Annotated in this window: 53 protein-coding genes and 4 pseudogenes (2 of these 57 running past the window's edge); 22 read left to right on the forward strand and 35 right to left on the reverse strand. The window is 71.8% G+C overall.

What is annotated here, in order from left to right:
• Positions 1–608 carry the 3' portion of an endonuclease/exonuclease/phosphatase family protein gene (locus tag IEZ19_RS08750; RefSeq protein ID WP_189310509.1) on the forward strand. 277 nt of this gene lie to the left of the window's left edge, so only the last 608 of its 885 coding nucleotides appear in the window; its start codon lies beyond the left edge, outside the window; it ends in the stop codon at positions 606–608.
• Between the two features lie 60 nt (positions 609–668).
• On the opposite strand, the gene IEZ19_RS08755 is transcribed toward IEZ19_RS08750, so the two are convergent.
• The 4 genes from IEZ19_RS08755 to IEZ19_RS08770 all read right to left on the reverse strand — a co-directional run bounded on the left by IEZ19_RS08755 (position 669) and on the right by IEZ19_RS08770 (position 3820).
• On the reverse strand, positions 669–1631 hold the full coding sequence (locus tag IEZ19_RS08755) for an electron transfer flavoprotein subunit alpha/FixB family protein (RefSeq protein WP_189310510.1): 963 nt from the start codon (positions 1629–1631) through the stop codon (positions 669–671).
• A gap of 53 nt (positions 1632–1684) precedes the next feature.
• The gene (locus IEZ19_RS08760; RefSeq protein WP_189310511.1) at positions 1685–2470 is read right to left on the reverse strand and encodes an electron transfer flavoprotein subunit beta/FixA family protein; all 786 of its coding nucleotides are present in this window, start codon (positions 2468–2470) and stop codon (positions 1685–1687) included.
• 219 nt (positions 2471–2689) lie between these two features.
• A complete protein-coding gene (locus tag IEZ19_RS08765; protein WP_189310512.1) occupies positions 2690–3199 on the reverse strand; it encodes a flavin reductase family protein in 510 nt (169 codons plus the stop codon).
• A 207-nt stretch (positions 3200–3406) separates the two neighbouring features.
• Positions 3407–3820 (reverse strand): thioredoxin family protein, encoded by a 414-nt coding sequence (locus tag IEZ19_RS08770; protein WP_189310633.1) that lies wholly within the window; start codon positions 3818–3820, stop codon positions 3407–3409.
• 75 nt (positions 3821–3895) lie between these two features.
• Between IEZ19_RS08770 and IEZ19_RS08775 the strand changes: the two genes are divergently transcribed.
• Positions 3896–4312, forward strand: coding sequence for a DUF4395 domain-containing protein (locus IEZ19_RS08775; RefSeq protein ID WP_189310513.1), 417 nt, complete (start codon positions 3896–3898; stop codon positions 4310–4312).
• Positions 4313–4499: 187 nt separating this feature from the next.
• Positions 4500–5225, forward strand: coding sequence for a lysophospholipid acyltransferase family protein (locus IEZ19_RS08780; protein ID WP_189310514.1), 726 nt, complete (start codon positions 4500–4502; stop codon positions 5223–5225).
• 305 nt (positions 5226–5530) lie between these two features.
• On the opposite strand, the gene IEZ19_RS08785 is transcribed toward IEZ19_RS08780, so the two are convergent.
• From IEZ19_RS08785 to IEZ19_RS08805, 5 genes are all read right to left on the reverse strand, one after another.
• Positions 5531–6247: a B3/B4 domain-containing protein gene (locus IEZ19_RS08785; protein ID WP_189310515.1), complete on the reverse strand. Its 717-nt coding sequence runs from the start codon at positions 6245–6247 to the stop codon at positions 5531–5533.
• A 10-nt stretch (positions 6248–6257) separates the two neighbouring features.
• Positions 6258–6851 carry a transglutaminase domain-containing protein gene (locus tag IEZ19_RS08790; protein ID WP_189310516.1) on the reverse strand — a complete coding sequence of 198 codons (594 nt, stop codon included), beginning with the start codon at positions 6849–6851 and terminating at the stop codon, positions 6258–6260.
• 61 nt (positions 6852–6912) lie between these two features.
• The gene (locus tag IEZ19_RS08795; RefSeq protein WP_189310517.1) at positions 6913–8004 is read right to left on the reverse strand and encodes a threonine aldolase family protein; all 1092 of its coding nucleotides are present in this window, start codon (positions 8002–8004) and stop codon (positions 6913–6915) included.
• Positions 8001–8762, reverse strand: coding sequence for an SDR family NAD(P)-dependent oxidoreductase (locus IEZ19_RS08800; RefSeq protein ID WP_189310518.1), 762 nt, complete (start codon positions 8760–8762; stop codon positions 8001–8003). The genes IEZ19_RS08795 and IEZ19_RS08800 overlap by 4 nt, the downstream gene beginning before the upstream one ends.
• Before the next feature lie 35 nt (positions 8763–8797).
• Positions 8798–10195, reverse strand: a complete 1398-nt coding sequence (locus IEZ19_RS08805) for a DUF6421 family protein (protein ID WP_189310519.1) — start codon at positions 10193–10195, stop codon at positions 8798–8800.
• A 417-nt stretch (positions 10196–10612) separates the two neighbouring features.
• Here IEZ19_RS08805 and IEZ19_RS08810 point away from each other — a divergent pair, with 417 nt between their 5' ends.
• Positions 10613–11296, forward strand: coding sequence for a glycerophosphodiester phosphodiesterase (locus tag IEZ19_RS08810; protein ID WP_189310520.1), 684 nt, complete (start codon positions 10613–10615; stop codon positions 11294–11296).
• Between the two features lie 3 nt (positions 11297–11299).
• Here IEZ19_RS08810 and IEZ19_RS08815 read toward each other — a convergent pair whose 3' ends face one another.
• Entirely contained in the window at positions 11300–11839 is a 540-nt protein-coding gene (locus tag IEZ19_RS08815) for a GNAT family N-acetyltransferase (RefSeq protein ID WP_189310521.1), read from the reverse strand.
• Between the two features lie 71 nt (positions 11840–11910).
• On the opposite strand from IEZ19_RS08815, the gene IEZ19_RS08820 reads away from it, so the two are divergent.
• Positions 11911–12303, forward strand: a complete 393-nt coding sequence (locus tag IEZ19_RS08820) for a VOC family protein (protein ID WP_189310522.1) — start codon at positions 11911–11913, stop codon at positions 12301–12303.
• Positions 12304–12317: 14 nt separating this feature from the next.
• On the opposite strand, the gene IEZ19_RS08825 is transcribed toward IEZ19_RS08820, so the two are convergent.
• A complete protein-coding gene (locus IEZ19_RS08825; protein ID WP_189310523.1) occupies positions 12318–12866 on the reverse strand; it encodes a MarR family winged helix-turn-helix transcriptional regulator in 549 nt (182 codons plus the stop codon).
• Positions 12863–14539 (reverse strand): FUSC family protein, encoded by a 1677-nt coding sequence (locus IEZ19_RS08830; protein WP_189310524.1) that lies wholly within the window; start codon positions 14537–14539, stop codon positions 12863–12865. Before IEZ19_RS08830 ends, IEZ19_RS08825 begins: the two co-directional genes overlap by 4 nt.
• Before the next feature lie 180 nt (positions 14540–14719).
• On the opposite strand from IEZ19_RS08830, the gene IEZ19_RS08835 reads away from it, so the two are divergent.
• From IEZ19_RS08835 to IEZ19_RS08850, 4 genes and pseudogenes are all read left to right on the forward strand, one after another.
• The gene (locus IEZ19_RS08835; protein ID WP_189310525.1) at positions 14720–15268 is read left to right on the forward strand and encodes a DUF5134 domain-containing protein; all 549 of its coding nucleotides are present in this window, start codon (positions 14720–14722) and stop codon (positions 15266–15268) included.
• Positions 15269–15366: 98 nt separating this feature from the next.
• Entirely contained in the window at positions 15367–16302 is a 936-nt protein-coding gene (locus IEZ19_RS08840; protein ID WP_189310526.1) for a M56 family metallopeptidase, read from the forward strand.
• Between the two features lie 193 nt (positions 16303–16495).
• Positions 16496–17187: pseudogene (locus IEZ19_RS08845) on the forward strand (phosphatase PAP2 family protein).
• Between the two features lie 43 nt (positions 17188–17230).
• The gene (locus tag IEZ19_RS08850; RefSeq protein WP_189310527.1) at positions 17231–17923 is read left to right on the forward strand and encodes an HAD family hydrolase; all 693 of its coding nucleotides are present in this window, start codon (positions 17231–17233) and stop codon (positions 17921–17923) included.
• A 30-nt stretch (positions 17924–17953) separates the two neighbouring features.
• Here IEZ19_RS08850 and IEZ19_RS08855 read toward each other — a convergent pair whose 3' ends face one another.
• The gene (locus IEZ19_RS08855) at positions 17954–18202 is read right to left on the reverse strand and encodes a DUF2630 family protein (protein WP_189310528.1); all 249 of its coding nucleotides are present in this window, start codon (positions 18200–18202) and stop codon (positions 17954–17956) included.
• 221 nt (positions 18203–18423) lie between these two features.
• Between IEZ19_RS08855 and IEZ19_RS08860 the strand changes: the two genes are divergently transcribed.
• Positions 18424–19086, forward strand: a complete 663-nt coding sequence (locus IEZ19_RS08860; protein ID WP_189310529.1) for a TetR/AcrR family transcriptional regulator — start codon at positions 18424–18426, stop codon at positions 19084–19086.
• A gap of 37 nt (positions 19087–19123) precedes the next feature.
• Here the strand turns inward: IEZ19_RS08860 and IEZ19_RS08865 are convergent, their stop codons facing one another.
• A complete protein-coding gene (locus tag IEZ19_RS08865) occupies positions 19124–19624 on the reverse strand; it encodes a DUF6214 family protein (protein ID WP_189310634.1) in 501 nt (166 codons plus the stop codon).
• A 200-nt stretch (positions 19625–19824) separates the two neighbouring features.
• Between IEZ19_RS08865 and IEZ19_RS08870 the strand changes: the two genes are divergently transcribed.
• Together IEZ19_RS08870 and IEZ19_RS50525 are read left to right on the forward strand one after the other, a co-directional pair.
• Complete coding sequence (locus tag IEZ19_RS08870; protein WP_189310530.1) at positions 19825–21168, forward strand: FAD-dependent oxidoreductase; 1344 nt, start codon at positions 19825–19827, stop codon at positions 21166–21168.
• A gap of 194 nt (positions 21169–21362) precedes the next feature.
• Positions 21363–21584: pseudogene (locus IEZ19_RS50525) on the forward strand (hypothetical protein); the annotation flags it as partial.
• Between the two features lie 25 nt (positions 21585–21609).
• Here IEZ19_RS50525 and IEZ19_RS08875 read toward each other — a convergent pair.
• Positions 21610–22368 carry a PaaX family transcriptional regulator C-terminal domain-containing protein gene (locus IEZ19_RS08875; RefSeq protein ID WP_189310531.1) on the reverse strand — a complete coding sequence of 253 codons (759 nt, stop codon included), beginning with the start codon at positions 22366–22368 and terminating at the stop codon, positions 21610–21612.
• 71 nt (positions 22369–22439) lie between these two features.
• Here IEZ19_RS08875 and IEZ19_RS08880 point away from each other — a divergent pair, with 71 nt between their 5' ends.
• Together IEZ19_RS08880 and IEZ19_RS08885 are read left to right on the forward strand one after the other, a co-directional pair.
• A complete protein-coding gene (locus tag IEZ19_RS08880) occupies positions 22440–24101 on the forward strand; it encodes an acyl-CoA dehydrogenase family protein (protein WP_189310532.1) in 1662 nt (553 codons plus the stop codon).
• A 156-nt stretch (positions 24102–24257) separates the two neighbouring features.
• Positions 24258–24473: pseudogene (locus tag IEZ19_RS08885) on the forward strand (HEAT repeat domain-containing protein); the annotation flags it as partial.
• Positions 24474–24682: 209 nt separating this feature from the next.
• Here the strand turns inward: IEZ19_RS08885 and IEZ19_RS08890 are convergent.
• From IEZ19_RS08890 to IEZ19_RS08900, 3 genes are all read right to left on the reverse strand, one after another.
• A complete protein-coding gene (locus IEZ19_RS08890; protein WP_189310533.1) occupies positions 24683–25300 on the reverse strand; it encodes a TetR/AcrR family transcriptional regulator in 618 nt (205 codons plus the stop codon).
• Between the two features lie 52 nt (positions 25301–25352).
• A complete protein-coding gene (locus IEZ19_RS08895) occupies positions 25353–26204 on the reverse strand; it encodes an oxidoreductase (protein WP_189310534.1) in 852 nt (283 codons plus the stop codon).
• A 63-nt stretch (positions 26205–26267) separates the two neighbouring features.
• Entirely contained in the window at positions 26268–26408 is a 141-nt protein-coding gene (locus tag IEZ19_RS08900; protein WP_189310535.1) for a hypothetical protein, read from the reverse strand.
• 74 nt (positions 26409–26482) lie between these two features.
• Here IEZ19_RS08900 and IEZ19_RS08905 point away from each other — a divergent pair, with 74 nt between their 5' ends.
• Complete coding sequence (locus IEZ19_RS08905; RefSeq protein WP_189310536.1) at positions 26483–27388, forward strand: LysR substrate-binding domain-containing protein; 906 nt, start codon at positions 26483–26485, stop codon at positions 27386–27388.
• Between the two features lie 97 nt (positions 27389–27485).
• On the opposite strand, the gene IEZ19_RS08910 is transcribed toward IEZ19_RS08905, so the two are convergent.
• The 6 genes from IEZ19_RS08910 to IEZ19_RS08935 all read right to left on the reverse strand — a co-directional run bounded on the left by IEZ19_RS08910 (position 27486) and on the right by IEZ19_RS08935 (position 32793).
• The gene (locus IEZ19_RS08910) at positions 27486–28790 is read right to left on the reverse strand and encodes an MFS transporter (RefSeq protein WP_229840094.1); all 1305 of its coding nucleotides are present in this window, start codon (positions 28788–28790) and stop codon (positions 27486–27488) included.
• Between the two features lie 138 nt (positions 28791–28928).
• Positions 28929–29726 carry an enoyl-CoA hydratase-related protein gene (locus IEZ19_RS08915; protein WP_189310537.1) on the reverse strand — a complete coding sequence of 266 codons (798 nt, stop codon included), beginning with the start codon at positions 29724–29726 and terminating at the stop codon, positions 28929–28931.
• A gap of 20 nt (positions 29727–29746) precedes the next feature.
• Positions 29747–30523, reverse strand: coding sequence for an enoyl-CoA hydratase-related protein (locus tag IEZ19_RS08920; RefSeq protein ID WP_189310538.1), 777 nt, complete (start codon positions 30521–30523; stop codon positions 29747–29749).
• A complete protein-coding gene (locus IEZ19_RS08925) occupies positions 30523–31764 on the reverse strand; it encodes a CaiB/BaiF CoA transferase family protein (protein WP_189310539.1) in 1242 nt (413 codons plus the stop codon). Before IEZ19_RS08925 ends, IEZ19_RS08920 begins: the two co-directional genes overlap by 1 nt.
• Positions 31765–32093: 329 nt before the next feature.
• Positions 32094–32318, reverse strand: coding sequence for a hypothetical protein (locus IEZ19_RS08930; protein WP_189310540.1), 225 nt, complete (start codon positions 32316–32318; stop codon positions 32094–32096).
• A gap of 169 nt (positions 32319–32487) precedes the next feature.
• Positions 32488–32793: a hypothetical protein gene (locus tag IEZ19_RS08935; protein WP_189310541.1), complete on the reverse strand. Its 306-nt coding sequence runs from the start codon at positions 32791–32793 to the stop codon at positions 32488–32490.
• Here IEZ19_RS08935 and IEZ19_RS08940 point away from each other — a divergent pair.
• The gene (locus tag IEZ19_RS08940) at positions 32792–33103 is read left to right on the forward strand and encodes a hypothetical protein (protein ID WP_189310542.1); all 312 of its coding nucleotides are present in this window, start codon (positions 32792–32794) and stop codon (positions 33101–33103) included. The genes IEZ19_RS08935 and IEZ19_RS08940 overlap by 2 nt on opposite strands.
• A gap of 113 nt (positions 33104–33216) precedes the next feature.
• Here the strand turns inward: IEZ19_RS08940 and IEZ19_RS08945 are convergent, their stop codons facing one another.
• Positions 33217–33804, reverse strand: coding sequence for an Rv1733c family protein (locus IEZ19_RS08945; RefSeq protein WP_444545187.1), 588 nt, complete (start codon positions 33802–33804; stop codon positions 33217–33219).
• A 280-nt stretch (positions 33805–34084) separates the two neighbouring features.
• Here IEZ19_RS08945 and IEZ19_RS08950 point away from each other — a divergent pair, with 280 nt between their 5' ends.
• The 3 genes from IEZ19_RS08950 to IEZ19_RS08960 all read left to right on the forward strand — a co-directional run bounded on the left by IEZ19_RS08950 (position 34085) and on the right by IEZ19_RS08960 (position 37174).
• On the forward strand, positions 34085–35170 hold the full coding sequence (locus IEZ19_RS08950) for a WD40/YVTN/BNR-like repeat-containing protein (protein ID WP_189310544.1): 1086 nt from the start codon (positions 34085–34087) through the stop codon (positions 35168–35170).
• Positions 35171–35288: 118 nt separating this feature from the next.
• Positions 35289–35966: a uracil-DNA glycosylase gene (locus tag IEZ19_RS08955; protein ID WP_189310545.1), complete on the forward strand. Its 678-nt coding sequence runs from the start codon at positions 35289–35291 to the stop codon at positions 35964–35966.
• A 284-nt stretch (positions 35967–36250) separates the two neighbouring features.
• Positions 36251–37174: a sirohydrochlorin chelatase gene (locus tag IEZ19_RS08960; protein ID WP_189310546.1), complete on the forward strand. Its 924-nt coding sequence runs from the start codon at positions 36251–36253 to the stop codon at positions 37172–37174.
• 164 nt (positions 37175–37338) lie between these two features.
• Here IEZ19_RS08960 and IEZ19_RS08965 read toward each other — a convergent pair whose 3' ends face one another.
• Positions 37339–38370, reverse strand: a complete 1032-nt coding sequence (locus tag IEZ19_RS08965; RefSeq protein WP_189310547.1) for a lactonase family protein — start codon at positions 38368–38370, stop codon at positions 37339–37341.
• A 437-nt stretch (positions 38371–38807) separates the two neighbouring features.
• Here IEZ19_RS08965 and IEZ19_RS08975 point away from each other — a divergent pair.
• Both IEZ19_RS08975 and IEZ19_RS08980 read left to right on the forward strand, forming a co-directional pair.
• A pseudogene (locus IEZ19_RS08975) lies at positions 38808–39063 on the forward strand (Lrp/AsnC family transcriptional regulator); the annotation flags it as partial.
• Between the two features lie 239 nt (positions 39064–39302).
• Positions 39303–40733, forward strand: coding sequence for an MFS transporter (locus tag IEZ19_RS08980; RefSeq protein ID WP_189310548.1), 1431 nt, complete (start codon positions 39303–39305; stop codon positions 40731–40733).
• Positions 40734–40785: 52 nt separating this feature from the next.
• Here the strand turns inward: IEZ19_RS08980 and IEZ19_RS08985 are convergent, their stop codons facing one another.
• On the reverse strand, positions 40786–41538 hold the full coding sequence (locus IEZ19_RS08985) for a LysR family substrate-binding domain-containing protein (protein ID WP_189310549.1): 753 nt from the start codon (positions 41536–41538) through the stop codon (positions 40786–40788).
• 58 nt (positions 41539–41596) lie between these two features.
• Here IEZ19_RS08985 and IEZ19_RS08990 point away from each other — a divergent pair, with 58 nt between their 5' ends.
• Complete coding sequence (locus IEZ19_RS08990; RefSeq protein WP_189310550.1) at positions 41597–41989, forward strand: DUF5997 family protein; 393 nt, start codon at positions 41597–41599, stop codon at positions 41987–41989.
• Between the two features lie 20 nt (positions 41990–42009).
• Here the strand turns inward: IEZ19_RS08990 and IEZ19_RS08995 are convergent, their stop codons facing one another.
• The 8 genes in view from IEZ19_RS08995 to IEZ19_RS09030 are tightly spaced (at most 54 nt apart) and all read right to left on the reverse strand, a layout consistent with a single transcriptional unit that may run on beyond the window.
• Positions 42010–42903 (reverse strand): peptidoglycan-binding protein, encoded by an 894-nt coding sequence (locus IEZ19_RS08995; protein WP_189310551.1) that lies wholly within the window; start codon positions 42901–42903, stop codon positions 42010–42012.
• Entirely contained in the window at positions 42903–44462 is a 1560-nt protein-coding gene (locus tag IEZ19_RS09000; protein ID WP_189310552.1) for a DUF6519 domain-containing protein, read from the reverse strand. Before IEZ19_RS09000 ends, IEZ19_RS08995 begins: the two co-directional genes overlap by 1 nt.
• A gap of 54 nt (positions 44463–44516) precedes the next feature.
• Entirely contained in the window at positions 44517–46691 is a 2175-nt protein-coding gene (locus tag IEZ19_RS09005) for a hypothetical protein (RefSeq protein ID WP_189310553.1), read from the reverse strand.
• Positions 46691–50512 (reverse strand): putative baseplate assembly protein, encoded by a 3822-nt coding sequence (locus IEZ19_RS09010; protein WP_189310554.1) that lies wholly within the window; start codon positions 50510–50512, stop codon positions 46691–46693. Before IEZ19_RS09010 ends, IEZ19_RS09005 begins: the two co-directional genes overlap by 1 nt.
• Positions 50509–53643, reverse strand: a complete 3135-nt coding sequence (locus IEZ19_RS09015; RefSeq protein WP_189310555.1) for a putative baseplate assembly protein — start codon at positions 53641–53643, stop codon at positions 50509–50511. The genes IEZ19_RS09010 and IEZ19_RS09015 overlap by 4 nt, the downstream gene beginning before the upstream one ends.
• Positions 53640–54026 (reverse strand): GPW/gp25 family protein, encoded by a 387-nt coding sequence (locus tag IEZ19_RS09020; RefSeq protein WP_189310556.1) that lies wholly within the window; start codon positions 54024–54026, stop codon positions 53640–53642. The genes IEZ19_RS09015 and IEZ19_RS09020 overlap by 4 nt, the downstream gene beginning before the upstream one ends.
• Positions 54023–54358, reverse strand: a complete 336-nt coding sequence (locus IEZ19_RS09025; RefSeq protein WP_189310557.1) for a hypothetical protein — start codon at positions 54356–54358, stop codon at positions 54023–54025. The genes IEZ19_RS09020 and IEZ19_RS09025 overlap by 4 nt, the downstream gene beginning before the upstream one ends.
• A 22-nt stretch (positions 54359–54380) precedes the next feature.
• Positions 54381–54628, reverse strand: the 3' portion of a protein-coding gene (locus tag IEZ19_RS09030; protein WP_189310558.1) for a phage baseplate assembly protein V. It continues 289 nt past the right edge of the window; the window shows 248 of its 537 coding nt (coding positions 290–537); the start codon falls outside the window, past its right edge; its stop codon occupies positions 54381–54383.

Below are 54628 nucleotides of genomic sequence, written 5' to 3' on the forward strand. Positions count from 1 at the left end.
CCGATCTCGGACCGCACTACGACTGGATCGGCACCGGCCGCGAGGGCGGCAGCCGCGACGAGTCCGTGGCCCTCTTCTACGACACCCGGCGCCTGGCTCCCGTCGAGCACGACACCTTCTGGCTCTCCGACACACCCAGGGAGATCGGCTCGAACACCTGGGGCGCCGCGTTCCCCCGCATCGTCACCTGGGTCCGCTTCCGCGATCGGCGCGCCGGCCGGGAATTCCGCGTCCTCAACACGCACCTCGACCACGCGAGCCAGTACGCACGCGAGCGCGGCGCCTCGCTCATCGCCCGGCGGATCGCCGAGTTCGGCTCCCTGCCCCTCGTCGTGACCGGCGACTTCAACGCCGCCGCCCACAAGAACGCCGCCTACGACACCCTGCTGGCCGCCGGACTCGTCGACACCTGGGACGCGGCAGCCGAACGCGGCCCGCTGTACAGCACCTTCCACGGCTACCGGCCCCTCGTGCCGGACGGCGACCGCATCGACTGGATCCTGACCTCACCCGGCGCCGTCACTCGCCGGGCGACGATCAACACGTTCTCGCGGGGCGGCCAGTTCCCGAGCGACCACCTGCCTGTCCAGGCGTCCCTGACCCTGTGACACACGAAGGCCCTCGTGACCGGCGCACGGTCACGAGGGCCTTCGGCAGTCCGGCGGCGATCAGCCCTTGCGGGTGTTGATCTCCTCGGTGAGCTGCGGGACGACGTCGAAGAGGTCGCCGACCACGCCGTAGTCGACCAGGTCGAAGATCGGGGCCTCGGCGTCCTTGTTGATCGCCACGATCGTCTTCGAGGTCTGCATACCGGCCCGGTGCTGGATCGCACCCGAGATACCGGACGCGATATACAGCTGCGGAGAGACCGACTTGCCGGTCTGGCCGACCTGGTTGGTGTGCGGGTACCAGCCCGCGTCCACCGCCGCCCGCGAGGCACCCACCGCGGCACCGAGGGAGTCCGCGAGCGCCTCGATGATCGCGAAGTTCTCCGCACCGTTGACACCACGGCCACCGGAGACCACGATCGCCGCCTCGGTCAGCTCCGGACGCCCCGTCGACTCACGCGGGGTGCGGCTGGTGACCTTGGTGCCGGTCGCCTTCTGCGAGAAGGACACGTTCAGGGCCTCGACCGCGCCGGCGGCCGGAGCGGCCTCCACGGCCGCGCTGTTCGGCTTGACCGTGATGACCGGCGTGCCCTTGATGACACGGGACGTGGTGGTGAACGACGCCGCGAACACCGACTGGGTGGCCACCGGACCCTCCTCGGAGGCCTCCACGTCGATGGCGTCGGTGATGACGCCCGACCCGATCCGCAGCGCCAGACGCGCGGCGATCTCCTTGCCCTCCGCCGAGGACGGCACCAGCACGGCCGCCGGGGACACGGCCTCGTAGGCGGCCTGCAGCGCATCGACCTTCGGCACGACCAGATAGTCGGCGTACTCGGCGGCGTCGTGCGTCAGCACCCGCACCGCACCGTGCTCGGCAAGCGTGGCAGCCGTGTCGGCGCCACCCGCACCGAGCGCGACCGCGACCGGCTCACCGATACGGCGGGCCAGGGTCAACAGCTCCAGGGTGGGCTTACGGACCACGCCGCCTGCGTGGTCGACGTAGACGAGGACTTCAGCCATGGGAATGCTCTCCTGCTCAAATCAGTTGACGGGCGGTCAGCGGGGACGAGCCCTCAGATGAACTTCTGGCTCGCGAGGAACTCAGCGAGCTGCTTGCCGCCCTCGCCCTCGTCCTTGACGATCGTGCCGGCCGTGCGGGCCGGACGCGCGGCCACGGCGTCGACCTTGGTGCAGGAGCCCTCGAGACCGACCTCGCCGGCGTCGATGTCCAGATCGGACAGATCCCAGGCCTGCACCGGCTTCTTCTTCGCCGCCATGATGCCCTTGAACGACGGGTAACGCGCCTCGCCCGACTGGTCGGTCACCGACACCACCGCCGGCAGCGACGCCTCGAGCTGCTCGGAGGCGGCATCACCGTCCCGGCGGCCGCTGACGATGCCGTCCTCGACCGACACCTCCGACAGCAGGGTGACCTGCGGGACACCCAGACGCTCCGCGAGCAACGCCGGAACCACACCAGCAGTGCCGTCCGTCGAGGCCATCCCGGAGATCACCAGGTCGTAGCCGGCCTTCTCGATCGCCTTGGCCAAAACCAGCGAGGTACCGATGACGTCCGTGCCGTGCAGGTCCTCGTCCTCCACATGGATCGCCTTGTCCGCACCCATCGACAGCGCCTTGCGCAGCGCGTCCTTGGCGTCCTCCGGACCCACGGTCAACACGGTCACCTCGGCGTCGTCCGCATCCTCGGCAATCTGCAGCGCCTGCTCGACCGCGTACTCGTCCAGCTCGGAGAGCAGACCGTCCACGTCATCGCGGTCGACGGTCAGGTCATCGGCGAAGTGCCGGTCGCCAGTGGCGTCGGGCACGTACTTCACAGTGACAACGATCCTCAAGCTCACGCCGGCTCTCCTACTGCATCGTCTCTATCTGGGCTGCCTCTTGCAGGCAGCATAGGCGCCTGAAGCGGCCGATCCCGGTCGGGGCGTCGGGGCGCTCCGAACGAAATATTACTCGTCAGTACATCCAGTTCATTCCCGCTAAGCAAGCGCTTTGAACTGTGACCTTCGCAACGCAGCGTAACCGGAACTCGACGACTTCGCAGTAGCGCCGGAGCGTGATCAGTCGCGCAGTGCGGTGAAGCGGCCCTGGTGGTAGAGGAGGGGCCGACCGGTACCGGTGGGATCGCCGAGAACCACTTCGGCCAGCACGATCCGGTGGTCACCGGCCGGAACACGCGCGACGACCCGGCACACGAGCCAGGCAAGCACGTCGTCGAGGACGGGTACGCCTTCCGGGCCGTCGCGCCAGACGGTGGGGGCGCCGAAGCGGTCGGCGCCGCTGCGGGCGAAGGTGGCGGCGAGGTCCCCCTGGTGCTCACCCAGTATGTGGACGCCGACATGACCGGCCTCGGACACCGTGGGCCAGCTGGAGGCGCCGGCGCCGATTCCGAAGGAGAGCATCGGGGGCTCGGCGGAGACGGAGGTGAGGGAGGTGGCGGTGAACCCGACCGGACCCGAGGCGCCGCGGGCGGTGATCACCGCGACACCGGCCGCGTGCCGGCGGAAGGTGGAGCGCAGCAGGTCGGGGGACGCGAGCTGAGGGGTACCGAGGTCGGGTGTGGCCGTCATGGAATTGTCCTTCTGCAGGAGGGGACGAGCGGGACCCGTGCGTTCAGCGGCCCGGACAGCGCGCGCTCGACGTGCGGGCGAGGTCGACGTGGACCCGCCCGAAGAGAAGGAGTTCCGTTGGCATGGGGTCAGGCTGACGATAGATGGTGGGCGCAGTCAAGTACGTCCCGGCATATGGGAGACGCCTCACCAATATCCGCGAAGCCGTCAAACCGCCTCCCCCAGGGCCGCGATGACGTCGGCCTTGCGCGGCAGTCCGGTGGCTCGCCGCACGACGCGCCCGTCCGCGTCGAGCACCAGCACGGTGGGCGTCTTGAGGATGTCGAGTTCCCGCACGAGGTCGAGATTGGCCTCCGCGTCGATCTCGACATGCGTGACGCCGGGAACCATCCCGGCCACCTCGCCGAGGACCCGCCGGGTCGCCCGGCAGGGCGCGCAGAAGGCGCTGGAGAACTGGACGAGCGTGGCGCGCTCGCCGAGTTCGTCCCCCAACTCGGCTGCACCGAGCCGCTTCCCGTCGTCCCGCGCGCGCACCCGGACCCTCCCGTTCCGCCGCTTGTGCAGCACTCCGTACACGCTCGCCACCGCGAGCACCGCCACGCACACCACCAGTCCGGTCATCATCAGCACAAGCATTCACAAGACTGCAAAGATTCCCGACTCCCCGAACAGTTTCCGTTGCGGAATGCTTGATTCATGGACATCGATGTGAGGGGGCCGCGCTTCGGGGCGGCCGTGACGACGGTCGTGCTGGCGGCGGTGCTGGTCACCGGGAGCGTATGGCTGCTGGCCTGGCAGACGCTGGCGTTCGCGCTCGGCGCGGCCGGAGGGGTGGGCAAGTCGCCGTACGGCTGGCTGTTCCGCACGGCGATACGGCCGCGGATCGGTCCGCCAACGGAGTTCGAGGCGCCCGAACCACCGCGGTTCGCCCAGGCGGTGGGGCTCGTCTTCGCGGGCGTCGGCCTCGTCGGCTACGCCGTGGGACCGGACTGGCTGGGGCTCGCGGCGACGGGAGCGGCGCTCGCGGCGGCCTTCCTGAACGCCGCGTTCGGGTACTGCCTGGGGTGCGAGTTGTTCCTGCTCATCCGCCGCGTCACGGTACGAGCAGAGTAAAAGACGATTAAAAGACCGAGGTGACCGCTACGCCGACGTGACGAGGATCTCGCCGAACCGCGGCGCCAGGACTGGCTCCCCGTTCGTTCTTCGGGCACGATCTGCGAGACGCCGTAAACCTACGGCTGCGTAACTTTCCCGCCGGGAGCCCCTTTCCCAGGCAGAGCAGAAAGGGTCCGTCCCGCCCATGGCAGAGCTGGTCTATCGTCCCGTCATCGGTTTCGCCAAGACGATGTTCAAGGTCTGGGACCTCAAGATCGACTGCAAGGGTGCGGAGAACATCCCGCGTTCGGGCGGCGCCGTGCTGGTGAGCAATCACATCAGCTATCTGGACTTCATCTTCAGCGGTCTGGCGGCGCTTCCGCAGAAGCGGCTGGTGCGCTTCATGGCGAAGGAGTCCGTCTTCCGCCACAAGGTGTCCGGTCCGCTGATGCGCGGGATGAAGCACATCCCGGTGGACCGCAAGCAGGGCGAGGCGGCGTACGCGCACGCGCTGGACTCGTTGCGTTCAGGCGAGGTGATCGGGGTGTTCCCCGAGGCCACGATCTCGCAGTCGTTCACCCTGAAGAGCTTCAAGTCGGGTGCCGCGCGCCTCGCCCAGGAGGCAGGCGTGCCGCTGGTGCCGATGGCGGTGTGGGGAACGCAGCGGCTGTGGACCAAGGGCCAGCCGCGCAACTTCAGGCGCAGCCATCTCCCGGTCACCATCCGGGTCGGCGAGGCGGTCGAGGCATCCCTCGACCAGTACGCGGGCGCGATCACGCGCCGGCTGCGCGAACGCGTCCAGGAGCTTCTGGACGCCGCCCAGCGCGCCTACCCGGCCCGCCCGAAGGGCACGGAGGACACCTGGTGGCTTCCGGCCCACCTGGGCGGCACGGCCCCGACCCTGGAGCAGGTGCGCGCGGCCGAGGCGTGACCCCGCGGGGCGGAAAGCCGGGAACCGATCGCACAGGGTGACACCTCGTCGAGACAGGCTCACGAGCCTCTGGGGCCGGGCCGCGCGATCGTGCACAGACCCAGGCAATCGGCCTCTGCTCCTGCACCCTGGCGGGGGGCGAGAGCCGTCCGCACGGCGTCCCGGCTGTTCACACCCTCCTGTACGGGGTCCACGCCAGAGCTCCGGGCCAGGCCGGACTCCTCGCTGCGGCCCGGCCCGAAACCCTGCCCCGGGCGACGGCCCGGCCTCATGCCCGGCCGCCCCCAAGTCCCCTGACCCGGCCCTCAGTTCTCCGTGATGCCGTCGGCCGACACCGGTGCGCCCGGCGTGACGGTCGCGCCGGGGCTGAACTTCTGGAGCAGTTCGGCGAGTTCGGCGCCGGCCGCTGCGACCTCGGGGACCGGCATCGGGGCGAGGCTCTCCAGCAGGAAGACTGCGGAGGTCGTCTCCTCGGTGAGACGGGTGCGCGGGCCCTGACGCCAGTTCCATCGGCGGCAGGTCACACCCACCTCGTCGCGCCAGACCACCTCCCCCGCATCCGGGCGTTCGACGACCTCCTCGCCACCGGCGACAGTCACGAAGTCCTCGTTGCCGGCGGCCCGCACGAGGCGCATACCGCCCCGGATCAGATCGAGGTCCTCACCCCCGACGGGAATCAGGTGCGCGACGCTGATGGCGTTGTAGAGGTCGACGAGCAGATTGATCCGGGGCAACCCGGCGTCGGACAACGCCCGCTTGGCCAGCGCCTCGGCCGAGTTCCGGGTGCGCGACGGCTTGGAGCCGAACGCCGTGTACGCCGCGCGCCAGGCGGCCATGTGCGGATCCTCGTGCGGGGCGCGCCCGTCCAGTCGTACGGCGAGACGGCGGGCCGCGTCGTCGAGGAGTGCCGAACTCGCCTCGGTGCTGGGCCCGTTGACCAGGCCGTGTGCCTCGATCGCCAGGTGGGTGAAACCGGGCGCTAGCGCGCGCACCTCGTCGGAGACGGTGAGCGTGAGGGTCATGTGCCTTGCCTCAGAGTGCGGTGGGGAGCGTCTTCCACAGGTGCGGCCGGTCGGGCGCGGCTTTCAGGGCGCCCAGAACAGCCGGGTGAGGTTCAGCGTACAGCACCGGATAGTCCAGCTCACTGGACTCGGGGTCGGGGGTCCAGGCCAGCCGTTCGCCGTCCAGGGAGAAGTGCGCGTCCACGCCGGGCTTGTTGCCCCGCGGATCCTGCCGGTGCCAGGCGCCGTTGAACCGCACGGCGACCAGTCCGTGCACGGCGTGACCGGAACCGTCGTCGTGCGCCAGGCGCTGGTAGCACAGCGCGGTGGGGATGTCCTCCGCACGCAGCAGCGCTGCCAGCGCGTGCGCCTTGGCATAGCAGATGCCGGTGCGCTGCTCCAGGACGTCGGAGGCGCGCCACGTGACGCGCGGGTCACCGCTGTCGGCGGAGTGCGGGATGGTGTCCCGCACGAAGTCATAGGCGGATCGCGCATAGTCATACGAGTCCGCTGCGCCCTCGGCCAGCCGGGCGGCGGCCTCCCTGACCAGCGGATGATCATGGTCGATGGCATCGCCCACGGCAAGATAGGCGGACAGGTCAGGGGTTTCCTGGATCAGCTGCATGCCCGCAGAGCATAGGAATGCGGCCACCCGCGAGTCAATGCATTTTCGGATGACCGCATACCTATGCAGAACTGCCGGAGGGCTGGCGTGCCATCTCCTCCTTGAGCGCCGCCACGAACGCGTCCACGTCGTCCTCGGTCGTGTCGAAGGCGCACATCCAGCGCACGACGCCCTCTGCCTCGTCCCAGAAGTAGAACCGGAACCTCTTCTGCAAACGCTCGCTCACGTCGTGCGGGAGCTTGGCGAAGACTCCGTTGGCCTGCACCGGGTACAGGATCTCCACGCCGTGCACGGCGCGCACGCCGTCGGCCAGCCGCTGGGCCATCTCGTTGGCGTGGCGGGCGTTGCGCAGCCACAGGTCCTTGGCGAGCAGCGCCTCCAGCTGCACCGACACGAAACGCATCTTGGATGCGAGCTGCATGGACATCTTGCGTACGTGCTTCATCCGGCGGACCGCGTCCCGGTTGAGGACGACGACCGCCTCGCCGAACAGGGCGCCGTTCTTCGTACCGCCGAGGGAGAGGATGTCGACGCCGACCGCGTTGGTGAAGGTCCGCATGGGCACGTCCAGGGAAGCGGCCGCGTTGGCTATCCGCGAGCCGTCCAGGTGCACCGTCATGCCGTGCGCGTGTGCGTGCTCGCAGATCGCGCGGATCTCGTCCGGCGTGTAGAGCGTGCCCAGCTCCGTGCTCTGGGTGATCGAGACGACCTGCGGCATGGCACGGTGCTCGTCCTCCCAGCCGTAGGCCTGCCGGTCGATCAGCTCGGGGGTGAGCTTGCCGTCGGGCGTCGGCACGGTGAGCAGCTTGAGGCCACCCATGCGCTCGGGGGCACCGCCCTCGTCGACGTTGATGTGCGCGCTCTCGGCACAGATCACCGCGCCCCAGCGGTCGGTGACCGCCTGGAGCGCGACGACGTTCGCGCCAGTGCCGTTGAAGACCGGGAAGGCCTCCGCCGTGGCGCCGAAGTGGCTGCGGACGATCCGCTGGAGGTTCTCGGTGTAGGCGTCCTCGCCGTAGGCGACCTGGTGGCCGCCGTTGGCCAGGGCCAGGGCGGCGAGCACCTCGGGGTGCGCCCCGGCGTAGTTGTCACTGGCGAAACCGCGGACCTCCGGGTCGTGGTGACGACGCGCATCGGTCCTGGGAGGGTTCACGGCTTCTCGGTCAGCCACAGACGGTTTCCGTTCACTTCCGCGGCGGGCTTGTTCCAGACGTCGACAATGGCCTCGGCCAGGTCCTTGACGTCCGTGAAGCCCGCGAACTTCGCGTTGGGCCGCTCGGCGCGCATCGCGTCGTGCACCAACGCCTTCACCACCAGGATGGCAGCCGCCGACGTGGGCCCGTCGGCGCCCTCCGACAGCCCCGCCTTGCGGAAGTAGTCGGCCAGGGCCAGCGTCCACGCCTCGGCGGCGGCCTTGGCGGCGGCGTACGACGCGTTGCCCGCGGTCGGCTTGCTCGCCCCGGCCGCACTGATCAGCACGTACCGGCCACGCTCGCTGCGCTGCAGCGCCTCGTGGAAGGCGAGCGAGGTGTGCTGCACGGTGCGGATGAGGAGCAGTTCGAGGAAGTCCCAGTCGTCCAGGCTGGTCTTGGTGAAGGTCTCGCTGCCGCGCCAGCCGCCGACGAGGTGCACGAGGCCGTCGACGCGTCCGAAGTCCTTCTCGATGTGGGTGGCCCAGTCCCGGGTGGACTGCAGGTCGAGCAGGTCCACCGTGTCGCCGGTCACCGTGGCACCGCCGGAGGCGTAGCGCGCGGCGTCCACCGCCTCCGAGAGCCGCTCGGGGTCGTTGTCCGCGCCGACGACGGTCGCGCCGGCCTCGGCCAGCCGCAACAGCGCCGCCCGGCCCGCGGGCCCGCCCGCGCCGGCCACCGCGATCACCGCACCGCTCAGTGGCCCGTTCCCGTTCCCCATCTTGTCCTCCTGAGCAGCGTTCTCGACACGGTCGCTCACGCGGCGACCCGCTCGGCTCCGTCCGACGTGATGCCCCGGGTGGAGGCGATCACGTTCTTCAGCTTCTTGGACAGTGCCTCATAGAACATGCTCAGCGGAAACTCGTCGGGAAGCACGTCATCCACGAGTTTGCGCGGCGGCAGGGTCAGGTCCAGCGCCTCGGGGCCCTTGGCCCACTTGGAGCCGGGGTGCGGGGCCAGGTAGGTGGAGACCAGCTCGTAGCCGGCGAACCAGTGCACCAGCTTCGGGCGGTCGATGCCGTCCCGGTAGAGCTTCTCGATCTCGGCGCACAGCTGGTTGGTGACCTGCGGGGCACGCTCCCAGTCGATGTGCAGCTTGTTGTCGGTCCAGCGGACGACGTCGTGCTTGTGCAGGTAGGCGAAGAGCAGCTGGCCGCCGAGGCCGTCGTAGTTGCGCACCCGCTCCCCGGTGACCGGGAAGCGGAACATGCGGTCGAAGAGCACCGCGTACTGCACGTCGCGGGCCTGCGGGACGCCGTCGGCCTGGAGCTTGACGGCCTCCTTGAAGGCGGTGAGGTCGCAGCGCAGCTCCTCCAGACCGTACATCCAGAACGGCTGGCGCTGCTTGATCATGAAGGGGTCGAACGGCAGGTCACCGTGACTGTGGGTGCGGTCGTGGACCATGTCCCACAGGACGAAGGCCTCCTCGCAGCGCTTCTGGTCGTGGACCATCGCGGCGATGTCCTCGGGCAGTTCGAGGCCCAGGATGCCGACGGCGGCCTCGGTGACCCGGCGGAAGCGGGCGGCCTCGCGGTCGCAGAAGATGGCACCCCAGGTGAATCGTTCCGGCGCCTCGCGCACGGCGATGGTCTCCGGGAAGAGCACGGCCGAGTTGGTGTCGTATCCGGACGTGAAGTCCTCGAACGTGATGCCGCAGAACAGCGGGTTGTCGTAGCGGGTGCGCTCCAGCTCGGCCAGCCACTCCGGCCAGACCATGCGCAGCACGACCGCCTCGAGGTTGCGGTCCGGGTTGCCGTTCTGCGTGTACATCGGGAAGACGACCAGGTGCTGCAGGCCGTCCGCACGGCCCGCGGCGGGCTGGAAGGCCAGCAGCGAGTCGAGGAAGTCGGGCACCTGGAAGCCGCCCTCGGCCCAGCGGCGCAGGTCCTTGGCGAGGGCCTCGTGGTAGGCGGCGTCGTGCGGGAGCAGCGGGGAGAGCTGCTCGACCGCCTCGGCGACACGCCCTACGGCCTGCTCGGCGTCGGCCCGGTCGGGGGCGCCCTCGGCCTCGAAGTCGATCGATCCGTCCTTGGACTGCCATGGCCGGATCTGCTCCACGGCATCCTTGAGCATGGGCCACGCCGGGTGCTCGACCACCCTGCTCGCGGGAGGAACCTGCTCCTCCACACCCACCTGCACAAGAATTTCCGTCATGTCCCATCCTCCACGGGAGAACCTCGCGTAAGGACACCGTATGCGTACGAGGTTTCTCTCAGCAAGAGGAGACTCGGGAAAATATCCTGTGATACACGCATGTCACCGCGCTTTTTCCTGCACGACATCATGACGGCACGCGCTTCCCCCGCACACCGGGCGTCGTCCCACCCGGACGGCCGGAATGAGGGCGGGGTGGAGATCCGGCCGGTCAATCACTGCCGGGACGCGCCCACGCGAGGGTGACGGTCACCGGGGTGCGGACCAGGCGTCGCCCCGCACGTCACCCCAATCCCCCGTGTACGCGCGGGTTCATCGGGAGAGACGGCCATTAGGCTGCGACTCTGCCGCGTGGACAGGGAGGTCCGGCCGGTCCGCGCGCATGCCGAGCCGCCGTCGACGGAAGCGAGTTGAACCTTGAACTTCCTTACCATCGGTCACCGCGGAGTCATGGGCGTCGAGCCCGAGAACACCCTCCGTTCCTTCGTCGCCGCCCAGCAGGCCGGCCTCGACCTCATCGAACTCGATCTCCACCTGAGCAAGGACGGCGCCCTGGTCGTCATGCATGACGCCGAGGTGGACCGCACGACCGACGGAACCGGCGCGATCGCCGAGAAGACCCTCGCCGAGCTGCGCACCCTGGACGCGGGGCGCGGGGAGCGCGTCCCGGTCTTCGAGGAGGTCCTGGACGCCGTACGGGCGCCGTTGCAGGCCGAGATCAAGGACGTGGCGGCGGCCCGGGCGCTGTCCGAGGTCATGCTGAAGCGGGACCTGATGTCCCGGGTGGAGGTGTCGTCGTTCCACGACGAGGCGATCGCCGAGATCGCCCGCCTGGTGCCTGGGGTGCGCACGGCGCTCATCGCGAGCCGGTACGGCACCGACGTGGTGGAGCGGGCCACCGAGGTCGGCGCCGCGACCGTCTGTCTCGACATCCGCCGGCTCACCCTCGAGGTCGTCGAGGCGGCCCGCAAGGCCGACCTGCGGATCATCGGATGGGTGGTGAACACGCAGGACCATCTGCGGCTGGTGCGCGCGCTGGGGCTGGACGGCGCGACGACCGACTACCCGGAGATCAAGCGCACGGGCCGCTTCACCGCGTGACGGTCAGACCAGGGGCTTGACCAGCAGCTCGAACTGCAGGTCGGGGCGCTGCGGAATGCCGAAGCGCTCGTCGCCGTACGGGAACGGCGTCATCCTTCCCGTACGGCGGTAGCCGCGACGCTCGTACCAGGCGATCAGGTCCTCGCGCACGGAGATCACCGTCATGTGCATCTCGGTGACGCCCCAGGCCGCCCCGGCCTGACGCTCGGCCTCCGCGAGGACCACCTTGCCGAGGCCCGCGCCCTGCTGCGCAGGGCTGACCGCGAACATCCCGAAGTAGGCGTGGTCGCCGCGGTGTTCGAGCTGGCAGCAGGCGACGACCCGGCCCTCGCGCTCCACCGTGAGCAGCCTGCTGTCGGGCGACTTGATCACCTCGAGCACGCCCTCCGCATCGGTCCGCTGGCCCTCGAGGATGTCCGCCTCGGTGGTCCACCCGGCCCGGCTGGCGTCCCCGCGGTACGCCGACTGGATCAGCGCGACCAGCGCGTCCACGTCGGCGTCGGTGGCGTCGCGGAAGATGAGTCCGGTGGCGGCGGTGTCCATGGGCGAAAGGCTCCGATCTGTGGCGCGGCACAACAGGGTCGAGGGCAACCCTGCCACTAGGGTGCGGGCCCATGGTGCACGTTCTCAGCAGTCGGACACTTCTGCGGCCCACCGATCCGGAGCGCTCGCGCGCCTTCTACGGCGGGAGGCTCGGTCTCGCCGTCCACCGCGAGTTCGGTACGGGTCCGGAGCGCGGGACGGTCTACTTCCTCGGCGGCGGTTTCCTCGAGGTCTCCGGGCGTTCGGACACTCCGCCCTCCCCGGCCCTTCAGCTGTGGCTCCAGGTCGAGGACGTGGCCGTGGCGCACGAGGAGCTCATGGCGAAGGGCGTCGAGATCGTGCGGCCGCCGGTGAAGGAGCCGTGGGGGCTGATCGAGATGTGGATCGAGGATCCGGACGGGACGCGGATCGTCCTGGTGGAGGTCCCGGCCGACCATCCGCTGCGGTACCGGCCGGGGATCTAGTGCTGTGACCGGGCTCAGGCGCGCAGTGCGCCCATACGGCCCTCCAGCCGGCTCAGCAACTCCGCGAGAAGCCCGGCCAGTTCGCCCTGGCCCTCGGGCGCGAGGACCGACAGGACGGCCGTCTCGTAGGCGAGCTGTTCGGGGAGGATGCCGTCGACGAGCGCGCGTCCGGCGTCGGTGAGGCGGACGTGGGCGACGCGGCGGTCACGGGTGTCGCCCCGGCGCTCCACCAGGCCACGCTCGGTCAGCTGCTTGAGGCGTTTGGTGACGGCGGCGCCCGAGGAGAAGGTCTCACGGGCCAGCTCGCTCGGGGTGAGTTCGTGACCGGTACGGCGCAGCGCGCCCAGCAGGTCGAACTCGGGGCGGCTGAGGCCCGCGCGGCGCAGGGGCGCGTCCTCGGCCTGCTGGAGCAGCGCGGCGCAGCGGTTGATGCGGCCGATGACCTCCATGGGGCCGGTGTTCAGCTCGGGATGGACGGCGTGCCACTGCCGCACGACCGCGGCGACGGTGTCGCCGTCCGCCGTGTCGTCCCCGGCCGCGGGGCTTCCGTTCCTCGGCGTCATGGCCGTACGTCCTCCGTCGTCGCTGTGATCTGCGTGGCCTGCGGATCGGGCCAGGGGTGCAGCCCCTGGCGTCGTGCCGTCGCCGCGAGCGTACGGTGTCCGGCCTGCTCGGCGAGCACGACCCGCTCCTGGGGCAGTGCGCGCTGCCACCACTCGCCGGACGCGGCGTCCGTGATGGCGCGCAGGTCGGCCAGCGCGGCGGCGAGGGCGCGACGCGCGGACTCCAGGGCGCCAGGCGCGGGAGCCGGCTCGGTGAGGAGGCGGGCGGCGTGTCCGCGGGCCCGTTCGACGGCGCCCAGGGCGTCCTCGATGCGGTCGCCCGCGCGCCGGTTGGTGACGGCCACGGCCGCCACGAAGCCGACCAGCGCGCCCACCAGGGTGTCCGCGACCCGGTCGGTGATCAGCTCGCCGGTGTTCTGCGTCCGGGCGAACTCGGTGATGAGCAGCGCCATCGGTGTGACGCAGATGCTGCCGAGCCAGTAGTTGCGGCCGATGAGCGCCTCCGCGCCGAAGTTGAAGGCGAGGCAGCACAGCACCAGCGCGGCCGGGTGGAGGTGGGCCAGCGGGGCGGTGACGGCGAACACGAGGACGCCCACGAGGTTGCCGACGACGCGCTGCACGCCCCGCCTCCAGGTGAGGGTGAGGTTGGCCTGGTAGAGGGAGGCCGCGGTGACCAGGGCCCAGTAGGGGCGGCCCACACCGAGGGCGAGGGATGCGTATCCGGCGAGGGCGCAGCCGAGGGCGGTGCGGGCGGCGATCGGGGTGAGCGGGCCAAGCTTGCGCCACAACGGACGGTGCGGCACGGCGAGTTCGGCGTCCACGCCGAGGAGTTCGGCGCCGGCCTCCGGCGGGAGGCCGGCGCGGGGGACGCGTCCGGTGCCGCGCAGGGCGTGGGCCCAGGTGCGCAGGGTTTCCGGGTCCGTGTCTGCGGGGGCGGCGAGGGCGACCTCGGCGCGGACGACGAGCCGCTCGAGCGCGCGTCGGGTGCGGTCGGCGCGGGTGCCGGTGAACAGCAGCGACTGCCAGGCGGCCTGGACGGCGGCGGCAGCGGCGGCGCGGGCCCTGGCGGCGCCGTCTCCCGTACCGCGGGTGGCGGCGTACGCGGCGGCGGCGTTCAGAGCGCCCGCGGTGGCCCGGCGCTCGGGACCGTACGGGTACAGCAGGCCGGGCGCCATGCCGACCAGCCAGGCCCAGGCGCCCGCCGCGAGCGCGAGACCCACGTGTGCGGGCACCTGCCCGAGGGACTGCGGCGCGAACAGCGCGGCGGAGGTGATGAAGGCCGGGATCACATGCCCGGGCGGACCGATACGGGTGGCGTCGCACAGCACCTTCTGCGCGGCGGCCATGAGCGCGCCGACGGCGACCAGGACGACCGCGTCGGTGGTGAGCGACGCGGCGACCAGGGCGAGGGCGAGTCCGCCGACCATGCCCAGCACCACCCGGACCAGGGCGCGGGCCCGGGCGGTGTACGGGCGGTTGTGGCCGTACAGGGCGCACAGGGACCCGGCCATCGTGTACATGGCCAGGTCGAGCCGGCCGAGCGCCAGCAGAGTCAGGTTGGGCGGGGCGATGGCGGCGACCACGCTCAGCGCGGGCTTGAACCAGATGTCGGAGGGCCGGCCGAGGCGCAGCACCCCGGCGAGGGGAAGACGGTGGGGGGTCGCACTGCTCATACCTCTAATTTAGCATGTGTTTTACTCGTAAAGCATATCCTCGGCCGCTCCCCCCTGCCCCGTCACCTGCTGTGCTCCGTCGAATGCTCCCCGTGTACACCTTTGCGCTTGCGTGCGCGCCGCTCGGCCCGGGCATCACCACCGACGAGCGGACACGGAACGGTGAGCGGGGAGGCGCGCGTGCACGGACCGGCTTCGCCCGGCTGGCTCCTGGTCGCGCTGTGCGCGGCGACCGGCGCCTACTGCCTGTTGCGGATGCGCAGCAGCGTCGAGGAGCAGCGGATCGCCGCGGGCGGCGAGGCGCTGATGGGCTTCGGCATGGCCATGATGGCGGTGCCCGCCACGGTGTTGACTCCCCCGTCGTGGACGTGGCCGCTGTACGCGGCCGTGTTCGGCGCGGCCTCGCTGCGCGCCCTGTGGGCCGCCCGCAGCAGCCCGCACCATCTGCACCACCTGGTCGGCACGGCGGCGATGGTCTACATGGCGGTCGTGATGGCCGGCTCACCCGGCGCCGCGCATCATGTGCCCGGTGGCGCCGGAGTTCCGCTGCTGACCGGCGCGCTGCTCCTGTACTTCGTCGGCTACGTGCTCCTGTCGGGCGCCCGGCTCGTCCCCGTGGCCGTCGCGGGCGGCGGTGCGGGGGTCGGCTGGGGCGACCGGCCCGAACTGGCTCGGGCGTGCCGGCTGTCCATGGGGATCGGCATGGTGGCAATGCTGCTGACGCTCTGACGGGCGGGCCCTGGTGCGGTGTACGGCAGCGTTGGCTGCGTCACTTTGGGCCGTCCGGCCGTATCCGTGGTCCGTGTGCCGCTCATAGGGTGCTGCCCATGTTGGTCCCCGCGGCACTGCTGCTGCTCGGCGCCCTGACCGCCGTCGTCGCCCCACGGCTGCTCGCGCGGGCCGACTGGGTGGACCGCGAACCGGTGGTCGCGCTGTGGGTGTGGCAGTGCGTGGTGGCAGCGGTCCTGGTGTGTTGCGCGCTGTCGATGACCCTGAGCGCGGCAGCCGCCTGGGAGGTGGTGCGCGGGCACGTCTTCGCCCCGGCACCGCGCGCGGTCGTGGACGCCTACGCCCTCGGTGCGGCCGGGCCCTGGGCCGCGGCGCTGGCGGTGACGCTGGCCTGCGCCGGTCTGTGGAGTGCGGCGATGCTGCTCCGTGAGGTCGTACGAGCGAGAGCGCGGCGGCGTGCGCGGCGGGCCGAACTCCTCGTGCGTGCCCCGCTGTTGCCCGGCGAGGAGCCGGTGGCCGGCCGGCTCGTGGTGCTGGAGGGCGAGCGGCCGGACGCCTGGTGGCTGCCCGGCGCAGCACCTCAACTCGTCGTCACCACGGCCGCGTTGCGCCGTCTCAAGGGTCGGCAGCTGGACGCGCTGCTCGCCCATGAGCAGGGTCACGCGCAGGCCCGGCACGACTGGCTGCTGCACTGCTCGGACGCGCTCGCGAGCGGGTTTCCGCAGGTGCCGGTGTTCGCCGGGTTCCGTGACGAGATGCACCGGCTGGTCGAGTTGGCCGCGGACGACATGGCGTCCCGGCGCTTCGGCCGACTGACGACCGCGCTCGCGCTGGTCGAACTCAACGAGGACCGGGGCGTGTTCGGCCCCTGCCCCACCCCGCAGGCCCATGTGCCCCAGCGCGTCCACCGGCTGCTCACTCCCCCGGACCGCCTCCCGGCCCTGCGCCGCCTCCGCCTGACCGCGGCGGCCGCCCTGGTCCCGGTGATCCCTGTCCTGGTGGCCCTGGTACCGGCACTGCGGGCACTCGGGTAGGCGAACGACGGGCTCGAGGGGCCCGTTTCCGGCGTCCGGTCCGGCTGTGCCGCCTCGAGGGGTGCTCCCGCGCTCCCGCCACCCGGGCCGGGACGCCCGGTCCCCGGCGAGCCGCTGCACTCCGCCGCTTGCACGGGCCGCCGCCCACCTCGCCCGTCGGCCTCGCGGCTCCTCCGTCCGCGAGGATCGCCGCATGGCCCCGTCGTCCCTCGGTCCACCGCCCCACGCGCCGGAGCGGCGCGCCGCTGTGCTCGTCGCGAGCGTGCTCACCGTGTGCTCGGCGCTGCTGGTGACGCTCGTCGCGGCCGAAGGGCGTCCCCTGACGACGCTGGACGGCGACATCGCCCGCGCCACCCATCGCTGGGCGGTCGACGAGCCAGGGCTCACCCGGGCCGTCCGTATCCTGACCGGCTGGGTCTGGGCCCCCCTCACCATGCGCCTGGTGCGCGGGGCGGCCGCCGTCCGGCTGGTCGGCGCCGCTCGGCCTGGTGGACGGCCCTGTGGCCGGTGGCGGCCTGTGCGCTCGGCACGCTGGTGCAGCAGGCGCTGAAGGCCGCCGTCGACCGCCCCCGCCCGATCTGGCAGGACCCCGTCGACTCCGCGCCGTACGCGGCCTTCCCCTCTGGTCACGCCATGACCGCCACCGTGGTGTGCGGCCTGCTGCTGTGGCTGCTGCACCGCTTCGACGCCGGCCGCGCCCTGCGGCGTACGGCCGTCGCCCTGGCCGTGGTCTCCGTGGCCGGTGTCGGCCTCACCCGGGTCTGGCCCGGGGTGCACTGGCCGTCGGACGTGGTGGGCGGGTGGCTGCTCGGAGCGCTCTTGGTGGCGCCGGCGGTGCTGGTGTACGAGCGGGGCGGTGCCGCCCGACGATGTCATCGATTCTGACCCCGGCCCAAGCCGGTTACCCGAGTTGGGTACAGTCCGCCTCATGGCTGCCGTGCTCTTCGACTTCTCGGGGACCCTCTTCCGCATCGAGCCCGCCGAGTCCTGGCTGCGGGCCGTCCTGGCCGACGCCGGGCTCACGCTCTCCGAACAGGAACTCACCGCCACGGCCCGGGCCCTGGAGACGGCCGGGGCGCAGCCGGGCGGGGCGTTCCCGGTCGAGGTGCCCGCGGACCTCGCCGCGGTGTGGGCGGTCCGCGACGAGAGTGCCGAGCTGCACAAGGCCGCCTATCTGGGCCTCACCCGGCGCGTGCCGCTGCCCGACCTGGCCCTGCACGACGCGCTGTACGACCGGCACATGTCCCCGGACGCCTGGTCGCCGTACCCGGACGCGGCCGTCGTGCTGAAGACACTGCGCGAGGCGGGCGTCGGCGTGGGCGTGGTCAGCAACATCGGCTGGGATCTGCGACCGGTGTTCCGCGAGCACGGCCTCGACGCGTACGTGGACGCGTACGTCCTGTCGTACGAGCACGGGGTCCAGAAGCCGGACGCGCGGCTCTTCTCCGTCGCCTGCGAGGCGCTCGGTGCCGATCCCCGTGACGCGCTGATGGTGGGCGACAGCCGGCCCGCCGACGGCGGTGCGGCCGCTCTGGGCTGCCGGGTCCACTTCGTGGATCATCTTCCGGTGGCCGAGCGGCCGGACGCGCTGCTGCCCGTGCTGGACCTGGTGGGGTGCTGACCCCGGTTCAGCTCACGTGGCCCTCGACGTTCAGCTCTGGTAGCCCTCGACCTGCGACGACGGCCGGACGCGCGCCTCGTCCGGGTTCTCCCCGTACTCGGCCTTGGCGCGACGCTGCCGCAGCAGGTCCCAGCACTGGTCGAGTTCGCGCTCCAGCGCGCCGAGCCGCTGGTGCTCCGTCGTCCCGTCCATGTCACCGGACGCCAGCGCGTCCCTGAGCTTGCGCTCGTCGTCGACCATCTTCGTGATCCTGGCCAGGATCTGCTGTTCCTGTGCCATCTCCGCACGCCTCCTCGGCTCGACACCGGTGCCCACTCCAGGGACGGCGCGGCAGCGCTGCGACAGAAGGTCAGAAGGGTCGGCGACGTGTGCGCCGTCCGTCTGAGACGATCCCCCGTGTCGCCCCAGACGGACGGCAGCCCTGAAGAGGCCCGTGCGCAAGCCGGGCCCACCGCGATGAGTATAGTTGGCTGGCAGCCAGTCAACGCAGGAGTTACAGGATGTCCCCGCGCAGCCCCGAGGTCAATGAAGAGTTGCGGCGGCGTTCCCGGGAACGGCTCCTGCAGGCAGCGGTCGAACTGGTCGACGAGCACGGATTCGAGGCCACCACGCTGGGCGCGATCGCGGACCGGGCAGGGTCGGCACGCGGACTGGTGTCGTACTACTTCCCCGGAAAGCGCCAGCTCGTCCAGTCCGCCGTGCACCGGCTGATGCATCGCACGCTGGAGGAGGCGCTGGAGCGCGAGCCGCGCACCGAGGACGGCCGGGAGCGGCTGGCCCGGGCCATCGACGCGATCCTGGGCCTGGCGCGCGACCGTCCCGTGCTGATGCGCCAGCACATGGCCGGGCTCCTCCAGGCCGAGGGCTTCGTGCAGTGCCCGGAGCAGCGCCGCCTGGCCGAGTTGCTGAGCGAAACGGTCGCCCGGTACGGCACGCAGGACGTCACGGCCGACTACCCGATGCTGCGCGCTCTGCTCATGGGGGCCGTGTACGCGGCCCTGGTGCCGGGGGTGCCGATGTCGGTTCCCGCGCTGCGGGCCGAACTGTTCCAGCGGTACGGGCTGGACTGGGAGATGGGGATTCCGCCCGAGACCGAGACGGGCGGCGAGCAGCACGAGAAGGATCTGTCGCGCTTCTTCGCGACCGAGGAGCGACCGCGGTAGCGCGCCGTGCAACCGGTGGATGCGTAGACCGCCGTACTCAGCGGCGTGCGTGACGCGGTGTCAGGAGCCCGGCGTCGCGCGCCCGCGCGATCAGTCTGAGGGACCTTCGGCGGCTGCGCCCGGTCGCCCGCATCACCGCGAGGACGGGGTCGCGGCCCTCCCCCTGGGCGGCCCGGTACTCCCGCGCGACCAGGCGCCGCCCCTCACAGCCCCACGGCCATCCGGGTCGCACGCGGTGAGGCACGACATCGTCGAACTCATCGGCGTTTTCCGGCTCTTCCGCCTTCTCGGTGTCCTCGTCCGGAGCAGTCCGCGCCCCGCACACTTCGGTCAGCGGCTGCTCGATCCAGCCGGCCAGGACCGTCAAGTCGGCCAGGGAGAAGGCGGGTTGAGCTCTGACGTCCTCGATGGAGACGTAGCCGCCGGACACGACGGCGAGCGCATCGACCCGAGCGCCGTCGGCGAAGGCCAGGCAGACCTGGAACCAGGACGTGGCGCTGTCGTGATCCCGCACCTCCCAGGCGGGCAGGACGGCCACCGTGCCGTCCTGCCCGCGGCGCTCGGAAAGATTGAGAAACGATGCATTCGGCACACGCGGAACGTAACCGCGCACTCACACTCCATCCGCGTGGACACGCGTCCTCGTCCCGGCGCTGCACCCTGTCAGCTCAGCCCGTGCGGTGCAATGCTGGAGCCACCACCGACCTTCCCTGATCCGCGGGGGTGAGGAGTTCCGCCGTGCTGCGTGTCGCCGTCGTCGGCTCCGGGCCGAGCGGGTGTTACACCGCCCAGGGCCTTGTCCAGCAGGACTCCGACGTGTTCGTGGACGTCCTGGACCGGCTGCCGTGCCCGTATGGCCTGGTGCGCTACGGCGTGGCCCCGGACCACGAGAAGATCAAGTCCCTGCAGGGGAATCTGCGGTCGGTCCTGGAGCACGAGCGGGTGCGGTTCCTCGGCGGGGTCCAGGTCGGCACCGGCCCCCTGACCGTCGGCCGGCTGCGCGAGCTGTACCACGCGGTCGTGTACTGCGTCGGGGCCGCCACCGACCGGCATCTCGGCATCCCGGGCGAGGATCTGCCGGGCAGCTGGTCGGCGACCGAGTTCGTGTCCTGGTACAGCGCACATCCGGACTCCGCCGACGACGGGTTCGTACGAGGGGCCCGCTCGGCCGTGGTGATCGGCCTGGGCAATGTCGCGGTGGACGTCACACGGATGCTCTCGCGCGGTGCCGCGGAGCTGAGCCCGACCGACATGCCGCAGGAGGCGCTGACCGCGCTGACACACAGCGGTGTGACCGAGGTCCAGATGGTGGGCAGGCGGGGTCCCTCGCAGGCGCGCTTCACCACCAAGGAGCTGCGCGAGCTGGGCAGCCTTCCCGACACCGAAGTGAGTGTGGATCCGGCCGAGTTGGCGCTCGATCCGGCGTACGAGGACCCGTCGGGACTGCCCGCGGCGCAGCGCCGGAACGTGGACGTGCTGCGCGGCTGGGCGGAACGGCCGCCCGAGGGCGCGGCGCACCGCATCCGGCTGCGTTTCTTCCTGCGGCCCGTCGAACTCCTCGCCGACTGCGGCCGGGTGGGTGGGGTGCGCTTCGAGCGGACGGTGCCGGACGGGAGCGGCGGCGTGACGGGGACCGGTGAATTCGAGGACGTGGCGGCGCAGTTGGTGCTGCGGTCGGTGGGTTATCGCGGAGTGCCGCTGGAGGGGCTGCCGTTCGACGCGGCGCGCGGTACGGTGCCGAACGCGGCGGGGCGGGTACTGCGAGACGGTGTCGCCTCGCCGGGCGAATACGTGGCCGGCTGGATCAAGCGCGGCCCGACCGGTGTCATCGGCACCAATCGCCCGTGCGCGAAGGAGACGGTGACGTCCCTGCTCGAGGACGCGCCCGCCCTCGTCCGCGCGGATGTGCCGGAGGATCCCGTCGCGGCGCTGCGGGCGGCGGGGCTCGAGCCGGTCGAGTGGGCCGGCTGGCAGGCCATCGAGCGGGCGGAGGCGGAGCTGGGGGCGCGGCTCGGGCGGGGTGTGGTCAAGCTGGCCGACTGGGAGTCGCTGCTGGCGGCGGCGCGGACGGCCGCCCCCTGATAAGAGTCATCACGTAATTCACGTGACGTCCGATGGTTGGGCAGAACGCTCCGGCGTGGGCCTTGTGCCGCGTGGTCGCGGGTCGGGTCTCATCCGGGGTCGTGCTGCTTCCCTGTCGGATGTGCCGAGCAGAGGCTGCTGTCACCGCAGGTGGAGCAGCTGCCGCGCCCGGCAGCCCGAAGGTGTGCCGTGGCATCGCTTGCGTCGGCCTGATCACCGACGCCGGGCAGGCGGCGAAGATCGTGGCGAACGGCGAGGCCGACGCGGTGCTGCTGGGCCTTGAGCTGCTGCGCAACCCGTCGTGGGCACGGCACGCCGTCCGCGAGCCAAGGGCGCGGTGCACATTCGGCGTTCGGCATGGAGCATGGCGTTCACATACACGTTCCGGACATATGCACGGCATCACCCACAGCTGATCCCTGTCGACGCGCGGTCGCCGGGTCAGTCCCGCTGTTCCCCCCGCCCGACCGACCCGGTCAGCTCGCGCTGGTAGTCCGCGTAGGCGGCGCGCAGATCCGCGCCCGGCCAGTCGGCGGGGAGGAGCGGTGCGGGCAGGACGGGGTCGGTGAGCAGGTGCCGTACGACCGCGGCGAAGGCGGTGAGCCGGGCGGCCGGGCTGTCGGCTCCGGTCACGTGGGCGAGCAAGGCCCGGGCGGTGGCGGCCCAGGCGTCGAGCGGCCACAGGCGCGCGGCCAGCTCACGCGGGTCCGGGTCCGGGCGGGCGACGTAGGTCTGGGCGACGGGCTCGAGGTCGCCCGGGAGGGGGCGGTCGAGGCTGGCCGGCCGCAGCCACACGCCCTCCCGGAGTTCGGCCAGTCGCAGAGCCGTCAACCGGGCGCGCAGTTCGGCGCGTTCGGCGGGGCCGCGGCCCGTCGCCGTGATCACGACCATCTCCCAGTCGCCGTCCCACGCGCGCGTGCGGGGGTGCAGCGCGTCGTCCTGGCGGCGCTGGCGGGCCAGCAGCCGCTCGCTGAGTCCGTAGACGGCGTCCGTGCGGCGCAGGTCACCGGAGGCGACCATGCGGCTGAGCGCCGCCCGCAGGGTGGAACCGCCGATATCAAAGGGCTCCACCAGCCGCACGAGATCCTTCACCGGCAGCTCCGGCGGATGCGTGCCCAGGAGCAGGCTCAGCACGACCGACCGGGCGGACAGCGGCCGCAGGTCGACCTCGCCGGGATGCACAGACAGGTTCATCGGCATGGGCCCGTACTCTACGTGCGGTTTCTTGTTGCATAATTGCTACAGTCGCATAGAGAGTGCAACATATCCTCATGGTCTCGACACCCGCGCTCACGCAGTCGCCGTACGCCACACATGACGTCACCAACCAGGCCCCTCCCCTGGCCCCCTACGACGCGTCCGAGGACGCCGCCCTGCTCGAGGGGCTGCGCCGGGAGGGCGCGGGCTGGGCCGAGGACGGCCTCCGGCGGCTCGGTCTGCGGGCCGGCAGCGCCGAGGCGCAGGAGTGGGGCGAGCAGGCCAACCGCCACGAGCCGGAGCTGCGCACGCACGACCGGTACGGCAACCGGGTCGACGAGGTGGAGTTCCACCCGAGCTGGCACCACCTGATGCGCACGGCGGTCGCCGAGGGCCTGGCGGGCGCGCCGTGGGCGGACGACCGCGTCGGCGCCCATGTCGCTCGTACGGCGGGCGGGCTGGTGTGGGGCCACACGGAGGCCGGACACGGCTGTCCGACGTCGATGACGTACGCCGCCGTCCCCGCGCTGCGTGCCCAGCCGGACCTCGCGAAGGTCTACGAGCCGCTGCTGACCAGCCGGGAGTACGACCCCGGGCTGCGGGTGCCCACCGAGAAGCCCGGCCTGCTGGCCGGGATGGGCATGACCGAGAAGCAGGGCGGCTCCGACGTCCGCACGAACACCACCGCGGCCACGCCCACCGCCGAACCCGGCGTGTACACGCTGCGCGGGCACAAGTGGTTCACCTCCGCGCCGATGTGCGACGTCTTCCTGGTGCTGGCGCAGGCACCCGGCGGGCTGTCCTGCTTCCTGGTGCCGCGGGTGCTGCCCGACGGCAGCCGCAACACGTTCCGCGTCCAGCGACTCAAGGACAAGCTCGGCAACCGCTCGAACGCGTCCTCCGAGCCGGAGTTCGACGGCACGGTGGCCTGGCTGGTCGGTCCCGAGGGCCGGGGCGTGAAGACGATCATCGAGATGGTCAACTGCACGCGTCTGGACTGTGTGATGTCCTCGGCGACCCTGATGCGCAAGACCCTCGTCGAGGCGGGCCACCATGTGCGTCACCGCAGTGCGTTCGGGGCGCGCCTCGTCGACCAGCCGCTGATGCGCAACGTCCTGGCCGATCTCGCGCTGGAGTCCGAGGCCGCCACCACACTCACGCTGCGGCTGGCGGGGGCGGCGGACCGGGCGGTGCGCGGGGACGCCGGTGAGCAGGCCTTCCGGCGGATCGCCACCGCCGTCGGCAAGTACTGGGTCACCAAGCGCGGCCCGGCCTTCACCGCGGAGGCCCTGGAGTGTCTGGGCGGCAACGGATACGTGGAGGAGTCGGGCATGCCCCGCCACTACCGCGAGGCCCCGCTGCTGTCGATCTGGGAGGGCTCGGGGAACGTCAACGCGCTCGACGTGCTGCGGGCGCTCGGCCGTGACTCCACCACCGCGGAAGCCCTGTTCGCCGAACTCGCCCTGGCGAGCGGGGCGGACGCCCGGCTGGACGCGGCGGTGACCGGGCTGAAGGTCCGGCTGACCGGGGCCGACCAGGTGGGTGCGCGCCGACTGGTCGAGTCGATGGCCCTGGCGCTCCAGGCCTCCCTGCTGGTGCGGTACGCCCCGGCAGCGGTCGCGGACGCGTTCTGCGCGACCCGGCTGGGCGGCGACTGGGGGCACTCGTTCGGCACCCTGCCCGGCGGGACCGACCTCGGCACGATCCTGGAACGGGCACTGCCGGACGCCAACTGACCCCGCTCGTACGACACTTGGATCTCGAGGGCCGGCACGTCCTCGGTGGCCGACGTCAGCCGCCGGATCGCACACAGTGGCGCCCCGATTCCGCTTCGTCGTCAGTGCCATAGGTGCACAGTCGCGCTCAGGGGGGTCATCTCCTGGGAGGACAACGTGTTCACGGGGATCGACGAGGTCGACTGGGCCTCGCTGCGGCATGCGTACGGCAGCGCGGAGGACGTGCCCGCCTTGTTACGGGCTCTCGCCTCCGCCGACCGGGCAGAACGGGAGGTCGCGCTCGACGGGATGTACGGCTCGGTCCACCACCAGGGGAACGTGTACGACTCGACGTTCGCCTGTGTCCCGTTCCTGTTCGGCTGTGTCCAGGAGAGCCTGCTCGCGCAGGTCTCCCTTCCTTGGGGCGGCACTGCGCCTTCCCACGGTCATCTCCCCTGTCCGGCTTTCGCAGCACTCCACTTCGACCACGGCGGGCGGAGCGCTCGCCGATCGCCTGGGTGAAGTGGCCTCCGGCCGATGCCTGATGCCGGGAGATCACCGATACACATCGGCTCAGCCGTCAGCCGTCAGCCGTGACCGGGTCAGACGAGGCGCGCGGTTCGCAGCCAGATTTCCAGACAGGTGACAGCCGCCCGCTCCAGTTCGTCGTCACCGGCTCGGGAAGCGTGGTAGAACGTCCGCTCGATCATCCAGCACAGGGCTCCGGCGAGGGAACGGGCATCGTGCGGTCCGTCCCCTTCGGGCACGCCCACGCGGTGCAGGATTCGTGTGATCGCCTCGATGAACACCTCCGCCGTCTGGCTCCAGAGCGCCTCGACTTCCGGCACGGATCGATTGAGGTCCGTAGCGACCCGCATGACCACGCCGTGTTCCTGCCACAGGGCCCGCGTGCGCGACATGACAGTCGCGATGGCCTCGCGCGGCTCGGCGGGATCGTGCGCAGCGTCCTGTGACTTCTGCTGCAGTGCGGTCACGGTACGGGCGACGAGCCCGGACACCACGTCGTGCTTGGAGCGGAAGTAGAAGTAGAGGGAGCCGCGGGAGATGCCGGCGCCCTCTGCGATGTCGGCGACCGTCATCGCCTCGAAGCCGACCTCTCCCAGCAGTGCTTCCGCCGTGTCGAGGATGGCTTGTTCCCGGACATCACCCTTGCGCGGTGTGTCGGGGCGTCGCCGTCCCTGAGCGGACCGCACCGTCATGTTCACTCCTTTCCCTCGGCTGGGGAGCGTCGTTCGCGCCCCGTCCGGCGAGTCAGTTGTTCGCGATCTGGGCTCCGTCGGGGAAGTCCGTGGTCCGCGACAGCTCCTCCCAGGTGCTGATCTCGTCGTCCACTGTCTGCCGGGCCTGCCCGACGAGGCGCAGGGCGTCGGAGCCCAGCACCAGATGCCCGGGGGGCTCGGGTACGTCGAGGATGTGGAGCAGTGCTTCAGCGGCCTTCTGCGGGTTGCCCAGCTGGTTGCCGCTGGCCTTGAGACGCGCCTCGCGGATGGGGTTGAAGAGCTCGTCGTAGTCGGAGATCGACCGCTCCGCCCGGGTCATCGACCGGCCGGCCCAGTCCGTTCGGAAGGACCCGGGCTCGATGGCCGTGACATGGATCCCCAGGGCGGCCACCTCCTTGCGGATGCTTTCGAGCATGCCCTCCAGGGCGAACTTGCTGCCGCAGTAGGCGGACATGCCGGGCACGGCCATGAGACCGCCCATGGAGGTCACCGCCATCAGGTGCCCCGAGCGTCGAGCGCGCATGTGGGGCAGGGCCGCCTGAAGCGTGGCAGCGGCACCGAACACGTTGGTCTCGAACTGAGCCCGGACAGCCGCCAGGGGGGTCTCTTCGAAGACGCCCTCCAAGCCGTAGCCGGCGTTGGCGATGACCACGTCCAGCGGGCCGACGGTCGACTCGATGTCGTCGATCACGGCGAAGACGGCCTCGTCGTCCGTGACGTCCAGAATACGCGCGTACGCCCTGCCCGGCGCGAGTGCCTCGAACGCGGCGATGTCGTCCTGCTTGCGGACGGTGCCCACGACCGTATGCCCCGCTTCCAGGGCTCCCGCGGCGAACGCCCGGCCGAGTCCACTGCTCACGCCGGTGATCAGAAAGGTCTTCATGCCCCATCACATCCTTGGGTCGCGGCGGCGTGCCGCCGTGACGATTCACGTCAGACACTGAATCTACACCATGTTGACTTTTCTCAACACCACGTCGATTCTTTCGCCCCGCTTGCAGCCGCGCATCGCGGCGGCGAGGCCGAGAAGGGCGAGGTGGTCGCGCGCGACGGGGGCGCGCCGCGGCAACGGCTCGGTCGGCGGCAAACGCATCGGTGTCCCGCACAAACGGTTCGTCCTGACCGGGGTCAGGTCTGCGGAGAGTGTCCTAGCATCCCTGCATGCCTCCGCCTCGACCACCCCAGCTGCCGCCGCTGAACCCCACTCGGGTTTTCGAGACCACTGGCCGACTCCTGAGTGTGACGAAGGCGGCCGAGGAGCTGTGTGTGACGCCTGCCGCGGTCAGCCGCCAGGTGCGTGCGCTCGAGCACTTCCTCGGTGTCAAGCTGTTCAACCGCGCCCACGGGCGCCTCGAACTGACCCCTGCCGGATCCCGCTATCTCGCCGACATCACGCCGCTTTTCGCGGCGCTTCTGACGGCGACCCAGACGATCCGCTCCTCCGACCGGGGCCGTACTCTGCTCAAGATCCGGTCGCCGGCCACCTTCGCCGTCCGGTGGCTCATCCCGCGCCTGGCAGGCTTCCACCGGGAGAACCCCTCCGTCGAGGTGCGGCTGACGACGTCATCCGCTCCGCTGGACCTGCACCACGAGGACATCGACGCGGGCATCCAGCTGGGCGACGGCTCCGGACCCACCGCGCACAGCCAGCGCTTGGTCGCCAATGTCCTGTCGCCGGTGGTCGCATCCGCGCGACAGCAGGGTCCGGACCGACTGGAGCGGCCCGAGCAGTTGCAGGACGAGGTGCTGCTGCACACGATGGCGCGGCCCGATGACTGGGCCCGGTGGTTCACGGCGGCGGGTCTGGCCGCCGAACGGGCCCACAGCGGAATGAGATACGAGACATCCCTCCTGGCGTACCAGGCCGCCATCGAGGGACACGGTGTGGCCATCGCGCAAAGGGCCCTCGTGCACAAGGAGTTGACCGAGGGGATCCTGACGGCACCGTTCGACCTGGAACTCGACCTCGGGGATCACACGTACTACTTCGTGTGGTCCGCCGGGAAGCCGGAGCCGGCCGCCTTGAGCGCCTTCCGTACCTGGTTGGCGGATGTCATCGATGCCTGACCCACCCCGGGACACAGTGCGTCAGGGTCCGGGCGAAACGTTCGCCCGGACCCTGACGAGGTAGAGCGCGGCGTGCCGGAACCGCTCTACCGGCCGGTCACCGTGTCACGTAGTCCGGTGCCGTGAGGTGGGAGGACACCGGAACAGGGCGGTCGTGCTTCAGCCCCCACAACACAGTCACCAGCAGGCAGGGCGCCAGTGACACGATCGAGTACAGCACTCCGGCCAGTGGGTTGCCGGTCAGGTTGACGAGGGACAGCGCGATCAGAGGCAGGAAGCCACCGAAGAGGATGTTGCCGAGTTGCTGGGCGATACCGAATCCGGTGGTGCGGGTCTGCGACGGAAAGCGCTCGGAGATGAAGGCCGGCAAGGGTGCCATGATCATGGCCGTGAGCACGGCGAGAACCGTGATCAGTGCCGCCGCCAGGACCCATGCCTGGGATGCGGCGGCGGAGCGGATGCCCGCGAAGGCCGGGTAGGCGACGCACATCCACAACGCGATGCCGATGGCCATCACGCGGGACCGGCCGACACGGTCGGACAGACGGCCGAAGACCGGGTAGAAGGGCGCGGCGATCAGGATGCCCGCGCCGAGGCAGAGGTTGGCGGTGCCCGTATCGGCTTTCACGACATCGCCCAGGAAGTACAGCATGTAGACGATCGACGTGTAGAGGGAGACCGAGGTCGCCCCCTGGGCGCCGAACGTCGCGAGCAGGATGGACTTCCAGGCTTCCCAGCCCTTCAGGGCCGTCGAAAGCGGAGACTTGGCCAGTTGGCCCGTCTCCTTGAGCGCCAGGAACGTGGGCGTTTCCCTCATGTTCATGCGCACGACGGTGGCCACGGCCACGATCGGCGCGGAGACCAGGAACGGGATGCGCCAGCCCCAGGTCTCGAAGGCCGCTTCGGGCAGTGTCCCCTTCAGCAGGGTCGACAGAGCGAGCGCGAGGAGGAGACCAAGACTCGCGGTGCTCTGCAGAATGCTGGTGATCAACCCGCGTTTCGTCCGGGGCGACTGCTCGACCAGGTAGACGACCGCCGAGGCGTATTCGCCGCCGAGGGCGATGCCCTGGATGATGCGCAGCGTGAGCAGCGCCGCCGGCGCCCAGACACCGATCGCTGAGTAGGTGGGAAGGCACCCGATGGCCACGGTGGCGGCGCCCATCACGACCAGGGTCACCACGAAGGTCTTCTTGCGGCCTATCCGGTCGGACAGCGGGGAGAAGATGACCGTTCCCAACGGCCGGGCCACATAGGAGATGCCGAATGTCGCCGCGCCGAGCAGCGTGGCGACCACCTTGTCCTCGGTCGGGAGGAAGAGGTGAGTCAGTGTGGCGGTCAGTGCCACGTAGACGAAGAAGTCGTAGTACTCGAGCATGGTGCCGATGCCCGAAGTGGCGATCATTCTGCCCATTCTCGGGCCGCCGGCTGCTGCCGTCCCTTGTGCATGTGTCACGGCGATCTCCTCATCGCAACGTGTCGGGTTGTCGCCTTGCGTGGTGCGCGACCGAGCGGTCCGGTCGCGTTTGTGCGGCTCGAACGGTCAGCGCTGTGCGGACCGGTCGCTGAGGAAGCGGCGTACGAGTTCCTTGTGCTCGGCGCCGTTGAGGAGCAGTGCCTGGAGGGCCGCTGCCTGTTCCAGGGCAGCGGGGAGCGCGAGTTCGGCGGACTGCCGGACCAGTTGGGTGGCCATGCGGGTGGCGATCGGAGGTCCCGCGGCGATGCGCGCGGCCAGCGCACGCGCCTCCTCGTCGAGCCGGTCAGCGGCGACCACGCGGGAGACGACGCCCAGTTCCAGCGCGGTGGAGGCGTCGAAGAACTCACTGGTCAGGGTCAGCTCCATGGCCTTGGCCGGGCCGACCAGCCGGGTGAGGAACCATGCGCCGCCGATACCGGAGACCAGGCCGAGGCGCAGGAAGCTTTCGGCGAAGCGAGCGTTCTCGCCGGCGATCCGCAGATCGCACATGAGGGTGATGTCGAAGCCCGCCCCTACCGCGGCTCCGTTGATCGCCGCGATGGAGGGCACTTCCAGTGCTCTCAGGGCACGGGTGAGGCGATGCAGCCCCAGACGCAATCGGTCCCGCACCGCGGCGGTACTGCCCTGCATCAGGTCGGTGCCGCTCTCCATGTCCTTGACATTGCCGCCGGTGCAGAAGTGCCCGCTGGTGGAGCGCAGGAGGACGCAGCGCAGTCCGGGTATGGCGTTGGCGCGTTCCAGGGCCCCGGCGAGGGCTTCCGTCATGGCGAGGTCGAGTGCGTTGCCGGTCTCGGGGGCGTTGAGGCCGAGAGTGAGCACGCCCTGGTCGAGCTCCTCTTCGATCAGGTCTTTCGTGACGTCCATGTCTTCTCTCCCGGGAGTCGCTACCGGTCGGTGAATGAGGGACTGCGTCGCTCGGTGAAGGCGGCGATGCCCTCCTTCTGGTCGTGCAGGGCGAACCCCGCGTGGAAGAGGCGCCGTTCGAAGAGCAGTCCTTCGTTGAGCGAGGACTCGAAGGACCGGTTCACGGCTTCCTTGATGGCCATCACCACCGGCAGCGAGTGCCGGGCGATGGCGCCGGCGGTCTGCTGTGCGGCGCGCACGACCTCGTCGTCGGGGACCACTTCGGCCACGAGGCCCGCTCGCTGCGCTTCGGCCGCTGTGATCGATTTCCCGGTCAGGCACATCAACATGGCCAGCGACTTGCCGACCGCTCGGGGCAGGCGTTGCGTGCCACCAGCTCCCGGAACGATGCCGAGCGCCACCTCCGGCTGGCCGAACACCGCGCTCTCGGCGGCCAGGACGATGTCGCACATCATGGCCAGCTCGCACCCACCACCGAGGGCGTAGCCTCTGACGGCTGCGACGATCGGCTTGCGCACTTTGCGGACGGCGTCCCAGTTGCGGCCGATGTAGTCCTGCTGGAAGGCATCGCAGTAGCCGAGCGGGACCATCGCCTTGACATCGGCTCCCGCCGCGAACGCCTTGGCCGAGCCGGTGAGAACCACTGCCCGCACCCCGGGGTCGGCATCGGCTCTCTCCAGTGCGGAAACGAGGGCGTCCACGAGTTCGTCGGTGAGCGGGTTCAGCGGGTTGTCCGAGGAGAGCCGGATGACTACGACACCGTTCTCGGTCTCCTCCGTCAGGAGGCTTGTGGGCATCACTGGCTCCTTCCGTCATCAGCGGCGGTGGAGGGCACGTCAGGTGACTGGGTGACAATGCCGTTCTCCACCAGGCCGGCGAGTTCCTGAGGTTCGAATCCGTACTCGGTGAGGACATCCAGCGAGTGTTCGCCGATCAGTGGTGGCGGGGCATCCAGCCGGGCGGCCGGTTGCTGTGAAGGCCCGAGAACGAATCCGGGGACGCGTACGCTGCCGGCGACGGGATGTTCGAAGCAGGAATCGATTCGGCTTTCCCGGTAGGCGGGCGACGCCACTACGTCGCTGTAGGTGGTGACGGGGGCGCTGAGGATGTCTCCGGCGGAGAGCAGCTCCAGCCACTCGCCCGTGGGCCGCGTCTCGAAGACTCGGCCCAGGACGTCGCGGAGGGAGGAACGGTGCGTTATCCGTTCGGCGTTCGAGGAGAAGCGGGGGTCCAGCGCCAGCTCGGGAACACCGAGGAGCTCGCACAGGACGGGCCAGCGTTTGGGGTCGTACGCGGCGACCATGATCCAGCCGTCCTTGGTGGGGAAGGCTTCGTTCGGGGCCGCGTACGGGGCGGCGCTTCCGATCTTCTCGGCGTTGTTGCCGGTCGCGAAGAAGGAGGCGTAGCCGATCTGCTGCAGCATCAGAGTCGCGTTGAAGAGGCTGACGTCCAGATGCTGCCCGCCTCTGCCTTCGCGCGCCTGATGAAGCGCGCTGAGGATGGAGATCGTGGCCAGGTATCCGGTGACCATGTCCGCGACGGGGATCTGCACCTTCGAGGGACCCGAAGTGGGCTCCCCCAAGGTGCTCATGAGACCGGAGACGGCCTGCATGACACCGTCCACACCGGGGCGGTCCCTGAGACTGCCCGACTGTCCGAACGCGGAGATGGAGCAGTAGACCACATCCGGATTTTCACTGAGCAGGGATTCGTAATCGAGTTGGAGTTTACTCATCACGCCCGGCCGGAAACTCTCCACGACGACGTCTGCGTGTCGAATCATTTTCCTGACCGCCTCGACACCCTCAGCGGATTTCAGGTCCACGGCAAGACTTCTCTTGTTCCGGTTCACGCTGAGGGCTATAACGCTCTCGCCATTGACCCAGGGGGGCCCGATACGACGCCCTGCCTCTCCCCGCAGGGGCTCGATCTTCACCACGTCGGCCCCCAGGTCCGCCAGGGTCATGGTGCAGACCGGTCCCGCCACTATGTGGGTGAAATCAATTACACGGACCCCACGCAAACTGTCCAGCGGCATTCCCACGCCCCCTTGATCACAAGTTTCTCGATGAAGAAGTGATTAATCTCCGGTATCCGGCAGATTAAAGGGGCACTCAACGGCGGGCAATCGACATTTTTTATGCAGGCGTTTACCTGTGGTCAAACGGCGAGGTTCTTCCCTGCTCCCGGGCAGCTCTGCGCTGTGACCCGTGCGCGCGGGAGGGGCCGTGCCACGATGAGTTCATGAGCGATTGAACGCAGGGCCCTCCTCGTGGAGAAGACGCCCCTGCCCGACGACCTCGACAGCAGGCTGCGGGCACAACTCACCTTCCTCGTGGAGGTGGACCAGCTCAAGACCGTCCTCCGTCAGTCGCCTCTCGCGCGGAGCTGTTCGAGCCGGCCGCGGCCGCCGCCGACGCCCTCGACGCGCTGCTGACCGCGCGGCCCGGACTGCGGGTGCACCGGTGGGAGCGCGGGGCGCCGACGCTGGGTGGTGCGCTCAAGGCCCTGGCCAGGAGCGGCGATCCGCGGGCGGTAGCGGCGCTGGGCGAGGTGCTGGCGGGGCCGGTGGTCCCGGACGACCTGGGCCATGCCGTCGTCCCGCTGGGCCGTGCCGCCGCCCCCGCTCGCCCCCGCACTGCGACACCGGCTCGGACAGGTGCCGCTCGGCTGCCCCGACGTCGCGGCCCGCGCCCTGCCGCTGCTGGCGGCGCTGACCGCCCTGGGTGACGCGGAGGCGTCGCCGGAGGTGCTGCGCCTGTTACGCGGCGGGCTGGGCGGGACCGGCGCCGGGGACCGGGTCGTGGGTCCGGCGCTGCGGGCGCTGGCCTCGTTCGGGACCGGGGCGGCGTCGGCCGCCCCGGTGGTGCGGGGGCTGCTCGAGTCGCGGTACGCGGTAGCGGCGGCCGATGCTCTGTGGTCGATCGAGGGGGACCGTGCGGCCGTAATCCCCCGTGCTGCTGCGGGAGTTGACCGGCGGGCAGCGGTCCGGGCGCCGGTCGGCCGCCGACGCACTGGCCCGGCTGGGTTCCGTGGCTCGGCCGGGCTTGCCCGGGTTGCGGGACATGACCGGGTCGGAGCGGGCGTGGGAGCGGGTGTCGGCCGCGTGCGCACTGTGGCGGATCGACGGCGATCCGCACCCCGTGCTCCCGGTGTTCCGCACGGCGTGGACGACGCATGCCCGCACGCGCGGCCGGATCGTCCGTTGCCTCGCCGGCATGGGGTTCGCGGGCGCGCCCCTGTGGGACCTGCTGGAGACGGAGGTCGCCTCCGAACGGCGCCACACGGCACGGCCGGGCGGGTACGGGAGCCATGACATCCCGGAGGACGAACGGTTGTTGCGGGTGTGCAGGGAGGTGCTGAGGGGGCGAAAGTGAGGAGGCGGACGGTTGACGCGCACCCGGACGTGGGGGGTGCGGCCCGTGTGGGCGCGTCGCCTGAGGGGTGCACGGCCCGTGGCAAGCACCCGGCACGTGGGGGCGCGCCGGCCTCAGCCCGTCGTTCGCCCCCACCGTGGTCCCAGGCGTGCCCACTCCGCGTCCCAGCGGTCCATGCGCCGACGTTCCAGACGGCCGCGCAGGGCGAGGCCCGTGACGAAGGGGACCGTGGCCGCGCTCACGCCGACCAGGGCTCCTATGAAGGCGGAGCGGAAGTGGGCCTGAGTCGCGGTGGCCGGACGGGGCACCAGGTGACCCTTGGGGTCCGTCCAGACGGTGACCGGGGTACCGGGCCCGCTGCCGGGAAGAACACGTGCCTGGCCGGTGTGGGAGGAACCGTCGGCCGCGGTCCAGCGCACCTCGGCCCACCCGCGGCCGCCGCTGGGTGTGCCGGCGTGCGGGGCGGACGCCCCGGACGCCCTGTCCATGACCCGGGCCACGACCGGACGCCACTCGGCGCGCTCCCGGGCCAGCCCGTGCTCGACGGTCCGGTGCGCCGCGAGTCCCGCGAGCACCCCGGCGAGGACGGTGAGCAGCCAGGCGCCGAGCACCACCCAGCCCTCCACCACGTCGGCCCGGCGCCTGAGCGGGTTGCGCCGCCAGCGCCACAGCCACACCTTCGGACCACGGAACGCCTTCAACGGCATCCTCCTCACACCCACACGGACAGGCCGGACCGCCCTCCCATACGGGAGCCGTCCCCTCCTTGCTCACGGCGAGCCCACGACTCGACGGTCGCACGAGAGGCCCCGGCCGCGCAGGCGTATGCCCCGGCGGACCGCCCACCTCGGTCACGACAGGCCGACGGCACCGTCCTGACCTGCGCAGACGGCGACTCCGGGGCCGAGTGTCAGTGCCGGGGTGCAGACTGGCCGCTGTCTGAGGACTACCTGTGACGAAGACGTCCCGGAGGTGATCGGCATGACCGAGGTACTGCTCGCCGTGGGCACCCGAAAGGGTCTGTTCATCGGACGACGGCGAGGTGGCGCCTGGGAGTTCGACGAGAGTCCCTACTTCAACGCGCAGGCGATCTACTCGGTCGCCATCGACACCCGTGGCGCCGCCCCGCGGCTGCTGGCCGGCGGCGACAGCTCGCACTGGGGCCCGTCCGTGTTCCACTCGGACGACCTCGGCCGCACCTGGACCGAACCGGCCCAGCCGGCCGTCAAGTTCCCCAAGGAGACCGGCGCTTCGCTGGAGCGGGTCTGGCAGCTGCACCCGGCGGCGGCCGAGGAGGACGTGGTGTACGCGGGTACGGAACCGGCGGCCCTGTACCGCTCGGTGGACCGCGGCGAGAGCTTCGAGCTGGTCCGCCCCCTGTGGGAGCACCCGACGCGCTCGCGGTGGGTGCCGGGCGGCGGCGGTGAGGGGCTGCACACCATCGTCACCGACGAGCGCGACCCGAAGGCGGTGACCGTCGCCGTCTCGACGGCCGGCGTGTTCCGCACGACGGACGGCGGCGCGAGCTGGGCCCCGTCCAACTCCGGTGTGTCCGCGGTGTTCCTGCCGGACCCGAACCCGGAGTTCGGGCAGTGCGTGCACAAGGTCGCCCAGGACGCGGAGAACCCGGACCGGCTGTATCTGCAGAACCACTGGGGTGTCTACCGCAGCGACGACGCCGGGGCGCACTGGACCGACATCGGCGAGGGCCTGCCGTCCACGTTCGGCTTCGCCGTGGCCGCCCATCCGGGGCGCGGCGACACGGCGTACGTGTTCCCGATCAACGCCGACGCGGACCGGGTGCCCGCCGAGCGCCGCTGCCGCGTCTTCCGCACGGCGGACGCGGGCAAGACGTGGGAGCCCCTGTCGGCCGGTCTGCCGGCGGAGGACCACTACGGCACGGTGCTGCGCGACGCGCTCTGTACGGACGACGGGGACGCCGCGGGTGTGTACTTCGGCAACCGCAACGGCGAAGTGTTCGCGTCGGCCGACGACGGCGACAGCTGGCGGCAGTTGGCCTCCCATCTGCCGGACGTGCTCTGCGTGCGGGCCGCGGTCGTCGCATGAGCACGGGTTGCGGAAAGGGAGGAGGTTCCGGTCATACGTGTCGACGGTGCGGTCGTCCTCGGCCGGTCTCCGGTCATCGATTGATCACCACCCCCTGTACGGCAGTAGGGTGACGCCCGTGGCACCACGACCTCTGCATGAAATCGTCGAAGCGGGCTGGGCTAAGGCCCTGGAACCCGTGGCCGGACGGATCGCCTCGATGGGCGACTTCCTGCGCACGGAGATCGCCGCGGGACGCACCTACCTGCCGGCCGGACCGAACGTCCTGCGGGCCTTCCAGCAACCCTTCGACGAGGTACGGGTCCTGATCGTCGGTCAGGACCCGTACCCCACCCCGGGACACGCGGTGGGCCTGTCGTTCTCGGTCGCGCCCGAGGTACGCCCGCTGCCGCCCAGCCTGATCAATATCTTCCGGGAGCTGAACACCGACCTGGGGCTGCCCCAGCCGTCCACCGGTGATCTGACGCCGTGGTCGGAGCAGGGCGTGCTGCTGCTCAACAGGGCGCTCACCACGGCCCCGCGCAATCCGGGTGCCCACCGTGGCAAGGGCTGGGAGGAGGTCACCGAGCAGGCGATCCGCGCGTTGGCCGGGCGCGGCAAACCGCTGGTGTCGATCCTGTGGGGCCGCGACGCCCGCAACCTGCGTCCACTCCTGGGGAGTCTGCCGGCCGTGGAGTCCGCCCATCCGTCACCCATGTCCGCCGACCGCGGCTTCTTCGGCTCCCGCCCGTTCAGCCGCGCCAACGACCTGCTGATCCAGCAGGGCGGACAACCGGTGGAGTGGCGCCTGTCGTGACCTCGGGCGGCCGGTCTGCCGTGGGGCGGCTCACGCTGCTCGGCTCACCCTGCCGGGTGACGAAAGGACGCTGTCCGTGAGACCACACGACAGGTTTGACATTCTCGACTGCGAAAGGGTCTGCAAATAGTCCGTCCTGTACTGCCTTTGGCATGAACTGCGACGGAACGGCAGGCCACTGCTTTCCGATCCGTCCGTAACTCATCAGACAAAACCGGACGGATACCGCTCACCTGCACCCTCCCCGAACAGGGGAGCCCAGGAAGCCAGTAACATGCGGCGCCATGAGCTCCCCCACTGGGCCCGCGTCCGGCCTGCCAGTACGAATGCCGCGACCCCGCCAGCCCGGACGGCACCGCCGCCCCGAACCGCTGGTGGCTCCCGAGGGCGCGCCCGCGCTCGTCCTCGCAGTGCCGGGCACGCCCAGCGCCGCCACGCGCAGCCTCGCCGAGGAGGTCGTGAGCATCGCGCGCTCCGAGCTGCCCGGCCTGGACGCGCGCATCGGGTACCTGGACGGGGACGACGCCGAGTTCCCCACGCTCCAGGCCGTCCTCACGCACGCCGCCGAGGAGCGCACCGCCCGCTACGGGCAGGCAGTCGCCGCCGGTGTCGAGGTCAAGGAGCCGGACGGCCCGGTCGCCGTCGTCGTCCCGCTGCTCGCCGGCCCGGACAGCGCGCTGCTGCGCCGAGTCCGCCAGGCCATCATGGACAGCCGGATCGCGGCCGACCTGACCGACGTGCTCGGCCCGCACCCGCTGCTCGCCGAGGCCCTGCACGTGCGGCTGTCCGAGGCGGGGCTCGCCCGTGCCGACCGCGCGCGCCTGTTCACCGTCGCGACCGCGGCCGACGGCATCATCCTGGCCTCCGTCGGCGGGGACGAGGCGGTACAGGCGGCCGGGATCACCGGCATGCTGCTCGCCGCGCGCCTCGCCGTGCCGGTGATGGCCGCGGCCCTGGACCAGGAGGGGGCGATCGCTTCCGTCGCCGAGCAGCTGCGCGACTCGGGCTCGCAGCAGCTGGCGCTGGCCCCGTACCTGATCGGCCCCGAGATCGAGCCGGGCCTGCTCGAGGAGGCCGCCTCCGAGGTGGGCAGCTCGACCGCGGAGGCGCTGGGCGCGTACCCGGCGATCGGCAAGCTCGCCCTGGCCAAGTACACGACGGCGCTGGGCATCGCCCCGCCCCAGCCCCAGGGCACCCCGGTGCGCTGAGGCACCACGGCACCACGTACGACACAGGGCCCGCTCCCCGCTGGGGGGCGGGCCCTTCGCCCTCTCGCTCGGTCAGGGGCAGGTGAGCGTGTTCAGAGCGTTCAGCCTGCCCAGGCGGCCCGGACGGTTCAGCCTGCCCGGACGGCTCGGACGGCTCAGGCGGCTCAGCCGAAGACCACGCAGGACGCCGCGGGAACCTCCACCGAGCCGTCGTAGCGCGGCAGCCCGCTGTCCGGCCGGATCGCGAACCAGGTCACGTTCCCGGAGCGCTCGTTCGCCGCGTACAGGAAGCCCGCGCTCTCGGTGAGCGCCCGCGGCCACTCGCCGCCGCAGGGCACCGTGCCGGTCAGGCGGAGCCCCTCGCCCTCGACGGCGAACGCGGACAGGACGTCCTCGCCGCGCGTCGCGGTCCACACGAAGCGGCCGTCGGGCGAGACGACGATGCCGGAGGGGTAGGCGTCGCCGGCCGGGGCGTCACGCAGGACCGCGGTCTCGGTCAGGGGCTTCAGGGAGCCGTTCTCCGCGTCCCAGCGGCAGACGGTGACGGTGGGGGTGAGTTCGTTGAGGACGTAGGCGTACGGGCCGGCCGGGTGGAAGGCGAGGTGGCGGGGCCCGGAGCCGGGACGAAGGGCGATCTCGCGGTGCAGCGCGGGCGCGCCGCGGTCCAGGGTGCACACCCGTACCGAGTCGGTGCCGAGGTCGACGCTGACGATCCAGCGGCCGCTGGGGTCGGGCTGCACCTGGTGGGCGTGCGGACCGCGCTGGCGGCGCTCGTGCGGGCCGGAACCGGTGTGCTGGAGCAGCCCGGACGGGGCGCCGGCGAGGGTGCCGTCGGCGCGGACGGGCACGGCGGTGACGCTGCCCGAGCCGTAGTTGGCGGTGAGGAGGTGCCCGTCGTGCAGGCTGAGGTGGGTGGGCCCGCTGGCGCCGACCTGCACCGGTGGCCCGGTGAGTTCCGGCCGGTCGCCGAGGACGCGGTACGCGGCCACCGCGCCGTCCGCCGTCTCGCTGACCGTGTAGAGCGTGTCGCCGTCGGGCGAGAGGACCAGGTAGGACGGGTCGGGGACGTGATTGGCGCCGTCGAGGAGAGTGAGGGCGCCGCTGTCCGGGTGGACGGCGGCCGTCATGACACCGGGGCCGCCCGCGGCCGTGAACGAGCCGATGAAGGCTCTGTGCCTCCTGCCGCCGTGTGCCACCGCTGGCCCCTCTCGTCCGTGCGCGTCCGGGGCCGACGGTAGCAGTCGATCAGCTGCGGTCTAGACCAAGCGGGTGAAGTCCGGCGGGGAGAACGGCGGACGCCTCCTCAGGCGCCGACGAGCCGTGAGGTGGAGGGGCGCGGCGAGGTCGGTCGGAGAGGTCGGGTCAGGGCGCATTCCAGGCCGGTGCAGGTGGGCCGGCGCGGGCCCGGCGGGTGCTTCGGCGGGCCAGGTGATGTGTTCCGAGCCGTGCGTGAGCGCCTCGACGGCCACTTCTGCGCGGCGGCCAGGCGGGCGTCGTGGGACGCCTCCGGGTCCTGGGCGACCGCCACGAGACCGCGGACCTCGCGTGCGCAGTCGTCGAGCAGGTCGAGAACCCGGCGGGCGCGGCGCCTGCGGGCCGGCATCGGGTTCAGCGGGTGCACGAGCGGGGCGACCGCATCCCCGGCGTCGCCCGCGGCACCCTGCAGGTCCGTCTGGACCGGCGCGACCGGAACGGTGTGATCACCGGCACGAGTCCCTCGCTCTCCCCGGCCGCGCCGGGCCACCGGTGCCGGCGACCTGCTGACCCGGATCGTCGCCCGGGACAACGCCCACCTGCCGAGCCTGGTGCGCACCCGCACGGAGGTGGCGCTGCGCGAGCGCGTACCGCACCGTCTGCTGCCCCTGGTGGAGTCGGTGAGGCGGACGGCTGGGCATGGCACCGGCGAAAGGGCAGCCGCTCCGGGGGCGCCCTCACCCGGAGGGACCAGTGCGGCCCGCCGGTCGTGGACCGTCCTCCGGGCCGCCGCACGCAGGGACCTTGAGCCCGGGGCCGGGGGCGAACGCGCCGGTGACGGCGCGCGGGGTGCGGCATGCGTTCCTACGTTGGGCTCACCACTGCGCGAGAAGGCGAGCCGCCACATGATCGAGATCGTGAACGCCGAGGCCGCATGACGACCGTCCAGCAGCGCGAGTCGGCCCGTGTCGCGGACGACCGGCGCTGGAAGGCACTCGCGGTCTGTCTGACGGCGGGGTTCATGACCTTGCTCGACACGTCGATCGTGAACGTGGCGCTGCCCTCCATGGAACGTGGACTGCACGCCGCACAGGCGGACCTGTCGTGGGTCATCTCCGGATACGCCCTCACGTACGGACTGGTCCTCGTGCCCGCCGGCCGGCTCGGTGACCTGCGGGGCCGCCGTGAGACCTTCCTGATCGGGGTCGCACTGTTCACCGCCGCGTCGGCGGCGTGCGGGCTGGCCCCGTCCGGCACCTGGCTCGTGGTGTTCCGGCTCCTGCAGGGCGTCGCGGGCGGCCTGATCGCGCCCCAGGGCTCCGGGCTCATCCAGCAGATGTTCCAGGGCGCGCAACGTGCCCGCGCCTTCGCCGCGTTCGGCAGCGTCGTCGCCGTCTCGACGGCGGTCGGACCGCTGGCCGGCGGCGTGCTCATCGAGTTGTCCGGCAGTTGGCGCTGGGTCTTCTACGTCAACCTGCCGGTCGGCCTCGCGGTGTTCGCCGCAGCGCTGCGGCTGCTGCCGAAGTCCGTACCCCGGCGGGATCCGGGCGAGGGGTTCGACGTACCGGGTGTGCTGCTGCTCGGTGCCGGGGCGCTGGCACTGATGCTGCCCCTGGTGCAGGAGCAGGCATGGCCCGGGCGGCGCAAGTGGCTCCTGGTCCCCTTCGCCGTCGTGCTCCTCGTGGCGTTCTGGGCGTGGGAGCGAAGGCAGGGTCGGCTCCGGAAGGGGCCGCTGATCGATCTGCGGCTGTTCGCGCTGCGGTCGTTCACGCTGGGCGCCCTGATGAGCCTGGTGTACTTCCCCGGGTTCACCTCGGTCCTCTTCGTGTACACGATGTTCCTGCAGAACAGCATGGGCTACAACGCGCTGGCGGCCGGTGTCGCGGCGATGCCCTTCGCGGTCGGCTCGGCGGCCGCCGCGCTGGTCGGCGGGCGGCTGGTCGTCCGGTACGGCCGCCGGCTCGTCGTGTACGGGCTGTACGGGGTGGCGCTCGGGCTGCTGGGCACCGTGGCCGCCGTGCAGCTCGTACCCGGTGACGGTGTGGGGTGGGCCGCGGCTCTTCCGCTGCTGTTGGCCGGGACCGGTTCGGGGCTGACCGTCTCCCCCAACACCACACTGACGCTCGCCAGAGTTCCGGTGCGCCGCGCCGGGGCGGCGGGAGGGGTGCTGCAGACCGGTCAGCGGATCGGTTCGGCCGCCGGGATCGCGGCGGTGGGGGCGGTGTACTTCGCGCATCTCGCCAACCACGGGCGTTCCGCCACGGCGCTGCAGCTGGGGCTGGCGACGGCGTTGCTCTTCGTGGTGACGGCGCTGGTCCTGGCGGTGGCCGACGTGCGCAGCGGGTCACCCGTCGTACGAGGCTAGGGCCGCCCGCGTCACGACCGCCCGCAGTCACCGAGCGTACGGTCGTAGGCGATCAGGACCGCCGGCGGGGTCTGCCCCGCTTCGGCGTCCCGGAGCGGCCACGTGACGTGCGGCCGGTGGCCGACCTGCCCGCCGCGGGCTTCTGCCGCGTCTCGGGTCGCTTCTGCCTGCCCTGCGGCTCGGGCTGCTGGGCCGCGCGGCCACGCGTGCTGTTGACCGTGCGTCCGCGCACGATGCCGATGAAGTCCTCGACCAGGTCGGTGGTGGCCTCCTCGGGCCAGGACAGGGCCACGCTCGACTGCGGGGCGTCCACGACCGGCCGGTAGGTGAGGTCGCGGCGGTGGTGGAGGCGGGCCAGCGACTGGGGGACGACGAGGAGGCCCACGCCGGCCGCGACGAGCTCGATCGCGTCGGCCGTGGTCGCCGGGCGCTCGAAGGCGGGCTCACCCGGCGGGACGTCCCAGTCGAAGACGTCGTCGAGCGGGTGGAAGAGGACCTCGTCGGCGAGGTCGGACAGCGTGACCTCCTCGGCCGCGGTGATCAGGTGGTCCTTGGGCACCACGACCACGGTCGTCTCGGTGTACAGGGGGATCGCGCTGAAGAACGTGCGGTCCACCGGCAGCCGTACGAATGCCGCGTCCGCCCCGCCCTCGCGCAGCACCTCGGAGGCTTCGGCCGGGGTCACCTGTACCAGGGTGAGCGGGATGTCGGGCAGGCGCTCGTGCCAGATCCGCACCCATTTGGCGGGCGTCACTCCGGGGACGTACGCGAGCCGGAACGACGGTGTTTCCTGCGAGCCTGTCACCAGGCCAGGTTACCGGCCGTGGTCGGACCTCCCGGACACGGCCGATACCCTTGACCTCATGAAGTCTCAAACCGGCCCCCAGACGATGAAGCCCGCGACCGCGGCGAAGAAGCTGGGTGTGTACCTCCCCGCCACCCCCGCCGAGTTCCAGGAGGGTGTCGTCTCGCGTGCCGAGCTGAACGAGCTTCAGACCGATCCGCCCCAGTGGCTGCAGGAGCTGCGGCGCAACGGTCCGCACCCCCGTCCGGTGGTCGCGGCGCGGCTGGGCGTCTCCATCGCGGGCCTGGCACGCGGCGGGGTCACCGAGCCGCTGACCACCGAGCAGATCGAGGAACTGCGGCAGGAACAGCCCGAGTGGCTGGAGAAGGAACGCGCGACCCAGGCCGAGGTGCGCAAGGAAGCGGCGCGGATCAAGAACCTGAAGAAGGAGAAGGGCGCCCGGCAGAGCTGAGGCCCGCCGGGCGCGCGCCGTCAGCTGTCGGAGGGCACCTTCAGCTTGTCCCAGCTGGCCTTGCCGGGTATGCCGTCCGCGTCCTTGCCCTTGAAGCCGAGCTTGTGCTGCCAGGCGGCGTAGGACTTGCGGTCGGCCTCGGTCCACTCCGGGCTCGGTCCGCGCTCGTAGTGGCCGCACCCCTCCGCGACCAGGCGCCGGCCCATCGCCGTGATCAGCGGTGACTTCTGCCCGATGTGGAAGAAGCCGCTGCCCGGGAAGGGCGCGTACCTCGGCTTCGGCGCCGGCTTGTGCGGCTCCCCCGGGTCCTTGCCGCCGCCCTTTCCGGCGAGGCGGTCGGCGATACGGCGGCGCATGCCGTCCATCGTGAAGCCGCGCGGGTCCTGCTTGCCGGGCTGCCACTCCTTGTGCCCGATGACGGAGCGCTCGGACCAGCCGTGGTGGCGGCAGATCGCGGCGGCGACCTTCTCGATGGCCTCCTTCTGCGCCTCGGGCCAGGGGTCCTTGCCGTCGCCGAGGTTGATGCACTCGAAGCCGTAGAAGTGCCGGTTGCCGTCGGTGTCGGCCTCGTTGTCGGCCGGCAGCTTCGTCTCGTTGACCACGGCGCGCAGGACATCGCTGTCGCCGAGTCCCGCATGGTTGGCGCGGCCGTTGCCGACGAGATGGACGTGGCCCTGCTTGTCGATGACGCCGTGGCACAGCGGGCCGGGCAGTCCGGAGTAGCCGTTGTAGCAGATGTTCACGGAGTTCTCGGTGCCCGAGGTGACGGTGTGGTGGATCATCACGCCGTTCACCGGTCCCCAGGGGCCCTTGGTGTTGCGGTTGTGGTGGCGCCAGTCGCGCACCTCGTGGACGGTCACGCCCTCCGCGCGCAGGATCTCCACCAGCTTCGACGCGCTCAGCGGCTGGGCCATCACTCGTCTCCTTCCGCGGCGGCCTCGGCCACCGCCGTGGTCTGCGAACGGCCCCCGGAGGGGTCGGTCTCGGCCGCCCGTTCCTCCCGCGCGGCCTGCGCCTCGGCGGCCAGGGCCGCCTCGTCGGCCGCCGGGATGCTGCTCGCCAGCGGGCCGAAGGCGAGCCGCAGGTCCACGGCGCTCTCCTCGCCCTTGACCAGGGCCAGCGGGGCGAAGTGGCGTGCGATGCCGGCCGGTTCGCGCAGCAGGGGGCGGCGGGCCGGGTCGGTGGGCCACTCGACGCTGCCGGTGGCGGTGCGGGCGGGGATCAGCCAGTGGTCGCCGGTGCGGTAGCTGCCGCCCTGGGCGAAGTAGACCTCGACGCCGTCCTCCAGGGGCAGCCACTCCCCCTCGGTGACGGGGACGGCGCCACCCTTCAGGGCCGCCGTGCGGCCCTTGCGGCGCGGGCCCTCGTGGTGGTCCCAGCGGCGCAGGAACGGGTGCAGGTGGGGCAGCCGCCCGACGCCGGGGTCGGGTTCGGCGGACAGCCGGACCCGGCGGCCGGGCAGGTCCAGTTCCTCGACCCGCAGCAGGGGCAGCGCCTCGAGGCGGGAGGCGTAGGCGGTGTCGGTGAACTCGACGTGGTCGCCGACGTCGAGGTCCAGCTTGTCGTCGACGCCGAGGGACGCCAACTGCACCCAGGTGCCGTCGAGTTCGTCGACCGGGAAGACCACCGAGCCGTTCTCGCGGGACCACTTGAAGGTGGCGTCCTTCGCCTCCCCGCCCGTGTGGACCTCGACCCGGTACAGCTGGTTCTCCTGGCCGCGGTAGCGCGCGTCGGGGCGGACCAGGCACGGGTCCTCGTCGGCGTGCTCGGGCCGCGTGCTGCGGGCGGCGAGCCGCGACGCGGCGGCTGCTCGGCGCTGCGCCCAGCGCGCGAAGGCGGCTCGCACGACCTCCTTGGACGGCCCGGCAGCGTCGCTGTCGTCGAGCTCCAGCTCGCTCAGGGACAGGGGCAGCACCTGCCAGACGGCCTTGGAGCGTACGGCGGTGTCGGGCAGCGCCGCACCGAGGGCGACCTCGCGCAGGGCCGGGTCCTCGGCGGCGTTCACGGCCCGCTCCCAGACGTGCAGGTAGACGACGAACGGCGACGGAGTGGGCGAGGGCAGCCGGTCGCCAGGCTTCTCGGGGTCGCGGAAGCCGTCGGGCTGGTCCCAGTAGTCCCAGTACGTCTTCGCGTCCGCCGGCTGCTCCTCCTCGGCGGCCTCGTGCGGTACGGGTGCGCCGGGCACCGGGCGGTCGGCGTCGACGAGGATGCCGTCGACGTAGTAGCGGCCGCCGTGGATGTAGAGGGTGTCGATGTCGTGCTTACCGCCGACGTACTCGATGCGGAAGCCGGTGGCGTCACGGGGCCCGCCGTGCTGTCCGATCAGGTCGGCGACGAGGGTGCGTTCCCGGTGGAGCTGAATGGCGGTCTGTTCGTTGAGGTCGGCGTCGAGCTGGACACGGCCCTGCTGGGCGACGACCGCGGAGTAGTGCCGCTCCGGGCGGAAGGTGGAGCGGGAGAGATCGGCGTGCATGAAGGGGGTCCCCCTGGTTCGGAAGTCTGCGGGTGGGTCGTACGGCGGCACTGCTCACGTCACGAAGAAGATCCCGGCGTCCGTGCCCGCGGGCGTGTACTCGGCGAGGCGGGCCCGCAGGGCGTCCTCGCGCTGCGGCCGGTACAGGTCGTGGAAGGCGCCGAGTTCGGCCCCGTCGTCGGCGCCGCGCCGGATCTCCTCGGCGCACCGGTCCGCCAACTGCCCGTACCAGGGCGTTCCGTAGCGCACGGAGGTGAACAACGGCCGTACTCGGCCAGCCTGTTCGGGCCCGGCCAGGTCGGGCTGGCAGCGGTGCCGGCGCGGGGTGCGCGACCCGGGCGGGACGTACGAGTAGCGCAGGCAGCCGATCCCGCGCCGGGCCACGTGGAGCTTCCCGGTGAACACCGAGTTCTCGGCGATCTCCACCGCGTGCGCGTGCACCTCGCCGATGACGGTGACGCGGTGCAGATGCAGAACGGCGTGGGCGTGGCGGCAGTCGGGGGCGGAGAGCGCCTCGCGGTCGTCGCCGGTGGCGTCCAGGACGCTGTCGCGCAGGTGGATGTGGAGGGGGTCCTCGCTCACCTCGTCGCCGATGACCTCGATGGTGCCGAGGATGCTGTCCTCGATCTGCAGGCAGGCGGTGGTGCGGTCGAGGACGATGCTGGGTTCGTCGGGTGAGTGCGGCTCGCACTCGGGCTCCAGCGACCAGCCGGGCACGAGGGTGCTGTGCCGGACGACGACGGCGCCCATCGGGCCGGTGACGTTGATGCCGCGTCCGGCGACGAGGAGCCCGTCGAGGACGAGGCGGGGCCGCTCGTGCGGTGCGCAGTCGTCGTGCACCGCGCGGATGTTGAGCGCGTCGGGCCGGTTGCTGTACCAGTCGAGCAGCCGGATCACCGGCCGGGTGCCCTCGGCCGCCCGGAGTTCGAGGCGGTCGCCGGGGTCGAGGTCGAAGTCCAGCTGTTCCTGGTAGGCGCCGCTGTGGGTGATCTCGATGATGCCGGTACGCTCCGGGCGGCGCGCCTCCTGCCAGGCCCGGTAGGCATCCATGATCCGGTGGTACGGCTGTTCCGGGCCGACCCGGTAGAAGTCGGCGTCCGGGCGCGGCTCGCGGTCGCGCGCGTACTCGCCGCCACCCATGTCGGTGCCGAAGGCGTGGTGGTAGTCGACCCAGACGCCCTGCCGGGGTGCGGAGCGCGAGCCGAACGCGATCCGTCCCAGCTCCGGGTCGAGGGCGACCTGGCCCCTCCTGGGCCGGTAGCGCCAGTCGGACAGGTCGGCGACCACGATGTCCGCGAGCGGTACCGGCTGGTCCTCGCCGTCGCGGCGGACGACGAGGCTCTTGCTGGGGCCGTAGTAGTCGGCGAGCCGGTCGTGCAGCAGACGGCGGGTGATGAAGGCCGGGACGTTGTCGACGGCGGCGATGTGCGCGGGCGACGGCTCCGGCTCCGGCTTGGTGACCAGAGGGGTGTCGTTGCCGAGGATGGAGAAGGTGTACAGGTTGCGGGCGCGGTCGATGCAGTAGGCCGGGGACGAGGTCAGGGAGTGGGCTTTCAGCCGCCAGACGAAGAGAGCCACACCGGCGGGCGTCCAACCACCCTGCCTGCGAGCGGAGTCGGCCCGTCGTACGTCGACCGTGCGGGCCGTCCGCTCGAAGGGGCCGCCCGCGAGGGCCAGTCCGGCTCCGTCGCGGAGGTCGACGAGGCGGCCGCGCTGCCCCCGCGGGCCGGTGCCGTAGAGCTTCACCGGCTGGGTATGGGCGACGTGCCGGGACAGTTCGACGGCGCGGGCCGGCCACTCGGCCACCTGCTCGGCGAGCTCCTCCAGGAGGTGGAGAGTGCCCTTCCGGCGGCGGTGGGCGACGGTGGCGGCGACGTCCCGGCGCGGCGCGATCGCCTCGGCGAGGGCCGCCCGGCCGCCGGTGTGCAGGCCCGTGGTGAGGACTCGTTCGTAGCCCGGCAGGGTGCGGTAGCCGACCAGGTCGCCGAGGTACGGCAGCACCCAGGGCACGGCGGTCTCCACGAACAGGTCCTCGTAGCCCTGCTGGACGCCGTCGCGGACCCGGTCGAGTTGCTCGGCGATCACCGCGAGCAGCGCGCGCAGCGGCTCGCCCTCGTCGGCGTCGCGCAGCAGGTGCCAGCGGGGCAGCAGCGCGGCGAGCCCGTCCGGGTCCCGGGGCGCCACGGCGGCCGGTGTCTCCAACTCGACATCCGTCGGCTTCGCGGCCATCACTTGACCTCCGTCAGAATCAGGGTGTCCGCGGCCTTCGCCGACAGCAGCGCGAGCTGTGCGGGGCGGATGCCGCGGAAGACGAACACCGTCCGGCCCTTCACCAGGCGCCGGGTGTCGGTGATGTCGGGATTGAGGCGCAGGAGCTCGGCGAGCGGGACGCCGTACCGGGCACAGACGGACGAGAGCGTCTCGCCGTTCGCGTCGCCGACCGTATGGGCCCTCTCCTCGTACGTCGCCGGGTGTGCCGATACGAACGCCCGCGGGGCGCCGGGGTCGGTGAGCAGCGCGGTGAGCTGGTCCGGGGTCGCCGAGGCGGGCACGCCGGTGAAGACGTCGACGTCCACGAAGTCGACGCCGGGCACGGAGTGGGCGGTGGCCAGCACCTCGGAGAGCCGGGCGGGCCGGCCCAGCTCCCGTCCCTCGTAGCCGAGCCGCTGCAACAGCGCCTGGCGCAGCCGGGGTTCGACGATCTCCCAGGCATGGTCGGGAGCCACCTTCACCTTGGCGGCGACGAGCAGCAGGACCAGTTCACGCGCGTCCACCCGGACCTGCAGGTTCGGGTCGCCGTACTCGGCCAGCGCGGCCCTGAGCGGCCGGAGGCTCTCCTCGCCGAGCGGCACGTCGTCGGTCCCGGCGACGGTCACGTGCAGCACGCGCCGCCGCCCGTCGAAGAGTTCCCGTGCGGATGCCCGGCCGATACCGGCACGGGACCGGGCGAAGTCCTCGTAGTCCGGCTCGGAGACCAGCCGGTCCAGTGCGGACACCGCGAGCGGGACGGTACGGCGGGTGAGGCCGGGGCCGTCCGCGTCCGCGCCGCCCGTGGCGGGGCGCGGGTTGGTGACCGCGGTGACGCCGAGCGGGCGGGTGAGGGGCTGGGTGATGCGGTCGGCGGGCAGGTTGGCGGCCTTGCCGGTGCCGAAGCGGTAGCGGGCACGGACGTTCTCGTGGCCGCTGGGCAGGCGCGCGCCGTGGACGCCGTCACCGAACGTGACGGTCGTGCGGCCGTCGGCGGTGGTGCCGGTGATGTAGATGCGCTCGGTCGGGCCGCGCCCGGCGAGGCTGTCGACCTCGTGCCAGAGCAGACCGTCGACCCGGATCTCCAGGACGGGGGTGGCGCCGAGCGGGGTGTCGTCGGCGAGCCAGGTGAGTGGGGACTGCCAGAGCGCGAAGGTCTGGTTGACGCGGTCGGAGTCCCCGCTGCCGATGGCCTCCTCGCGGTTCTCGCCGTGCGTGGCCTCGACGACGTTGCCGAGGATGCGGACGCTCGCGCGGCGGTAGCGGTGCACGAGGTCGGTGGTGAGGGTCAGCCGGGTGTGCACACGGTCGCCGGGCAGCTGCGGGTCGACGGCCGGGTCGGCGGCGGCGATCGTGACCACCTCGGTGGCGGTGACGCCGGCCGCGCCGGGGACGTCGGTGCGCTCGCCGGTGACGACGAGCGTGCGGCCGGGGCGCAATCCGTCGTACAGCTCGGCGAGTTCGATCTCGTTGCCGTGGATCTCGTCGCCGAGTGGCTCGTCGGCCGGGCGCAGGGGCTCGCCCGCCGCGTGCACGGTGGTGTCACGGATGTGCGAGAGCAGGACGTCGAACTCGTCCAACCAGGGGTCGGCAAGGGTGAGTTCGGTGCCGCGGCCGGTGATGCCGTAGTTGGAGTACGCGGCCGTGCGCGCGGCCACCACCTGGGTGGTGACGAAGGCCAGCTCGGCGTCGCCGGGGATGCCGGTTCCCTTGGCGGGGCGCTGGATCGCCACCCAGCTGCCGACGGTGATCCCGTCGTGCACGGTGTCGAGTTGCAGCACCCGGAGGTTGAGCGGTTCCGGCTTGCTCGCGATGACGATCTCGACGTTGGGTTCGGTGCCGCCCACCGTGTACTTGAGGGTCACCTCGTACTCGCCGTGGGTGAACCGCGCGCTCGCGCCCGGCCGCAGGGACTCCTCGTGGGCCGTGCCGTTGTCGACGCCCACGTGGACCGTGCCGTCGTCGTCCGGGCGGGACACGAACAGAGTGCGCTCGGGCAGGCCGGTGCGCAGCCGGGCGGTGACGCCGGGTTCCTGGGAGTCGGCCGGGCGCCGATTTAGCCAGTTCAGGTCGCGGTCCTGCCCTGCGCGGGTGGACAGGTCGACCTGCCCCGGGCCGAGGGTGAAGGTGATCTGCTGGGCGGCGGGCAGGTTCTCGGCGCGCTGATCGGAGCCGCTGCCCTCGACGTACTGGAACTCCGCCCGGACCGGAACCTTGCCCGCGGGGTCGTACACGACACGCATGCTCGCCAGCACGGCACCTGTCAGCGGCCAGTCGGCGGTGCGGATGACGCGGCCCTGTTCGTCCTGGACCGGCTTGAGGGGGGCGGTGGCGCCGAAGGGGGCCGCGGTGACGCGCATGGCGAGCAGTTCGCGCAGGAGCCGCGGCGCGCCGGACGCTGCGGCGGTGCGCCACGCAGGGTAGAGGCCGCCGCCGAGACCGGGGTTGAGCGCGGAGAGGAGGCGCGCGGTGTCGGTGCCGGGGTGCCGGGTGCCGCTGCTTCTCCCGGCTGCGGGGGCGGGTGCGGCCGTGCGGAGGGCCGGCAGGACGGTGGCCAGGGCCTGAAGTGCGGCCGCGCGAGGGTTCGGTGTCTTGTGGTGCACGGCGGCCTGGAGCGGCCGCGTACCCTCCTGCGCGGACCCCTCGGTCGGCGCCGCGGGCTGTGCGGGCGCCAACTCCAGTGCCCGCTCGGCCAGTTCCGTGAGCACCGCTTCGAGCTGCTCGAACCATGCCGACACGTCCTCGTACGGCTCGGCCAGTACCTGGGCCTCGTTCAGGCGGGCCACCGGCTCGGCAAGGCGGGCCGCGAGGCGCTCCGGGGTCGTGATGCCGTCCAGGTCGGTCCGCAGCGGGGCCAGGACCTGGTCGTCGAAGTCCTCGATCAGGCGGCTGACCGGGCGCGGGTTGGGCACCTCCGGCGTGGGGGGCTCGTCGCCCTGTTCGCCCGGGGTCGCGGGCTCGGCCGTCCAGCGCCGCACCTCGTCGACGAGTTCCTTCAGCGTGGGCGGGGCCGACCTGGGCAGGGAGATCGCGGTGATCTCGTCCTCGCGGTCGGTGCGCACCCCCGCGACGGGCAGCAACCTCCGTTCTCCGCCCGCCTGTTCGCCGAAGACGAAGAGGAGCTGGTCCCCGGTCCGGACGGAGTTCGCCGTACCCTCGACGAAGAGGGCCGAGCGGCGGTCCAGGTCTTCGGGCGTGACGAGGGAGGGACGGCGGCGGCGCACCTTCAGCTCGTTCCAGTCCCAGCGGGCGGTGAGGTCCTGGGCGGTCTCGAAGGTCAGGGACTGCTCGTCGGCGGAGGCGGGCACACTGTGGCTGCGCGCGCCGCGCGGGACGAGCACCGGCACCGCCTCGGCGCGCGGATCGCGTTCCAGGGTGTACGCGAGATGGGTGCCGGCCGCCACGCCCGGCCGGGGACGGTGTCCGACGAGCCGCCCGAGCAGCACCAGTGAACGGTGCTCGTTCGCCGTGCGGATGTACGCCTCGTCGGCGATCCGCTCGGAGTGGAAGGTGAGCAGGTCACCGAGGACTGCGGTGGCGTCCAGCAGGCCGATCGCCGGGTCGTCGGGAGTGCGGACGGTCAGGCCTCCCCCGGTCTCCGGCCGCGGGTACCCCCCTCTCGCCCCGCTCAGCGCCGGGTACGCCGGTGAGGCCAGCCGGTCGAGGAGGGCGGCCAGGAAGGAGCCGTACTCGCCGACGCGGTAGTCGAGCGCGGTGCGGCCGGGCGGATTGTGGATCGGGGCGGGGGCGAGGCGCTCGTCGTGGCCGCCGCACGCGCCGCCGCAGGAGCACGCCTGGCTCATCGGGCACCTCCCAGGGATATCGAAAGCCGCCCGTTCTCCGGTCGGTCCGGGTCGTTGTCACAGGTGGCGATCTCCAGCGGGCCGAGCCGCAGCACCCCGTCCTCCCTCTCTCCTCGGTCCTGCTCGAACAGCCGCCGCAACCGGCTGACCTGCACGCTCTCCACGCCGGGCACGGCGGCGGTGACAGCGACCAGGCGGCTGAGCCGGACCGGTTCACCGAAGGTCAGCGCGTCCGGGTGGAAGAACCCGAGCCGTCCGCCCGGCAGGCGCCCGCTGCCGAGCACGCGGTACAGCTCGGCCAGGATCTGTCCGTGCTGGTGACCAGGCCGGGCGCAGACGGTGAGCGCGATGTCGAGCGGCACCAGGCGGGCGGGGCCGACGACCAGGTCGTGGCCGATGCGCCGGTACGTCTCCAGAGCCTCCGCAACCGAGGCGAGCAGTTCCCCGCTCGGGTCCCCGGTGCCGTACGCGTCGACGGCGACGTGCGCCTCCTGGCCACTGCCGGTCCAGCGGAGGTCTGCGGCGGCGCGCTGCACGCCGGGGAGAGCGGCGGCGAGGGCCGCGTAGTCCTCGGCGGTGACGGCGCGCAGCCGGGTACGGCGCAGGTCGAGGGGCGCCAACTGGCGTACCTGCTCGACCGGTTCGGGTTCGGTGCCACCGGTGGCGGGCAGCGGATTGCGGACGGTGGCGGCGGCGGTCTCGCAACCGGGCTCCACGACGAGGTGGTTGATGGCCTCGGCGCCGACGTTGCCCGCGGGGCCGCCGCCGAGCCGGTAGCGGAGGGTGAGCCGGGTGCCGGGCGCCGGCTTCGCGCCGTGCCGGCCGTCGCCGAAGCGCAGGGCGAGGCGGCCGTCGTCCTCCAGTTCGCCGACGAAGTGCCGGTCGCGGGAGCCGCTGTCGAGCAGGTCGCGGCGCGGCTCCCAGAGGGTGTCGCCGTCGTACGCGCGTACGGCGGGCAGGGCGCGGCGCGGGTCCTGGGCCAGGGCGGCTGCGGAGCCGCGCAGAACCGGCTCGTCCGGGTGCAGTCCCGCCGCGTACTCCGGGCCCCAACTGTGGGCGATCTCCCAGGCGATGTGGCCGTCGAGGACCGTGCCCGCGCGGGCCCGTGCCGTGAGGATCTCGGCGCGCCGCAGCTTGGTGCCGAGCAACTCGTCGCTGCGGTGGAGGAGTTCACGCAGGGCGCGTACGGGATGCCGCTGGAGTTCCAGCCGCTCCAGTGTCTTCAGGCCGTAGATCACGGCGAGTTCGGCGATCTCCTCCTGCCCGAGCCCGTCGCGGTCGCGCGCGCTGCGCCACAGGTCGACGAGCCGTTGCCGGACCCGGCGCGGGATGGCGGCGATCCGCTCGGCCTGTCCGGCGGCGACCGTGCCGGGGTCCGGGAAGGGCACGGCCTGAGCCACGGGGGCCCGGCCGAGGACGGGGCGGAGGCGGGGTGCGATGCCCGGATAGACGGACTGGGCGAGCAGGGTGCGCAGCGCGGCCACCTGCGCGTACGCCGTGCCGGGCACGACGCTCCCCCAGCCTTCGGCCGGGGGGACCCCCGTCTCGCTTCGCTCGCGCCGCTGCCCGGCACGCTCCAGTCCGAGCCCGGCGCGTACGGTGGCCCGCTCCCCCACGACCTCGAAGAGTGCACGGACGTCGTCCGGGGTCAGCGCTTCGCCGCGTTCCGCCTGGTCCGTCAGGGAGTTGATGAGCCGTGCGGGCGCGTTGCCCTCCGTACGGTCCGGGCAGCCGAAGTCGGCGGGGTCGCAGGACGCGACGACCGCCGGTACCGGCGGCACGGTGACCGTCTCGGCCGACCCGGAGCGGCCGTGGTCGACAAGGACCGTGTTGCCGCGGGCCAGGGTCACGTCCTCGACGGGCAGACAGTCGCGGCCACCGCGCGTGGTGAGGCAGAGGGGGAAGCGCAGGGCGTCCTCGGTGGCCCAGGTGATCTCCAGGACGGGCTGGTCCTCGATCCGGTCCAGGCCGGGCGTGACCGAGGTCAGGCGGACGGCTTGGCGGTGGGCGGGGTCGGCGTCGCCGGGAGTGCCGGTGCGCGGCCCCTTGACCTCCTCGAGGACCAGCACATCGCCCGGCTTCAGGGCGAGTCGGCGCTCCCGGCAGGTCTCCGGATCCACCCAGGCGTCGCGCAGAGTGGCGGCCGTGGCCCCCTTCGGCAGGGCGCACACCTCGCCGTCCCAGGTCCACAGCCGGATCGCGTTGTGCGCGACCCGCAGCTCCAACGGGTCGGCGGCGACGACCGGTTCGAAGACCTCCACCGAGCCGCGCTCGTCCAGGTCGCCGAGGTCGTTCTCGTCGAGGACCGTGCCGGGTTCGGGGCGGTCGTGCGGGTCGAGGCTGCGTACGTCGACGGAGGCGAAGCGGTACGTCCCGGGCGCGAGGGTGTGGTCGGCCGCGGTCTCGACGGTGACGTACGCGCGGGCGCTGCAGCCGTCGTGCATCGCGTAGTCGATCAGCCGGACGTGCCGGCGGACGGAGACCCGGCGGCGCGCGGTGTCGAGGTAGGCCTCTGTGGCGACCGCGTCCTGCTGGTAGCTGATCTGGTCGCCGGTGTGAGCGAGCAGTTCCACCAGGGTCACGCCCAGGTCGGCGGCGTTGCGCTCGGCCCAGTCGGGGGTGGTGAGCGCCAGCCGGTCCAGGAGGAGCTTGCGGATGGTGTCGTAGTCGCGGGCCGTGTAGTCGAGGACGGGCGCGGCCGGAAAGACCGGCGGCTCCGTGGCGTCGCCCGCGCAGTCGAAGGGCGTGGGACAGTCGGGGCGGAAGCTGAGGTACGCGCTGTGGTAGCGCTGGTCGAAACCGCGGAACGGCTCGGTGCCCGGCCGCCCGTACGGATCGGTCTCCACCAGCGAGAGCCGGTAGCGGGAGGTGTCGCCGGCCCGGTCGAGGGTGACGTAGAGCCGGTCGTCGAGCTCCGGGTCCTCCTCTCGTTCGACGCTGACGTCGACCGCGGTGATGCCGGTGATCCGCCGGCCGCCGTCGACGCGGACGTTCTCGGGGCCGAGGCCGTGCGGTGCCTTGCCGAGGAAGGTGACGGTGAGCAGCAGCCCGTCGTCGCTGACCTCGACGGCGTCGACGCCGCCCAGCTGGGCGGCGCGCACCTTGGCCCTCCGGGTGGTCCCCGCGCTCATGCCGCCCTCCCCTCGAAGACGTCCTCACGCACGGTGCCGGTGGCCCGGACGACGTACGACAGATGCACGCGTACGACGTCGTCGCCGCCCTCGATGTCGAGGGCCACGACCTCGACAAGATCGCCGAGCCAGCGCTGCAGCGCGGCCTGGACGGAGAGTTCGAGCGTGCTGAGCAGTTCGGGGCTGTTGGGCGCGAAGACCAGATCGAGCAGTCCGCAGCCGAAGTCGGGGCGCATCACGCGTTCGCCGGGGCTGGTGAACAGCAGTTGCTCGATGAGGTCGTGGACGTGCTCGGCGGACCGGGCGTGCGCGGTGCGGCCCCGCCGGTCGGCGTGGAAGGGGAAGGCGATGTCGGTGCGCGTTCTCTGGCTGAGCGGCCTCATCGGACGGTGACCTTTCGCTGCGCGGCCTGGACGAGAGGCGGCCCCTGCGGGACGAAGGCCGCGCTGAAGCACTGGGCCGCGGAGGTGTCGAGCAGTACGGGCGCGCCGTCGACCGTGACGCCGCTGCCGTCGGCGGTCCAGCGGACGAGGACGCACGGCGAGGGCACACCGGCGACGGTGTGCGGGCAGCCGGTGACGACGTAGCCGTGCGCGGCCGTGGCAACGGCGACGCCCTGGCTGAGCGCTCCGCCGGAGGGTGTGGTGGCGGGCGTGACACGGCCGCCGTGCGGGCAGCCGATCACGGCCGCCGCGTCGAGCAGACTCCCGGGCATCTCTTCTTCCGTCCCCCGTCTTCTATCGCTTGGAGAGCACGGTCAACTGGCCCTCATTGATGGTGACTTCGCGTCCGCGCAGGACGATCTCGGCGCCCGCGCCGGTGGCGATGACCACGGCTTCCCTGGTGATGCGGATGTAGGCGCCGCCCTGGGCCTGGAGCAGGATCCCCTGTTCGGCACCGGCCGTGTCGTTCATGACGATCTTGTGGGCCTGCGGGGTCTGGACGACGACCGGTTTGCTGGCCGCGTTCGCCTGGAGCTCGCGGC

Source organism: Streptomyces brasiliensis (genome assembly GCF_014647875.1).
Classification (GTDB): Bacteria; Actinomycetota; Actinomycetes; order Streptomycetales; family Streptomycetaceae; genus Streptomyces; species Streptomyces brasiliensis.

Bases quoted from the DNA above. Each gene is read 5' to 3' on its own strand.
- IEZ19_RS08915 (WP_189310537.1), bottom strand. From the start codon at position 29,726: ATGGACGTCACGAAAGACCTGATCGAAGAGGAGCTCGACCAGGGCGTG.
- IEZ19_RS08925 (WP_189310539.1), bottom strand. From the start codon at position 31,764: ATGCCGCTGGACAGTTTGCGTGGGGTCCGTGTAATTGATTTCACCCAC.
- IEZ19_RS09025 (WP_189310557.1), bottom strand. From the start codon at position 54,358: ATGCCCGGGAGTCTGCTCGACGCGGCGGCCGTGATCGGCTGCCCGCAC.
- IEZ19_RS08830 (WP_189310524.1), bottom strand. From the start codon at position 14,539: ATGAGCAGTGCGACCCCCCACCGTCTTCCCCTCGCCGGGGTGCTGCGC.
- IEZ19_RS08895 (WP_189310534.1), bottom strand. From the start codon at position 26,204: ATGAAGACCTTTCTGATCACCGGCGTGAGCAGTGGACTCGGCCGGGCG.
- IEZ19_RS08905 (WP_189310536.1), top strand. From the start codon at position 26,483: ATGCCTCCGCCTCGACCACCCCAGCTGCCGCCGCTGAACCCCACTCGG.
- IEZ19_RS08880 (WP_189310532.1), top strand. From the start codon at position 22,440: ATGGTCTCGACACCCGCGCTCACGCAGTCGCCGTACGCCACACATGAC.
- IEZ19_RS08995 (WP_189310551.1), bottom strand. From the start codon at position 42,903: ATGGCCCAGCCGCTGAGCGCGTCGAAGCTGGTGGAGATCCTGCGCGCG.
- IEZ19_RS08805 (WP_189310519.1), bottom strand. From the start codon at position 10,195: ATGACGGAAATTCTTGTGCAGGTGGGTGTGGAGGAGCAGGTTCCTCCC.
- IEZ19_RS08935 (WP_189310541.1), bottom strand. From the start codon at position 32,793: ATGTCCCGCAACCCGGGCAAGCCCGGCCGAGCCACGGAACCCAGCCGG.
- IEZ19_RS08930 (WP_189310540.1), bottom strand. From the start codon at position 32,318: ATGGCCCAGGTCGTCCGGGACCACCGGCCCCGCCAGCACCTCGCCCAG.
- IEZ19_RS08980 (WP_189310548.1), top strand. From the start codon at position 39,303: ATGACGACCGTCCAGCAGCGCGAGTCGGCCCGTGTCGCGGACGACCGG.
- IEZ19_RS08855 (WP_189310528.1), bottom strand. From the start codon at position 18,202: ATGGCACAGGAACAGCAGATCCTGGCCAGGATCACGAAGATGGTCGAC.
- IEZ19_RS08920 (WP_189310538.1), bottom strand. From the start codon at position 30,523: ATGCCCACAAGCCTCCTGACGGAGGAGACCGAGAACGGTGTCGTAGTC.
- IEZ19_RS08860 (WP_189310529.1), top strand. From the start codon at position 18,424: ATGTCCCCGCGCAGCCCCGAGGTCAATGAAGAGTTGCGGCGGCGTTCC.
- IEZ19_RS08780 (WP_189310514.1), top strand. From the start codon at position 4,500: ATGGCAGAGCTGGTCTATCGTCCCGTCATCGGTTTCGCCAAGACGATG.
- IEZ19_RS08850 (WP_189310527.1), top strand. From the start codon at position 17,231: ATGGCTGCCGTGCTCTTCGACTTCTCGGGGACCCTCTTCCGCATCGAG.
- IEZ19_RS08910 (WP_229840094.1), bottom strand. From the start codon at position 28,790: ATGATCGCCACTTCGGGCATCGGCACCATGCTCGAGTACTACGACTTC.
- IEZ19_RS08875 (WP_189310531.1), bottom strand. From the start codon at position 22,368: ATGCCGATGAACCTGTCTGTGCATCCCGGCGAGGTCGACCTGCGGCCG.
- IEZ19_RS08785 (WP_189310515.1), bottom strand. From the start codon at position 6,247: ATGACCCTCACGCTCACCGTCTCCGACGAGGTGCGCGCGCTAGCGCCC.
- IEZ19_RS08820 (WP_189310522.1), top strand. From the start codon at position 11,911: ATGGTGCACGTTCTCAGCAGTCGGACACTTCTGCGGCCCACCGATCCG.
- IEZ19_RS08800 (WP_189310518.1), bottom strand. From the start codon at position 8,762: ATGGGGAACGGGAACGGGCCACTGAGCGGTGCGGTGATCGCGGTGGCC.
- IEZ19_RS08790 (WP_189310516.1), bottom strand. From the start codon at position 6,851: ATGCAGCTGATCCAGGAAACCCCTGACCTGTCCGCCTATCTTGCCGTG.
- IEZ19_RS08990 (WP_189310550.1), top strand. From the start codon at position 41,597: ATGAAGTCTCAAACCGGCCCCCAGACGATGAAGCCCGCGACCGCGGCG.
- IEZ19_RS08825 (WP_189310523.1), bottom strand. From the start codon at position 12,866: ATGACGCCGAGGAACGGAAGCCCCGCGGCCGGGGACGACACGGCGGAC.
- IEZ19_RS08840 (WP_189310526.1), top strand. From the start codon at position 15,367: ATGTTGGTCCCCGCGGCACTGCTGCTGCTCGGCGCCCTGACCGCCGTC.
- IEZ19_RS08770 (WP_189310633.1), bottom strand. From the start codon at position 3,820: ATGACCGGACTGGTGGTGTGCGTGGCGGTGCTCGCGGTGGCGAGCGTG.
- IEZ19_RS09000 (WP_189310552.1), bottom strand. From the start codon at position 44,462: ATGCACGCCGATCTCTCCCGCTCCACCTTCCGCCCGGAGCGGCACTAC.
- IEZ19_RS08815 (WP_189310521.1), bottom strand. From the start codon at position 11,839: ATGGACACCGCCGCCACCGGACTCATCTTCCGCGACGCCACCGACGCC.
- IEZ19_RS08960 (WP_189310546.1), top strand. From the start codon at position 36,251: ATGAGCTCCCCCACTGGGCCCGCGTCCGGCCTGCCAGTACGAATGCCG.
- IEZ19_RS08950 (WP_189310544.1), top strand. From the start codon at position 34,085: ATGACCGAGGTACTGCTCGCCGTGGGCACCCGAAAGGGTCTGTTCATC.
- IEZ19_RS09015 (WP_189310555.1), bottom strand. From the start codon at position 53,643: ATGAGCGCGGGGACCACCCGGAGGGCCAAGGTGCGCGCCGCCCAGCTG.
- IEZ19_RS08890 (WP_189310533.1), bottom strand. From the start codon at position 25,300: ATGACGGTGCGGTCCGCTCAGGGACGGCGACGCCCCGACACACCGCGC.
- IEZ19_RS08765 (WP_189310512.1), bottom strand. From the start codon at position 3,199: ATGACGGCCACACCCGACCTCGGTACCCCTCAGCTCGCGTCCCCCGAC.
- IEZ19_RS09010 (WP_189310554.1), bottom strand. From the start codon at position 50,512: ATGAGCCAGGCGTGCTCCTGCGGCGGCGCGTGCGGCGGCCACGACGAG.
- IEZ19_RS08775 (WP_189310513.1), top strand. From the start codon at position 3,896: ATGGACATCGATGTGAGGGGGCCGCGCTTCGGGGCGGCCGTGACGACG.
- IEZ19_RS09020 (WP_189310556.1), bottom strand. From the start codon at position 54,026: ATGAGGCCGCTCAGCCAGAGAACGCGCACCGACATCGCCTTCCCCTTC.
- IEZ19_RS09005 (WP_189310553.1), bottom strand. From the start codon at position 46,691: ATGGCCGCGAAGCCGACGGATGTCGAGTTGGAGACACCGGCCGCCGTG.
- IEZ19_RS08940 (WP_189310542.1), top strand. From the start codon at position 32,792: ATGACCGGGTCGGAGCGGGCGTGGGAGCGGGTGTCGGCCGCGTGCGCA.
- IEZ19_RS08755 (WP_189310510.1), bottom strand. From the start codon at position 1,631: ATGGCTGAAGTCCTCGTCTACGTCGACCACGCAGGCGGCGTGGTCCGT.